At 49.3% G+C, this 57671-nt stretch carries 51 protein-coding genes (1 of these 51 running past the window's edge); 25 read left to right on the top strand and 26 right to left on the bottom strand.

Translation table 11 applies throughout. The features are described 5' to 3' along the window. The 7 genes from J3B89_RS13815 to lptD all read right to left on the bottom strand — a co-directional run. Positions 1 to 743, bottom strand: partial view of a methyl-accepting chemotaxis protein gene (locus J3B89_RS13815; protein ID WP_215398199.1) — the 5' end (the start) only. It extends 1270 nt beyond the left edge of the window; the window shows 743 of its 2013 coding nt (coding positions 1–743); its start codon is at positions 741 to 743; its stop codon lies off the left edge, out of view. 73 nt (positions 744 to 816) lie between these two features. Further along, positions 817 to 1635 carry a symmetrical bis(5'-nucleosyl)-tetraphosphatase gene (locus J3B89_RS13810; RefSeq protein ID WP_215398198.1) on the bottom strand — a complete coding sequence of 273 codons (819 nt, stop codon included), beginning with the start codon at positions 1633 to 1635 and terminating at the stop codon, positions 817 to 819. Beyond that, the gene (gene apaG, locus J3B89_RS13805; protein ID WP_215398197.1) at positions 1635 to 2012 is read right to left on the bottom strand and encodes a Co2+/Mg2+ efflux protein ApaG; all 378 of its coding nucleotides are present in this window, start codon (positions 2010 to 2012) and stop codon (positions 1635 to 1637) included. The genes J3B89_RS13810 and apaG overlap by 1 nt, the downstream gene beginning before the upstream one ends. After that, positions 2009 to 2821: a 16S rRNA (adenine(1518)-N(6)/adenine(1519)-N(6))-dimethyltransferase RsmA gene (gene rsmA, locus J3B89_RS13800; protein WP_215398196.1), complete on the bottom strand. Its 813-nt coding sequence runs from the start codon at positions 2819 to 2821 to the stop codon at positions 2009 to 2011. Before rsmA ends, apaG begins: the two co-directional genes overlap by 4 nt. Then, positions 2814 to 3809, bottom strand: coding sequence for a 4-hydroxythreonine-4-phosphate dehydrogenase PdxA (gene pdxA, locus J3B89_RS13795; RefSeq protein WP_215398195.1), 996 nt, complete (start codon positions 3807 to 3809; stop codon positions 2814 to 2816). Before pdxA ends, rsmA begins: the two co-directional genes overlap by 8 nt. Continuing rightward, the gene (surA, locus tag J3B89_RS13790; RefSeq protein ID WP_215398194.1) at positions 3809 to 5098 is read right to left on the bottom strand and encodes a peptidylprolyl isomerase SurA; all 1290 of its coding nucleotides are present in this window, start codon (positions 5096 to 5098) and stop codon (positions 3809 to 3811) included. Before surA ends, pdxA begins: the two co-directional genes overlap by 1 nt. Positions 5099 to 5109: 11 nt before the next feature. Continuing rightward, entirely contained in the window at positions 5110 to 7383 is a 2274-nt protein-coding gene (gene lptD / locus J3B89_RS13785; protein WP_215398193.1) for an LPS assembly protein LptD, read from the bottom strand. 139 nt (positions 7384 to 7522) lie between these two features. Here lptD and djlA point away from each other — a divergent pair, with 139 nt between their 5' ends. Further along, positions 7523 to 8332, top strand: coding sequence for a co-chaperone DjlA (gene djlA / locus J3B89_RS13780; protein ID WP_215398192.1), 810 nt, complete (start codon positions 7523 to 7525; stop codon positions 8330 to 8332). Here djlA and J3B89_RS13775 read toward each other — a convergent pair. From J3B89_RS13775 to rapA, 5 genes are all read right to left on the bottom strand, one after another. Then, positions 8327 to 9103, bottom strand: a complete 777-nt coding sequence (locus tag J3B89_RS13775) for a DUF3530 family protein (RefSeq protein ID WP_215398191.1) — start codon at positions 9101 to 9103, stop codon at positions 8327 to 8329. The genes djlA and J3B89_RS13775 overlap by 6 nt on opposite strands. A gap of 75 nt (positions 9104 to 9178) precedes the next feature. Next, the gene (locus J3B89_RS13770; protein ID WP_215398190.1) at positions 9179 to 9538 is read right to left on the bottom strand and encodes a hypothetical protein; all 360 of its coding nucleotides are present in this window, start codon (positions 9536 to 9538) and stop codon (positions 9179 to 9181) included. Between the two features lie 213 nt (positions 9539 to 9751). After that, positions 9752 to 10831: an OmpA family protein gene (locus tag J3B89_RS13765; protein ID WP_215398189.1), complete on the bottom strand. Its 1080-nt coding sequence runs from the start codon at positions 10829 to 10831 to the stop codon at positions 9752 to 9754. A 151-nt stretch (positions 10832 to 10982) separates the two neighbouring features. Further along, positions 10983 to 11621: a pseudouridine synthase gene (locus tag J3B89_RS13760; protein ID WP_251372434.1), complete on the bottom strand. Its 639-nt coding sequence runs from the start codon at positions 11619 to 11621 to the stop codon at positions 10983 to 10985. Positions 11622 to 11623: 2 nt separating this feature from the next. Continuing rightward, entirely contained in the window at positions 11624 to 14536 is a 2913-nt protein-coding gene (gene rapA, locus J3B89_RS13755; RefSeq protein ID WP_215398188.1) for an RNA polymerase-associated protein RapA, read from the bottom strand. A gap of 240 nt (positions 14537 to 14776) precedes the next feature. Between rapA and J3B89_RS13750 the strand changes: the two genes are divergently transcribed. Both J3B89_RS13750 and J3B89_RS13745 read left to right on the top strand, forming a co-directional pair. Continuing rightward, the gene (locus tag J3B89_RS13750) at positions 14777 to 16168 is read left to right on the top strand and encodes a PhoH family protein (protein ID WP_215398187.1); all 1392 of its coding nucleotides are present in this window, start codon (positions 14777 to 14779) and stop codon (positions 16166 to 16168) included. A gap of 108 nt (positions 16169 to 16276) precedes the next feature. Next, complete coding sequence (locus J3B89_RS13745; protein ID WP_215398186.1) at positions 16277 to 17347, top strand: hypothetical protein; 1071 nt, start codon at positions 16277 to 16279, stop codon at positions 17345 to 17347. Here J3B89_RS13745 and J3B89_RS13740 read toward each other — a convergent pair. Next, the gene (locus J3B89_RS13740) at positions 17339 to 18262 is read right to left on the bottom strand and encodes a hypothetical protein (protein ID WP_215398185.1); all 924 of its coding nucleotides are present in this window, start codon (positions 18260 to 18262) and stop codon (positions 17339 to 17341) included. The genes J3B89_RS13745 and J3B89_RS13740 overlap by 9 nt on opposite strands. Then, positions 18263 to 18919, bottom strand: coding sequence for a choice-of-anchor H family protein (locus J3B89_RS13735; protein WP_215398184.1), 657 nt, complete (start codon positions 18917 to 18919; stop codon positions 18263 to 18265). 85 nt (positions 18920 to 19004) lie between these two features. On the opposite strand from J3B89_RS13735, the gene J3B89_RS13730 reads away from it, so the two are divergent. After that, positions 19005 to 19850 (top strand): RluA family pseudouridine synthase, encoded by an 846-nt coding sequence (locus J3B89_RS13730; RefSeq protein ID WP_215398183.1) that lies wholly within the window; start codon positions 19005 to 19007, stop codon positions 19848 to 19850. A 12-nt stretch (positions 19851 to 19862) separates the two neighbouring features. Here the strand turns inward: J3B89_RS13730 and J3B89_RS13725 are convergent, their stop codons facing one another. Both J3B89_RS13725 and J3B89_RS13720 read right to left on the bottom strand, forming a co-directional pair. After that, positions 19863 to 21917, bottom strand: a complete 2055-nt coding sequence (locus J3B89_RS13725; protein WP_215398182.1) for a tetratricopeptide repeat protein — start codon at positions 21915 to 21917, stop codon at positions 19863 to 19865. Between the two features lie 53 nt (positions 21918 to 21970). Next, positions 21971 to 22921 carry a D-2-hydroxyacid dehydrogenase gene (locus J3B89_RS13720; protein ID WP_215398181.1) on the bottom strand — a complete coding sequence of 317 codons (951 nt, stop codon included), beginning with the start codon at positions 22919 to 22921 and terminating at the stop codon, positions 21971 to 21973. 143 nt (positions 22922 to 23064) lie between these two features. On the opposite strand from J3B89_RS13720, the gene J3B89_RS13715 reads away from it, so the two are divergent. Continuing rightward, positions 23065 to 23304 carry a DUF2798 domain-containing protein gene (locus tag J3B89_RS13715; protein WP_215398180.1) on the top strand — a complete coding sequence of 80 codons (240 nt, stop codon included), beginning with the start codon at positions 23065 to 23067 and terminating at the stop codon, positions 23302 to 23304. A 12-nt stretch (positions 23305 to 23316) separates the two neighbouring features. Here the strand turns inward: J3B89_RS13715 and J3B89_RS13710 are convergent, their stop codons facing one another. Beyond that, complete coding sequence (locus J3B89_RS13710; RefSeq protein WP_215398179.1) at positions 23317 to 25650, bottom strand: putative bifunctional diguanylate cyclase/phosphodiesterase; 2334 nt, start codon at positions 25648 to 25650, stop codon at positions 23317 to 23319. Positions 25651 to 25843: 193 nt separating this feature from the next. Here J3B89_RS13710 and J3B89_RS13705 point away from each other — a divergent pair, with 193 nt between their 5' ends. The 3 genes from J3B89_RS13705 (at position 25844) to J3B89_RS13695 (ending at position 30330) form a co-directional block, all read left to right on the top strand. Next, on the top strand, positions 25844 to 28120 hold the full coding sequence (locus J3B89_RS13705; RefSeq protein ID WP_215398178.1) for a patatin-like phospholipase family protein: 2277 nt from the start codon (positions 25844 to 25846) through the stop codon (positions 28118 to 28120). A gap of 105 nt (positions 28121 to 28225) precedes the next feature. Then, positions 28226 to 29155 carry an ABC transporter ATP-binding protein gene (locus J3B89_RS13700; RefSeq protein ID WP_215398177.1) on the top strand — a complete coding sequence of 310 codons (930 nt, stop codon included), beginning with the start codon at positions 28226 to 28228 and terminating at the stop codon, positions 29153 to 29155. After that, on the top strand, positions 29152 to 30330 hold the full coding sequence (locus J3B89_RS13695) for an ABC transporter permease (protein ID WP_215398176.1): 1179 nt from the start codon (positions 29152 to 29154) through the stop codon (positions 30328 to 30330). Before J3B89_RS13700 ends, J3B89_RS13695 begins: the two co-directional genes overlap by 4 nt. Here J3B89_RS13695 and J3B89_RS13690 read toward each other — a convergent pair whose 3' ends face one another. After that, complete coding sequence (locus tag J3B89_RS13690; protein WP_215398175.1) at positions 30331 to 31503, bottom strand: substrate-binding periplasmic protein; 1173 nt, start codon at positions 31501 to 31503, stop codon at positions 30331 to 30333. 132 nt (positions 31504 to 31635) lie between these two features. On the opposite strand from J3B89_RS13690, the gene J3B89_RS13685 reads away from it, so the two are divergent. Next, positions 31636 to 31944, top strand: coding sequence for a hypothetical protein (locus J3B89_RS13685; RefSeq protein WP_215398174.1), 309 nt, complete (start codon positions 31636 to 31638; stop codon positions 31942 to 31944). A gap of 71 nt (positions 31945 to 32015) precedes the next feature. Here the strand turns inward: J3B89_RS13685 and J3B89_RS13680 are convergent, their stop codons facing one another. Continuing rightward, entirely contained in the window at positions 32016 to 32477 is a 462-nt protein-coding gene (locus J3B89_RS13680; RefSeq protein ID WP_215398173.1) for a tellurite resistance TerB family protein, read from the bottom strand. A gap of 182 nt (positions 32478 to 32659) precedes the next feature. Here J3B89_RS13680 and J3B89_RS13675 point away from each other — a divergent pair, with 182 nt between their 5' ends. The 3 genes from J3B89_RS13675 to J3B89_RS13665 all read left to right on the top strand — a co-directional run bounded on the left by J3B89_RS13675 (position 32660) and on the right by J3B89_RS13665 (position 37823). Then, a complete protein-coding gene (locus J3B89_RS13675; protein WP_215398172.1) occupies positions 32660 to 33481 on the top strand; it encodes a M90 family metallopeptidase in 822 nt (273 codons plus the stop codon). Positions 33482 to 33560: 79 nt separating this feature from the next. Further along, positions 33561 to 34622, top strand: coding sequence for an efflux RND transporter periplasmic adaptor subunit (locus tag J3B89_RS13670; protein ID WP_215398171.1), 1062 nt, complete (start codon positions 33561 to 33563; stop codon positions 34620 to 34622). Positions 34623 to 34625: 3 nt separating this feature from the next. After that, entirely contained in the window at positions 34626 to 37823 is a 3198-nt protein-coding gene (locus J3B89_RS13665; protein ID WP_215398170.1) for an efflux RND transporter permease subunit, read from the top strand. Here the strand turns inward: J3B89_RS13665 and J3B89_RS13660 are convergent. Continuing rightward, positions 37753 to 37941: a hypothetical protein gene (locus J3B89_RS13660; protein WP_092796178.1), complete on the bottom strand. Its 189-nt coding sequence runs from the start codon at positions 37939 to 37941 to the stop codon at positions 37753 to 37755. The two genes, J3B89_RS13665 and J3B89_RS13660, sit on opposite strands and share 71 nt — an antisense overlap. 138 nt (positions 37942 to 38079) lie before the next feature. Between J3B89_RS13660 and J3B89_RS13655 the strand changes: the two genes are divergently transcribed. The 7 genes from J3B89_RS13655 (at position 38080) to J3B89_RS13625 (ending at position 45235) form a co-directional block, all read left to right on the top strand. Next, complete coding sequence (locus J3B89_RS13655) at positions 38080 to 39051, top strand: calcium/sodium antiporter (protein WP_215398169.1); 972 nt, start codon at positions 38080 to 38082, stop codon at positions 39049 to 39051. A gap of 32 nt (positions 39052 to 39083) precedes the next feature. Continuing rightward, complete coding sequence (locus J3B89_RS13650; protein ID WP_215398168.1) at positions 39084 to 41330, top strand: exonuclease domain-containing protein; 2247 nt, start codon at positions 39084 to 39086, stop codon at positions 41328 to 41330. A gap of 12 nt (positions 41331 to 41342) precedes the next feature. Beyond that, entirely contained in the window at positions 41343 to 41843 is a 501-nt protein-coding gene (locus J3B89_RS13645; RefSeq protein WP_215398167.1) for a GNAT family N-acetyltransferase, read from the top strand. 145 nt (positions 41844 to 41988) lie between these two features. Continuing rightward, positions 41989 to 42642 (top strand): thiopurine S-methyltransferase, encoded by a 654-nt coding sequence (gene tmpT, locus J3B89_RS13640; RefSeq protein ID WP_215398166.1) that lies wholly within the window; start codon positions 41989 to 41991, stop codon positions 42640 to 42642. A 65-nt stretch (positions 42643 to 42707) separates the two neighbouring features. Beyond that, on the top strand, positions 42708 to 43334 hold the full coding sequence (locus J3B89_RS13635) for a hypothetical protein (protein ID WP_215398165.1): 627 nt from the start codon (positions 42708 to 42710) through the stop codon (positions 43332 to 43334). A gap of 504 nt (positions 43335 to 43838) precedes the next feature. Continuing rightward, a complete protein-coding gene (locus J3B89_RS13630) occupies positions 43839 to 44891 on the top strand; it encodes a hypothetical protein (RefSeq protein WP_215398164.1) in 1053 nt (350 codons plus the stop codon). Between the two features lie 23 nt (positions 44892 to 44914). Next, positions 44915 to 45235 carry a hypothetical protein gene (locus J3B89_RS13625; protein ID WP_215398163.1) on the top strand — a complete coding sequence of 107 codons (321 nt, stop codon included), beginning with the start codon at positions 44915 to 44917 and terminating at the stop codon, positions 45233 to 45235. A gap of 44 nt (positions 45236 to 45279) precedes the next feature. Here the strand turns inward: J3B89_RS13625 and bla are convergent, their stop codons facing one another. Beyond that, positions 45280 to 46206, bottom strand: coding sequence for a subclass B3 metallo-beta-lactamase (bla, locus tag J3B89_RS13620; RefSeq protein WP_215398162.1), 927 nt, complete (start codon positions 46204 to 46206; stop codon positions 45280 to 45282). Between the two features lie 86 nt (positions 46207 to 46292). Between bla and J3B89_RS13615 the strand changes: the two genes are divergently transcribed. The 3 genes from J3B89_RS13615 (at position 46293) to J3B89_RS13605 (ending at position 49319) form a co-directional block, all read left to right on the top strand. Beyond that, positions 46293 to 46730 (top strand): hypothetical protein, encoded by a 438-nt coding sequence (locus tag J3B89_RS13615; RefSeq protein ID WP_215398161.1) that lies wholly within the window; start codon positions 46293 to 46295, stop codon positions 46728 to 46730. A gap of 229 nt (positions 46731 to 46959) precedes the next feature. After that, positions 46960 to 48285, top strand: coding sequence for a serine hydrolase domain-containing protein (locus J3B89_RS13610; RefSeq protein ID WP_251372432.1), 1326 nt, complete (start codon positions 46960 to 46962; stop codon positions 48283 to 48285). Between the two features lie 95 nt (positions 48286 to 48380). Then, positions 48381 to 49319: a YihY/virulence factor BrkB family protein gene (locus J3B89_RS13605; RefSeq protein WP_215398160.1), complete on the top strand. Its 939-nt coding sequence runs from the start codon at positions 48381 to 48383 to the stop codon at positions 49317 to 49319. 106 nt (positions 49320 to 49425) lie between these two features. Here the strand turns inward: J3B89_RS13605 and J3B89_RS13600 are convergent, their stop codons facing one another. Further along, positions 49426 to 50739, bottom strand: coding sequence for a glycerophosphodiester phosphodiesterase family protein (locus J3B89_RS13600; RefSeq protein WP_215398159.1), 1314 nt, complete (start codon positions 50737 to 50739; stop codon positions 49426 to 49428). A gap of 295 nt (positions 50740 to 51034) precedes the next feature. On the opposite strand from J3B89_RS13600, the gene mtgA reads away from it, so the two are divergent. From mtgA to J3B89_RS13585, 3 genes are all read left to right on the top strand, one after another. Beyond that, on the top strand, positions 51035 to 51724 hold the full coding sequence (mtgA, locus tag J3B89_RS13595) for a monofunctional biosynthetic peptidoglycan transglycosylase (protein ID WP_215398158.1): 690 nt from the start codon (positions 51035 to 51037) through the stop codon (positions 51722 to 51724). A gap of 79 nt (positions 51725 to 51803) precedes the next feature. Further along, positions 51804 to 53033 carry a serine hydrolase domain-containing protein gene (locus J3B89_RS13590; protein ID WP_215398157.1) on the top strand — a complete coding sequence of 410 codons (1230 nt, stop codon included), beginning with the start codon at positions 51804 to 51806 and terminating at the stop codon, positions 53031 to 53033. Positions 53034 to 53103: 70 nt separating this feature from the next. After that, the gene (locus J3B89_RS13585) at positions 53104 to 53934 is read left to right on the top strand and encodes a DNA ligase (protein WP_215398156.1); all 831 of its coding nucleotides are present in this window, start codon (positions 53104 to 53106) and stop codon (positions 53932 to 53934) included. A gap of 61 nt (positions 53935 to 53995) precedes the next feature. On the opposite strand, the gene J3B89_RS13580 is transcribed toward J3B89_RS13585, so the two are convergent. From J3B89_RS13580 to J3B89_RS13565, 4 genes are all read right to left on the bottom strand, one after another. Then, positions 53996 to 54445 carry an RDD family protein gene (locus tag J3B89_RS13580; protein WP_215398155.1) on the bottom strand — a complete coding sequence of 150 codons (450 nt, stop codon included), beginning with the start codon at positions 54443 to 54445 and terminating at the stop codon, positions 53996 to 53998. Between the two features lie 39 nt (positions 54446 to 54484). Next, positions 54485 to 55417 carry a DMT family transporter gene (locus tag J3B89_RS13575; protein WP_251372430.1) on the bottom strand — a complete coding sequence of 311 codons (933 nt, stop codon included), beginning with the start codon at positions 55415 to 55417 and terminating at the stop codon, positions 54485 to 54487. A 79-nt stretch (positions 55418 to 55496) separates the two neighbouring features. Further along, positions 55497 to 56396, bottom strand: coding sequence for an AraC family transcriptional regulator (locus J3B89_RS13570; RefSeq protein ID WP_215398154.1), 900 nt, complete (start codon positions 56394 to 56396; stop codon positions 55497 to 55499). Between the two features lie 122 nt (positions 56397 to 56518). Beyond that, the gene (locus tag J3B89_RS13565) at positions 56519 to 57133 is read right to left on the bottom strand and encodes a TetR/AcrR family transcriptional regulator (protein WP_215398153.1); all 615 of its coding nucleotides are present in this window, start codon (positions 57131 to 57133) and stop codon (positions 56519 to 56521) included. Between the last annotated feature and the right edge of the window lie 538 nt (positions 57134 to 57671).

Here is a 57671-nt window from a genome sequence, read left to right as displayed (position 1 = left end):
GCGAATTTTTCTGCCAAATCATCAACCAGGCTTACCTGGCCTGCTGTTTCTGTTTTGATTATTGCAAATTGATCATTCAGTTCTTTCAACCGGAAAGCAATTTCGTTGCTGATGGTATTAGCAGTGCTGTCTGATGTCGTACGGTTTAAATCTACGACGTTACTGATTAAAGTGTTTATACCTGTTTCAATAGCGGTCGCTGCCTGATATGAGCGCGGAAAGCGGCGCTGTACATCACGCGTGTCTGTAAAATCCAGAATTAATGACGCTGTATCATCGGCTTGGGTTTCAAGATCTGCAAGTTTGCTTTCAATGTTGTCACGTAAGGCTAAATTATTTTCCAACTGCTGGAATAATTGCGTGGTCACGGGGGTAAAGTTGCTATAGGCTTCATTTACGGTTTCTGCCGCTCTTTTCAGCGTTGCTTCATTTTGTACTGCAGTACTCAGATTTTTTGCTGCCTGGGCATAACGTTGTTGTTCTTCAGAAAACAGTGTTCGTAACGAAGATACTTCCTGCAAAGAATTAGCATAGAATGCTTGCAGGCTTTGTTTGCTCATTACCACAAAACCACTTTGCATTAATGCGCTCTGTTCCAGAGCGGGTATAGAAACCTGGTTTACTTCTGCAGTTGATGCGCTGATATTGTTCAAACTTACATAAGATGTTGTACCTATGATTAACAGGAGCAGCGAAATGATGCCAAACCCACCAATCACCCGTAATGCTACGGTTAACTTCATAATAACTCCCATTTTTTGTTTTTTTATGCAGCCTGATTCAGGCAGCAAAGCTTAACAATTTCGGACAACGCCATTAAATATACAGGTTCCGTGTGATCCCTGCCACACTATAACGTTGTTGCGTATCAATACAATATGCAGTTAACGCATTACCCCAGACACAACCGGTATCCAGTGCATGAATATTTGCTATCGGACTATAACCATTTAATGCAGCCCAGTGACCAAAGAACAGTTCAGGATGTGTTTTTGTGCGCCAGAATTCATACCAGGGTACCAGTTGAGTTTGATTCCTTGGGTGGCCTTTCTCTTTTAGCTCAAGCGAACCATCCTGACGGCAAAACCGCATCCGGGTGCAGCTGTTAATCGTGAAACGCCAGCGCTGTTCGTCAGAGGTTGCCTCGCTATAGCGTTCGGGTTTGTTACCATACATACTGCTTAATAGCGTTACCGGGTCGCGTTGCAGTAATTGTTGCACAGTTGTCGTTGCAACAATAGCATCGTCCAGTTGCCATTCCGGCGCCAGGCCAGCATGAACCATCATAAAGCGCCGATCAGCACTGAAATGCAGCAAGGGTTGCTGACATAGCCACTGTACCAGTTCTTCCCGCTGCGGGCTGTCGAGCAGTGGCTGCAATTTATCCTGTTGCTTAACAGTGCTCAGGCCATAATGACAGGCAATAAAGTGCAGATCGTGGTTGCCAAGTACTGTAACGGCCTTGTCACCTAATCCTTTAACAAAAGTAAGGCATTCCAGTGACTGCGGGCCTCTGGCGATCAGATCGCCACAAAACCAGAGCTGATCTTGCTGCGGGTTATAATTGATATGTTCAAGCAGGCGTTGCAAAGCATCGTAGCAGCCTTGTAAATCACCGATAACGTAGGTAGCCATTAGTTAAGAATGTTTGGCATAGCCAGACGAAACAGCGGAATAGCGGCATGAAAGCGCTCTTGCTGTGTGGTGATCATTTCATAGTGGCCTTGCATAGTGCCAACCGGAGTTTCCAGTACCGCGCCGCTGGTATAACGATAACTGCCGCCGGGCGCCAGATGAGGCTGCTCACCGATGACGCCTTCACCCTCAACTTCGGTTTGTTTACCGTTGGCATCGGTAATTAACCAGTAACGTCTTAACAGTTGTATTGGCTCGCTGCTGTGATTGCGAATGGTAATGGTATAAGCAAACACATAACGCTCAGCGGCTGGATCTGACTGCGCAGCAATATAGTAGGTTTCAACTTCTACCGGGACGTTAAAATGTGATGTCATACTGCTGATTCCTGCTGTTGCAGCCATTGGGCTACACGCACAAAGTCGGCCACGGCAAGTTGTTCCGGACGCTGGCCGGGATTAAGCCCCAACTGCTCTAATTGCTCTGCGCTGGCAAAATTACTAAAGCAATTTCGAATTGTTTTACGTCGCTGGTTAAATGCTTCCAGACAAACCCGGTTTAACACTTCTGCAGGCACTGCTGCGCGCTCAGCTACTGCTCGGGGCAGTAAACGTACAACGGCAGAATCAACTTTCGGGGCCGGTTTAAATGCGCCCGGGCCTACTTCTACTACCGGCATGGCTTCACAATAGTATTGTGTCATGACGCTTAAACGGCCAAATGCTTTACTACCGTGAATAGCAGTCATACGCTGCACAACTTCTTTTTGCAACATAAAATGCATGTTTTCAATCAAGTCTGCATACTGAAACAGGTGAAATAACAACGGTGTAGAAATGTTATAGGGTAAGTTGCCAAAAATTTTCAGTTTTTTACCTTCGGCTACCAGGGCGGTGAAATCAAATTTCATAGCATCGGCCTGGTGTACGGTCAGCTTAGCAGCCAGTGTTGGGTGTTGCACCAAACGCTCAGCCAGATCTCTGTCTAATTCGATAACGGTCAAATGGCCTGCAGCTTCGGCAACGGGTTCTGTCAGGGCACCCAGGCCCGGGCCAATTTCAACCAACAGATCGTTGGGTTTCGGCGCAATGGCTTTAACAATACGGCCTATTACCTGGGGGTCGTGCAGGAAGTTCTGGCCAAAGCGTTTACGGGCGCGATGGCCTAAATGTACATTATCAGTCATGTAGAGTCGTCATTTTAGTGGCCAGTGTAATAGCCTGATTAACTGCGTGAAATAAACTGCCTGCATCGGCTTTGCCGGTGCCGGCTAAATCCAGGGCGGTACCATGATCAACCGACGTTCGGATTAATGGCAAGCCAAGGCTGATATTAACAGAACGGCCAAAGCCCATATGCTTGAGTACCGGTAAACCCTGATCATGGTACATGGCCAGCACTGCATCGGCATGATCCAGATATTTGCTCTGGAACAATGTATCTGCCGGTAACGGCCCTATCAGCTGCATGCCCTGGGCTCGCAGTTCATTCAGGGTGGGGATAATAATATCCAGCTCTTCTCTGCCAAGGTGGCCATCTTCCCCGGCGTGGGGATTAAGGCCACATACGTAAATCCTGGGGGCAGCGATAGCAAATTTTTGCTGCAAATCCTGATGCAGTATCGTCAGCACTTTCAGTAAACGTTCTCTGGTAATGGCTTTTGCCACATAAGCTAACGGAATATGTGTGGTGGCCAGAGCAACGCGCAGGCCTTCTGTTGCCAGCATCATGACCACATAAGGGGTATTGGATTGCAACGCAAAGAATTCAGTATGGCCGCTAAAAGGAATACCAGCCTGATTAATAATGCCTTTGTGCACCGGGCCGGTCACAATAGCGGCAAATTCACTGCTGATGCATTTTTCGCCGGCGAATGTCAGTGTATCAACCACATAACGGCCATTGGCCACATTAAGCTTGCCTGCGATAACCGGCTCTGCCAGGGCAAAGTCTGCTACCGTCAGTGTGCCTGCCTGTTGTGGTTGGGGTGCGGCTAAGGCATCGTAGGGGATAATGTTCAGCGCCAGCCCAAGTTGGGCGGCGCGTTCAGTTAACAATGCGGCATTGGCACAGACAACCAGTTCTACCGGCCACGCCTGCTGGGCAAGGGTAATAACTAAATCTGGCCCTATGCCGGCCGGTTCACCCGGTGTAATGCCAATTCGCAGTGTCATCAGCCTTCTGACCTTACTTCAATATGAGCATCAGCACGCAGTTCACGTAAAAAGTTAGCAGACTCTTCGTTATAACGGCGGTTGAAAATCATCCGGTATACCTGCTGACGTTTTTTATCTGCAGTGGCGTCTACCGTACGTTTTTCCAGTACCTGGGCAATATGCCAGCCGTGTTCGGTTCTGAATGGCTCGCTAATTTCATTAACCTGCAGCCGGTTTAACGTATCGCGAAATGCAGGAACAAACACATCCGGTTCGCTCCAGCCCAAATCGCCGCCGTTTAGTTTAGAACCAGGATCTTCAGAATGTTGTTTGGCCAATTCAGCAAAGTCGGCTTCGCCAGCACGCAATTTAGCAGCAAACTCAGTTAGCATAGTGCGGGCACGATCTTCGCTCAGGATAATGGAAGGTTTAATCAGTATATGCCGTGATTTTACTTCGTTAATTTCGGCGACATTCTCACCGCGTATGTCAAAGATAGTCAGAATATGGAAGCCTGCACCAGAGCGCAGCGGGCCAACAATATCTGTTTTTTTGCGGCCACGGATAGCTTCTGAGAACAAAGTGGGCATTTCATTAATATTCATCCAGCCTAAGTCACCGCCTTCAAGAGCATTGGCTCCTGATGAGGATGCAATAGCGATACGTTTGAAATCACTGCCGCTGCGCAGCAGTTCCATCACTTTGTCTGCCCGATCTTTAGCATCGTTAATATCGTCTGAAGTGGCCTGGCTGGGAATAGAGATCAGGATATGACCTAAATTGTATTGCTCGTTGCTGGCGCCTTGCTCTTCCATCAGTTTAAGCAGGCTGTCTACTTCCTGTGGGCTGATATAAACCCGGCGCTGTACGTTGGCCCTGACCACTTCACCGGTAATCATTTCTTCACGCAAACGCTCACGAAAACGCTCGTAGTTACCTTCTTCTGCTATAACTTGCTGGCGAAAAGCATCAAGCGACAGATTTTCGCTTTGCGCTATGTTTCTGATGGTGTCATCCAGTTGGGCATCGCTTATCTGCAAACCCATACGCTGCGCCATTTGCAGCTGTAAACTTGTCATAATTAAACGCTCTGATGCCTGGGTACGTAACGCGGCATCAGATGGTAAGGTTTGGCCCTGATTGGCAGCATTACGTTTTACCCTTTCAACGATATCGGTAATGTCACTTTCCAGCACTACGCTGTTATCAACAATAACAGCTACCCGGTCTATTTCACGCTCAGCAGCAATGCTGCTGCAGCTGAAGCCGCATAATAAGGCGGCACAGATAAGTTGTGATAGCTTCATAAATTCCTACATCAATTAGTTAATAAGTATGGCTTGCGGTAGCTGAAAATACCGTTGGACAGCATGTCGGTTACACCAAAACCGGCACTGTCACCAAAGCCTTTAAGGACAAACTGTAATCCAATGCTGCTATCCAGCCCGCTGGCGGCATCAAAGGCATCAACCGGCAGTTCAAGATCAGTCAGTATCTGACGTCTGGCTACCAGGCGCACAGCCCAGCAGCATGATTCGTATTGCACACCAAAGCTGGCGTCTATCATACGATGATTTGTTACATCCCGATAGTAAGTGCCCACCAGTTGCCAGCTGTCGCTTACCGGCATAGTACCCAAGACGCCCATTTGCTGGATTTCCTGACCTGAGACTGCCCGGCTGTATCTATGGTTCAACTGAAACAGGCTTTTACCGCTGCCACGGTAGTCCAGTGATGCATTGCTTTTGATTAACTGCTCGCTGTCTATATCGTACTGCACGGCAGTGCTGAAATACCACTTACTGAACCAGTGCCAAATCATCTCAGCAGCCAGCATAGATTCTGCTGAAGTCAGATCGTCAACAATGTCTGTTTTGTCTGGTTGTGGTTTGGGATCTGACAGAAAGAAAATTTGCCCGAGGCTGAAACGAAACAACTCGTTATCAATATTATCGTAGAAACGGGTAGTCCAGCCGACCGTCAGCTGGTTTGCTTCGTTGATCCGGTCCAGGCCTGAATAGCGGTTCTCCCGGAACAGGCCGTAGTAATCGTCCTGCAGGCGGGTGGTGTCGTACAAACCAATATTACTCTGGTCGCGGTAGGGGATATATAGGTATTGGATCTGTGGCTCAAATGTATGCAGCGCAGGTTCACCAAACCAGTCGTATTCGCGCTCAAAATTGATGCGGGAATGTAAGCGTACTTTAGGTATGGTACGGGTAACCGAGCTGCTGATGTAATCGATGCTATTGTCATCAAAGTCTTGCTGATAATAGGTATACATCAGGCTGGCTTGTGCAGTAAGTTCGAGTGCCGGTGTAATAAACGGAATTTCAATACCGGGCTCAATATGTAAACGGTCAGCGTTGGTAATTTGCGCTGTACTGTTTTCAAAATGGGCGTATTGCGCCTGCCAGTTAAAATTAACATTTGGCAGCAGGCTGTATGGTTTGGCTGAACTCAGACTAAGCTCGGGTAAGGTGCTGTAAGCATTGTTATAGTTACCTAACACTTCAAAACCCTGTACTTTCAGGTGTGAGTGTACCTGAGTACCGTAATAACTTAACGCAGCCTGACGCAGCAACTGGGTATCACTCTGATTGCTGTAATCTGATCCTAACTCGGTTAAATAGGCATCATCGCTAACGTCGGTAAAGTCGATATAACCTCTGATCTCAGAGGTAAAGTCGCTTAAATGGCTGATGTGTCCCAGATAGCGGCTGCCAAAATCGGATGGTTTGTCATCATCAGAATGCAAATACTCCAGCTGCAAGTTGCCGCGGTGTTGCTCTGTCAGGTAGCGAAACTCTGATTTAAGCTGAGCGCCGCGCTTACTCATATAACGCGGCGTCAGCGTCATATCATAGTTTTCTGCCAGATTGAGGTAATAAGGTTGTTCAAGATCCAGGCCTAAACGTTGCGAGTTACTGATTTTTGGCAATAACAGACCACTGCGCCGGTTCTCATTAACCGGAAATGTCAGGTAAGGCAGATAAAATACCGGAATGTCTTTAATTTTAAATACTGCATTGCGGGCTTCGCCCCAGCCTTCACCTTCTTCAATACGAATTTCGCTGGCATGCAGTGCCCAGCTGTTATCGTCAACCGGGCAGGTAGTGAATAATGCACTGTCTAATGTCAGCAGTTGTTCTGTCGCGGTAAGCTCTGCTGCATAGCCGCGGCCTGCCTGAGCTAAAAACCGGTAGTTGGCTTCATTAAGGCTGGCTTTATCATTAATAAGATCGGCACTGAATTCTGAACCACTAACCTGAATGGCGCTGTTAAAGTATTCGATACCGCCATCAGCCAGCACAGTTTGCTGGCTGCTGCTGAAGTGAGCTTTGGGGGCAATTAACAGCGTATCACGATAGCTTATTTCAACATTACCAGTAAATTCAGCTGTTTGATTACCCGATAAATTAACATTCTCTGAACTGATACGGATTGCCGGATCCTTTGCATTCAGCTGATTAAAGGCGGCAGGAGGCTGAACTGGTGCATAACACATAGCCGCTGGCGAAGTCTGAGCATGGCTGTCAAAGCAGGCTACACCAACCGGAACGAAAAAAAATACCGCTAAACCATGCTTCATGCAGCTACTCTTGCCTTACGTAAAGGTTAACATTATCAGGTGTACAAAGGACTTGCTATGATAAATCAATTTTAGAAATCCTGCTAATCCGATATAGTGCGAGCAGTCGATAATCTCGTTGTGACAAAAGGGTTTGATTGTGTGGGGTAAAATTCTCGGGGCCTTGTTTGGTTTGGCTTTACTGAAACTGCCAGGCCTGTTGATAGGCATACTTATCGGCCATTGGTTTGATCGGGCTTTTAAGCAACAGTTTGAGAAAAATGGCGGTTTTACCGGCCTGTTTAACGATAATCTTGATGAACAGGCGTTATTCCGCTATACCACTTTTGCGACCATGGGCCATGTTGCCAAAGCCACCGGAGTGGTTACCTCGGCTCATATCAGCCAGGCTACGCAGTTTATGAATCAGCTTGGTTTAACGGCGGCCCAGCAAAAAGAAGCTCAGGCGGCATTTCGTGACGGTAAGGCCGTAAGTTTTCCACTGCAGGCTCAGTTAAACAGTTTTTATCAGGCCTACCGGCGCCGCCGCGACGTATTACAGCTGTTTGTTGAAATTCAGATCAATACCGCTTGTGTTAACGGCCAGATGACTGCAGAGCAATATGCGTTGTTGCAACAGGTTGCCGGCCATTTAAATTTCAGCAGTGTGCAGTTGGATGCATTGATTATGGCATTTCAGGCGCAGAGCCGATTTGCCGGGCGTAATCAACCTGCTAACAGCACAAGACACAGCCTGGCAGATGCTTACAAAGTGCTTGATGTAGAAGAGTCTGCCAGTGATACTGTATTAAAGAAAGCTTACCGTAAGTTAATGGCGCAGCATCACCCGGATAAGCTGATGGCGCAAGGTGTGCCGGCAGATATGCTGGAAGTGGCAAAACGCAGAACCCAGGACATCCAGGCGGCTTACGAACTGATCAAACAACACCGGAACCGTAGTAAATTATAAGCCGACTGAGGTAAGCCAGCCGTATATTTCCTGCAATACCCATTCTTGCTCATCGTAATGATAGCCGGAACCGACAATCTGGCGTTGGCGATAAATGGCTTTAAGCTGTTTTTTCGCCAGTTGCTGGCGTAGTTTCAACTGACTGCTGACATATTGATTATCATATTGGTGATTAATGTCCAGAGTCGGGATCTGATGGGATGCCATAGCTTTGGCCAGCTGCCGGTTGAGTTCCTGATCCGGCAGGTATGCGCCCAGCATAATAAAAGCTGCCGGCTCTTGCAGTTGTTTGCCGGCATATAAGCGGTTGAGCACAGCAGCGCTGCTGCCCTGTGCAATAACTATACTAACCCCTGATTGTTGCTCTGCGGTACGTTGTGCGGCTTCCATTCGGGCTTGCAAGCTTAGTTGATACTGCTGCAGAGTTTCTTCGCTAAGTGGATGCTCGGGGGAGGAAGGAGGCATAATGGCCAGTGTATGCCAGCCATAATCATTTAGTTGTTGGCGCAAATGGTCAATATGTTTCGGGCTTGCCGCATGTTGAGACCAGTCAGGAACCAAGATGGCCGTGCCTTTGGTAAAGCTGGTCATATTCTCACGTTGCAGTAGTAAAAACGCACTGCCATTTACAGTTTGTTCGGTCTGCTCATACGCCGGTAACTGCCGGTTTAAATCTGCGGTTAAGGCTTGCTCGGGTGTTAAGCTATTGGCATAGCTGCCAGCTGCCATGCCAAGTATTGCAATCAATAGTCCAACAAGTAGGTAACGCATAAGCTGGTCTTATTTACAGCGAATAATCGTTTATCGGCTGGCCGGGATAAGTCTTTAACGGGTTTGCTTGTGTTATTAATGGTTTTTTTCCTGGGCAAGTACCTGTGTCTGCACCTGTATATATTTAGCGAAGGTATAAAGAATTTGCGATTTATAGTCGAACTTTATATAGGTTGCGTGTTGTTCTAATACTTGCACAGAGGCTGCAGTGGGCAGAATAAAACAGAATTTCGTGGCCTTAAATTCTACCAGTGCCCGGGCCATTTCCTGTAGTTGCTCATTCTCTGCCAGGCGGGCAGTTTCTGTCTCTGAATTGCAGACGTGCGAATTTTCCATCAGGCTAACAATAACAGGTGCCTGCTCTGCAGATGTAGTAAAACAACAGAACACACTGGCACAGCACCACAAACGAAGTGGTCGATAATAATTTGACATAACAGACTCCGGAGCTGAAAAGCTACATTTCCTTCCCTGTTGCAGTTTTCAGACAAGCAAGACAGACTGGCTGTCATATCACTGTGGCATTACCAGCGCACGGCGACATGCTAGCACAGCTTTTTTACAAGGTGCAGCCTGTTTTTTTACGAAGCGGACGACAAAATAAAAAAGCCGCTGATTTACAGCGGCTTTTTTTCTGAAAAACTTAAATTAACGCAGCACAGGCTCTTTAATTGTTGCTGTTACTTTAGCTTCAATACGCTGGTTAGCGGCGTGAGCTGCAGAAGTATTACCTTCAACGCGTGGGCGTGTTACACCGTAACCTACAGAGCTGATACGTGAAGGAGCAATGTTAAACTTGTTCTTCAGGATATCTGCAACAGAGTTAGCACGGCGCTCAGATAAACGCATGTTGTAAGCCGGGTTACCGATGTTAGATGCGTGACCTTCAATCATTACCGTTGACTCAGGGAAACGTTGCATAAATGCACCCAGGCCTTCTACGTCAGAAATTTTGTTTGCCGGAATAGCGGCAGAATCGAATGCGAAGCGAACTTCGATATCAACGTCGCCAACAGCGGCCATTTTCTCTTCAAAAATAGTACAACCGGTTGCATCTACTTTATGGTTCGCAGGGGTGTTTGCACACTTATCCATGCTGTCTGGCACGCCATCACCATCAGAGTCTACCGGTGCAGCTTGAACCGGAGCAACTGGCGCAGGTGCTGGTGTTGGTGCAGCTTTGGCAGCTGGAGAACCAAAAGCGTAGGTCATACCCAGTTTGATACCGGCATCGCCGTACGATTCGTCAATACCCTGATAGCGGTTAGCTTCAGCATATAACGCGAAATTCTGGTTAAAGAAGTGTTTGTAACCCACACCCACATTAAATGCTGTGGTATTTTGGGCGGCATCGAAACGTTTTAAACCACCAACCAGATAAACAGAAGATAACTGTGGCAGGTGATACATTACATCTAAACCATAGCGGTTGCCGTTAACATCTGAACCATCCAGTTTTGATTGCATTTCCATGCGGGCATATTCTGCACGGATGGCCCATTGTTCAGTCAGGTAATAACCTAACTCAACGCCGTAACCCCAATCTTTCTCCATATAATTCCAATCTGGAGATTCAGTTTTCTTCGTATCCGGCATGTAGTATTCGCCGAACAAAGAACCAAATACGCGCTCTTTCAGATCAGCTGCAGTTACAGTATCTGCATTTGCTGCAAAGCTGAATAATGGTAGAGCTGTTGCTACAGCCAGAAAAGTTTTATTAAGTTTCATCCATATCTCCTTAGACTACACTGACACTTTTAACAATTAAATTATTTGATTTTTTGTAGAATTAATATCTATTAACTAAAAATCTTATTTGTATTTGCATATGATATACCACTTATCTGAACCGTGGGTTAATAAATGCAGTAATATCTTATTAAAAAGGACTTTTAGTAATAAAATGTAATCGTTGGCCCGTTGTAGGGTGCGTTAATATTAGTTTTTCGGCATGTAATTGCAATCTGCCCTTTGCATCACCATAAAATTTGTCGCCAAGAATGGGGTGTTGCAGCCATTGCATGTGTACCCTCAACTGATGCGAGCGGCCGGTTACCGGCGTTAATTTTAGCCGGCTGCAGTGTTCTTCCCGTTGTAACACCTGATAATGCGTCAGTGATGGCTTACCATATTCAAAGCAGACTTTTTGCTTTGGCCGGTTTGGCCAGTCGCAGATCAATGGCAGATTTATACTGCCGCTGTCTGCTTCAACCCGTCCGCTAACCCGTGCAATATAATATTTCTCAGTTTCACGTTGCTGAAACTGCCGGTTAAGTTCGCGCTGGCTGTTGGCTGTCAGCGCCATAACGACAATGCCAGACGTTGCCATATCTAACCGGTGTACTATACGTATGCCGGGCCAGACTAACCGTGCACGATACTCCAGGCTGTCTTTGTGTTCCGGTGCTTTACCCGGCACAGTCAGCAGGCCACCGGGCTTGTTAAATACCACCAGCGCCTCATCCTGATACAGGATATCCAGATAAGGCGACGTTGGTGGCTTGTATTCCAGCAACATAATCAGTCGTGGCTGACAACAATAAGGCGGATAGCATCAAGTTTCAGCCGCGCTTTACTGATGTATCCGGCTAGCTGTTGTTGCTGTGCTGTCAGTGCATCAAGTTCATCCTGCCGCACCGACGGGTTGTATTTACGCAGAGCGCTGAGGCGTTGCTGTTGTTCATTCAGTGCCTGTTCTGCACGTTGTTGTGCGGCTTGCATAATGTCGGCTAACTGTTGTTCTGCCATAGCAGAAGCATTGGCAATTAACGGATGAATTAAGTTTTGTAGCGCACCTGCCAGCTTGCTGCCGGTTTGGCGGCCAACAGGTTTTAACTGCTTATTTAATTGCTCAAAGCTGACTTTGGCTGACAGATTGTTGGCGTTTTTATCCAGCAATAAACGTAATGGTGTTGCCGGTAAATAGCGGTTTAGCTGCAATGCGGCAGGGGCACTGGCTTCAACAATAAAGATAAACTCCAGCAAATAGCTACCAACCGGCAGAGCTTTATTCACCAGTATTGCCACTGAGCTGCTGCCATGTGCTTCGGTAGTCAGAATATCCAGCGTACCGCGTACCATAGGGTGATCCCAGCTTAGTAACTGGATATCTTCTTCAGCCAGTGCTGTTGCGCGGTCAAAGGTAACGGTAATGCCGTCATCATTTAACATCGGGTAGCTGGCGCAGTGCATATGCTCGGACTGGGTAAGAATAATACTGGTGTCGCTGCGATCTTCCTGGTTAATACCCAGCATGTCCCAGGCTTTAAACATCAGCATGGGCAGGGCGGTGTCGTTATCCTGTGCCTCCAGCTCTGCCACCAGTGTTTTGGCTGCAGCGCCACCACCGGAGTTTATTTCCAGCAGTTGATCCCGGCCTTGTTCCAGCTGTTGTTTTAACTGTTGGTTAAACTGGCTGGTTTGAGCAATAAGTTGTTGCAGGGCATTATCGTTGGCATCTTGTGCTGCCAGCAGCGGCTGTAGCTGTGATGCAAACTGTTCAAACACTGTGCGGCCGGTTTGGCAGGTGTGCTCCAGCGCATTTAGCCCCTGCTGATACCAATCGAGCAGTACCTGCTGAGCCTGGCCGGTAAAATACGGCAGGTGGATCTGAATATCTCTCCGCTGGCCGATACGGTCCAGACGGCCAATGCGCTGTTCCAGCAAGTCCGGGTTGAGTGGCAAATCAAATAACACCAGATGATGAGCAAACTGGAAGTTGCGGCCTTCGCTGCCAATTTCTGAACACAGTAGTAACTGGGCGCTGTATTCTTCCTGAGCAAAGTAGGCTGCTGCTTTGTCTCGCTCGAGTATGCTCATGCCCTCATGAAATACTGCAGCGCGGATACCTTCACGCACCCGTACGGCTTCTTCCAGTGCAATAGCGGTTTGTGGCCGGGCACAAATCAGTAAAAATTTATCATGTTTATGTTGTTTCAGTAGTTGCAGCAGTTGCTCTACTCTGGGATCAAACTGCCACCAGTTGCTTTGCGCATCGAACTGCTGAAATACCTGCTCCGGAAACAGGTTTGCATTAATGCGCTCGGCTTCTGTCAATGCCGGGTTCAGGCTGAAATGCACTTTCAGCGCATTTTGATATTGCTCTGGCAGGCTAAGCGGGTAAAGCCGGGCCTGGCGCTTGGGGAAACCTTTGACGCTGGCACGGCTGTTACGGAATAAAATACGGCCGGTACCGTGGCGGTCCAGCAATTGAGCCAGTAATTGCTGCCGTGCTATGGTTTGTTGCTCTGTATCGCTGTCAGTCGCGGTTAGTAACGCCAGTTGAGCCGTTATATCGCTTTCATTCAGCACCTGCTGCAGTGCCTGAGCTTCAGCCTGAGTCAGGCTGCGCTGCGCTAACAGTGGTTTGGCGACGACGGCTATATGCTGATAGCTTTGCTCTTCCTGTAAAAACGCGCTGTAGCTGTGAAAACGTGCCGGGTCGAGTAATTTTAGCCGGGCAAAATGACTTTCATGCCCCAGCTGATCCGGGGTGGCGGTAAGCAAAATTAAGCCTGCGGTATTGGCTGCCAGTTCGCTGACACGCTGATACTCTTCACTTGGTGCCTGTTCATGCCATTGCAGGTGGTGAGCTTCGTCCACCACTAATAAATCCCATTGGCTTTGTGTGGCTAACTGATGCCAGCGCGGCTGGTTTTTCAGAAATGCCAGGCTGCATAGCACCAGTTGTTCAGTATCAAACGGATTAGGGTTGTCCAGCAGTGACTGCTCGCAGCGCTCCTGATCAAATACTGCAAAGTGCAGATTAAAGCGGCGCAGCATTTCAACCAGCCACTGATGCTGCAACGAGTCGGGTACTACTATCATGACCCGGCTGGCTAAACCACTGATAATTTGCTGATGAATAATAAAACCGGCTTCAATGGTTTTACCCAGGCCTACTTCGTCGGCCAGCAGTACCCGTGGTGCATGGCGCTGAGCTACTTCATTGGCAATGTGCAACTGATGTGCAATTAAGCTGACCCGCGGGCCGGATAAACCGCGTAGCGGGTTCTTTTGTTGCAAATGCAGCTGTTGCCAGGCCTGATAACGCAGGGTAAACCAGTCGAAACGGTCAATCTGGCCGGCGAACAGGCGGTCTTGCGGCTGGTTAAAGCTGATAAAGTGATCCAAAAAGGTTTCACGCAGCTCGGTGTAGCTGCCATCATCCAGCCTGCTGCCGCAATATATCAGAATGTCATGCTGAGTTTTGATAGCACTGATGTGCAGTTTAAATCCGTCTGCGCTGGCTGCTTCGTCGCCGATATTAAATTGTACCCGGGTTAATGGCGCTTCGGCCTGGGCGTAAAGCCGGGTTTCTCCGCTGGCAGGGAACAGCAATGTGACATTGCGGCCTTCCAGCGCAACTATGGTGCCTAAACCTAAATCGGATTCTGTATCACTAATCCAGCGTTGTCCCAGAGCAAACTTCATCTTGTACCCTATCAGCTAAAACGGGGGCGCTATGGTACTAGGAATCATGTCTTACTGCATCTGTATTTGCATTAAATAGTGCAGAGTATATTGTCATCTGCTTGACATACCGCAACGGCACATTATGAGTAGTTGAAGTTACGTTAAATTTTGACATAAGCTGAGGCAAAGTTTATCAGTTGCACTATGCTTGTTTTATGACACCGGTAAAGACCTGTGTCAGGCGAAGAGGAGCCCCGTATGGCGCGAAGAAAAAGTAAAGATAAGAAAATCTACGTTTTAGACACCAATATCCTGCTACACGAACCTTTTGCCTTCCTTAACTTCCAAGAACATGATGTTGTAATACCGATGACAGTACTGGAAGAGCTTGATCATATAAAAGATCGCAACAAAGATGTCAGCCGTGATGCCAGGGTTGCCATTCGGGCACTGGAGGATGTACTAAAAGATGCATCACCTGATCAGATGCTGCAAGGTGTGGCTATGCCGCGCCAGGGCGAACAAAAGCAGGGTGGTCATCTGTTTATTATTAATGATCATCATATTACTGATGAAATTCCCGGTTTGCCCGGCGGCGAGAATGACCACTTAATCATTAATACGGCACTTTACCTGCAGCGGGAAAAAAGCCCGACTAAGGTTATTCTGGTTACTAAAGACATTAATATGCGGCTTAAAGCCAAAGGTGCAGGTTTAAAACTGGTAGAGGATTATCGTACCGACCAGCTGATTGATGATGTGCGTTTTTTATATAAAGGTTATTACAAATTTCCCGGCGATTTCTGGAGCCTGGTAGGCGAGTGCCGCACCGAGAATGAAGGCCGTGAAACCTATCATTATGTTAGCCGCAGTGTGTTACCTAATGCTTATCTTAATGAATATCTGATTGATGAGGTTGAGGGCTTTGCTGGTAAAGTGGTGGCAATAACGGATAAAGAAATCCGCATTCTCGATTTTGGCTATGAACGTTTAATGCACCGCCATGCCTGGGGTATTCATCCGAAAAATATCTATCAGGCTATGGCAATGCAGGCACTGCTGGATCCGCAAATGGATTTAGTGATCCTGACCGGCCCGGCAGGCTGTGGTAAAACCTTAATTGCCCTGGCTGCAGCACTGGAGCTGGTAATAGAAAAAGGTATGTATGACAAAGTTATTGTAACGCGCAATACGCCGGAAATTGCCGAGTCTATCGGGTTTTTACCCGGCACAGAGGAAGAAAAAATGGCGCCCTGGCTGGCCGCTATTACAGATTCGCTGGAAGTGTTGCACAAAACCGACGAACATCCGCACGCCAGCGTTAATTACATTATGGAAAAGGCCAATATTCAGTTTAAGTCAGTTAACTTTATGCGTGGGCGCAGTATTCAAAATGCGATAGTTATTTTGGATGAGTGTCAGAATTTAAGCGCTGCGCAGTTAAAAACCATTATTACCCGTTGTGGTGAGGGAACCAAACTGATTTGCTCCGGTAATTTGTCGCAGATTGACAGTAATTATTTAACGGCAGTAACGTCCGGTTTAACCTACATAGTTGAGCGATTTAAAAACTTTGAGGGCAGTACCACTATTAACTTAAATGGTGTGGTGCGTAGCCGTCTGGCATCTTTCGCGGAAGCTAATTTGTAAGCCGGGTATCTTGTTTATAAAAAGCCTGGTTGACTAATGATATAGTTCAACTAGGCTTTTTTTGTTCTTAATTACCCGAAGGCCCATCCGGATATGCAAAGGAGTTGCATGAAAAACCCTGTATACACTGAATATAAACGTAGTAGCCTGCTGGGTGTGCTACTGGTGCTGGCGTTGTCGTTATTGGGAGCAACCGGGCACTACCTGCTGACTATTGACAGTAAAGTGGTGCACAGCAAAAGCCAGCTGGATAATGCAGTAAAGCAACTGGACAGCACTTTGTTACCATTGATGGGGTTTGCTGAAGCATTGCGCCGTAATGCACAGATCAAACTACAGTTACCTGCGATACAAAACGATAATAGTTTGCCGGTGTTATCTATTGTCACAGCCGATAGCGAGCAGTTGCCGTTATACAGTGAAAATGCGGCGCTTAACCTGGAGTTGCAAATGTTGCTGCGGTTGCAGCCATATTTTGAGCTGGCCGGCGAAACACAACCGGTTGTTAAAGGGCTGTATTATTTTTCAGAGCAGGGCTTTGCATATAATGGTGCGGTTAAATGGCCGGATTATCTGACAGAGCAGTTGTTAAAATGGCGACATAACACCACGCAAACGTTAAGCTTTGAGCGCGACTTAGTGTTTTATTCGCATTTTTCGCCACAACAGGCAGCAATGGTGGTGCCGCTAAGTTATCAGGATAAAAAGCTGGGCAGCTTTTTGTACATACTGGCAACTGACTCTTTGCTGGCACCGGTACACGGCCAGTATCCGCAGTTGGATTTTATGTTGCTGGATCAGTCTGGCGAGCTGGTGGGTGGTGCAACTAATATCAAACGGCCGCAGCGTGCCGATGAGCATATGCTGCAAGTGCAGCGTTTAAGCAGCACACCCTGGTCACTGGCGGTACTGGAGCATAAAACTAATGTGTTTGCGGCAGGGCTAAAAACTTTTTTCTGGCACTGGCTGGGATATTTATTGCTGCTGAGCACCCTGCTAGTGGTATTACAGTGGCGTTATAAAAAGCGCACCTTATCCGCAGTGGGCCGTTTAATTGTGCATATTGACCGGCTGGCCGCAGGCCAGGCACACGGTGTGCGGCATATTCCGCAGGGCTGGGCCGAAGTATTTGACAAGGTGTATCAGCTGGATGACAGAAAAAAACCGGATTCAGAGTAAACGGTAACCAAACTGGCCGCTGCGGGTATACATAATATAGCTTTGGCTGATCTGACCGGGGGGCAACAGTGCCGGGCCGGTAGGGTCGGCCAGCAGATACTCTTTACCCTCGATGATCACTTTTTCGTCCATGGCACTGCCCGGTAATTGTGCTGCCAGCATGGCGTGCTGTGGCAGGTACACTATGGCAAGTTTTACATCTGGCAGCAGCAGGCGGATAAGCGCAGCAAGTAGTACCGTCTTGCTGTCGCAGTCGCCACGGTTTTCCTGCAATACTCTTAGTGGCGGGCTAAAAGTGCTGCCAGTGGAGTTTTGCCGGTCAGATAAATCCTGATAGGGCAACTGCTGCAGCCAACTGCTGATATATGCCAGTGTATCCCGGGCGGCGGTGTTCACCAGCTTATCGTGTAAGGCTGTGGCTACCGGCAACAGGTCATTCAGGCTTTCCTGCATCAGCCGCTGGTGGTCCGGCACAATAACGGGCCCGCTCCAGGGCAGGCTTAGTTGATAATAATAAGCCTGCTGCAGGTAGAACTGGCTGCGTTCAGCCGTTAGCCGGGTTAATTCCTGTTGCAATTGTGGTAGCTGAGTTTTATCAGCACTGACTATCTGATAACGCAATGCATTGCTGTCTGGCTGGCGCTGCAAACGGGTGTTAGGGTATTTCGCCATATGCAGTTGCAGATCCCGCCACAAATACTGTTGCATAACGTTAGTCTGAAAACGGCGGAATTGACGGAAATGATTACTTAATGTCGTTTGTGCAACGCTAAAGTTCAGTTGCTGTGGCTGCCCCGCCACACTGAAATTGTAGTGAAAATGTGTCTGGCCATCGTCCTGTTGCAGGGAAAAACGCAACGTATCTGCCGCCAGTATTGGCGGCAGCAGTAAAAAAAACAGTAGCGTAAATTTCATTCAGCTCCAGTGACGTAACGCCCGATAACGTTGCCCAGACAACAAGCATAATACCAGCAACAGCAAGATACCAGTGGCGCCGCCAGATGCTTCAACCGTTACGCTGCTGCGAATGTAGCTGTCTCTGTTGTAATCCTCCAGTGGAATGTAATCAAGGTTGGCATCGTCAAAGCCGGATATCTCTGCCAGCAGGTAGCCGGTTGTTGCATCAAACAGCCTTATAGTCAGCAGATACTCATCCGGTGCAAAGCGGTTTTCCAGCACCGTATCAATTGCCAGCCAGTCATCGGGGCTTTGTCTGTACAATTCAAATACACTGCTGGTGTAATATACCCGCTCATCGCCGTAGCTTGGCAGCAGGGTAAACTCAGCAAATACCTGCTGATAGGGTAATGAGGTATCGGCATCAAGTTCAACTTCCAGCCTGTGGTAATAACCATTAGCATTGAGATCGCCGCTGATAAACACATCAACGCTATGAAACCAGACATGGCTCTGATAAGCCTGGGTTGTTACTTTGCTATCTTTTACGCTTTTTAATTGTGGTTTATGTTCACTGCGCCGCTCGGTAGTACTGCTATCGGTTGTGCTGGCGATTGCAGGCACAGCAAGCCATAACAGCAGGCAACTTAGCAGGCTAAAGCTGATATTTTTCATAACGGTATCTCCTTATGCTTTGTTACTATTACAGGCTGGCGGGATGAATTTTGGCTGAACTTCAACGTAAAGGATGTGTAAAGCAATGAGACTGGTTCGTACTGTAGTGGCACAGAGCAGCATAAATGCTATTGATTTGCTTAGCCTGCACGTGCCTGAGCTGTCAAAAGGCCGGTTGAAAGACGCTATGAGTAAAGGCGCTGTGCTGCTAAGCGGTAAACCACAAAAACGGCTGCGTCGCGCGCAAACAGCCTTACAAGCAGGGCAACAGCTGCAATTGCATTATGATGATGATTTATTACAGCGTAGCTGTGAGCCGGCGCAGCTGATAAGTGATCAGCAGCAGTACAGCCTGTGGTTTAAACCGGCAGGTATGTTGTCGCAGGGCAACGAGTGGGGCGATCATTTGTCATTACTGCGTGCGGTTGAGCAACATTTTGCGGCAAAACGCCAGGTGTTTTTACTGCACCGGCTGGACCGTGAAGCCAGTGGTGTGGTTATTGTTGCCCACAGTAAAAATGCGGCTGCAGCATTTAGCAAGCTGATTGCCGGGCATAAGATCAGCAAGCAATATGTTATCCGGGTTATGGGTCAGTTATCCGATAGCTTATTGCAGCAGGGCGAAATCAGTTTGCCACTGGATGACAAAGCCTGCCTTACCCGTTTTAAACTGTTGCAATTTGACACGGCAACGCAACAAAGCTGGCTGGAAGTTGATCTTATCAGCGGCCGTAAGCATCAGATCCGGCGGCATTTTGCCGCAGTTGGCCACCCGGTAATGGGTGATCCGCAGTACGGTCAGGGCAATAAAGATAGTACCGGGCTGGCGTTACAGGCCGTTAAGCTTAGTTTTAGCTGCCCGCTGCGGCATAAAAGCCAGAGTTTTAGTGTGCCACCACAACTCAGGTTACACGGGGCAAACCGGGAATAACCGGTGAGCGGCTCAGGTTAACTCGTCGGCAATACTGGCGGGCAACTGCGTGTTATTGCAGCTAAGTTCAATATTGCCCAGCCGGATCGCATTGAGTAAGTCTTGCCGCACCATATTGCTGTGCCATTCACAGGCTCTGGCCGTTTTACTGTGTAATGCCAGTAACCAAAGCTGCTGCTGTGGCGGCAAAGTAGCTGCCAGTGCCCAGCTTAGCCAGAAGGCTTCAGGCAGGGTGTTAAGTTCAGCCAGTTGCCAGGGAGTATCTGATAATTGCTGCAATGCCAGCCGTAAACTGATAAAGGGCTGGCTGGTAAAACGTTCCGGCAGTAAAGCCTGTAGCTGTGCTGACAGCTGTTGTTGCAACGCTTTGGCCATATTGTCATCGGTATGCAAAGCCAGCCATAGCACATCATCGTTAACACAACTGGCGGTTAGCTGACTGCATTTCAGTTGTTGCATAAAAGTGTGCACTGCCTGCTGTAAGCGTTGTTCACCAAATTGTAATTTCAGCTCTGTCACTGCCGCTGGCGCAAAAGCCAGAAGGTGTAACGGGGTTTTTGCTGCCTGATGTTGTACGCGCTGACAAAAGTTATGCCAGCCGGGAGAGGTGAGTTTTACCGTATTTTGAACTACAGGTTTACGCCATTTCCACCAAATTACAGCGCACACCGCCACTAGCGACAACAGCAGTATTACCAGCGCCAGCAACTGGCTATAGCGTTGTTGCTGCTGTAATTGTTGTTGCAGTTGTGCCAGTTCAGTTTGATGTTGGCTGGCTGCTGCCACCTGGTTCAGGCCGTTATTAATTAAATCCAGCTGCAGTTTATTTTGCTCGGTAAATTGCTCAAAACGCAGGCTACTGGCTTGCTGCATGCTGGTGTAAGCCAGTTGCCAGTTGCCCTGATGTGCTGCCAGTTTAGCTAACAGCTCGTTGTAGCGGTATTGTAAGTACGCCGCTGACTGCGGAATGTGCGGCAGCAGCTCTGCTATCAGGCTATTGGCATCGGCGTATTGCTGACGGCGGAACAGTAACTCTGCTAAAGCCAGGCTGCTTTCATGCAGGTAAGTTTGTACGTTTTGCTGGCGGAATAATTGCAAAGCGTTATTAAAATACTGCAATGCCAGCTCATCATCTTGTTGTAGTACTGCCAGCCGGCCAAGGCCCTGCAGCGCCATACCCACCCGGAGTAAGTCATCTTGCTGTCTGGCAAGTGTTAGCACTTCGTTCAGATATTGGCTGGCCTGCTCTGCAGTCGCGGTATCTTCCAGATAAGTTTCGCCGATAAACAGCAGGGTGTGGGTATAGTTGGAGTGGCGCTGTAGTTTCTGATAACGCTCTTTTGCCTGCAGTAAGTGAGCCAGAGCATGTTTGTGATCTTCAATTTTGCGGTATGCCATGCCGAGGCGAAAGTGAATAGAGGCCAGTGCTTCGTCGTCGTCTAACCGGGTGGCCAGTTGCAGCGCCAGATTAAGATTCTGATAAGCCTGATTATAGGCGTTATTTTGTAGTGCCAGCCTACCCAGTGTAATACGGGCTTTAAGTTCAGCCTCAGGCTGTTCTCCGGTTAATGCCAGTGCCAGGCTGCGTTCGGCATAAGGAATGGCTTTTTGCACATGCCCCAGCTGATTATAAGCCTGCGCAAAGCTTTGCAGCACATCGCTGTACAGTTGCAGGCTAAACGGATCGGTTTCGTTTTGCAGTATTAATTCGGCCCGTTCCAACTGGGTAATGGCAATGGCAGTGTCGCGGTATAAAATGCCGTAAATTTGTGCCTTTAATAAGTAAGCCTGAGCCTGTAAATACGGCGGTGCCCGGTTTTGCAGCACGCGCTCAGCGGCATCCATGGCGGTATCTTTATTACGCATGCGCAACTGCGTTAACCCCAGCACCAGCCAGTCTTCACTGCTAAATGAGGCTGTTGGTTGCGACAGCAACTGGTTGCTGACCTGTTCGGCATTGCTGCTGGCCTCATTCAGGCGCAATTGTAAGCGCTCAGAAGCCTGTGCTGTATATGGCAACACTATGTATAGCAAAGCGATGTACAGCAGGGCAGTACGTATTGGCATAATAATAACTGTTTTTATTTTTATCGCAGTTTAGCCTTATTTAGTCCCGGCAGCTACACCTGATGCCTTGGGCTGCCTTGTATAAAGGCCTGAATATTATCAGCCAGTTGTATCACCATGCGCTGGCGGGCCTCAGCACTGGCCCAGGCCATATGGGGGCTGATAAGCAGGTTGGGTAAATTGGCGCGGATCAGTATATTGTCCGGTGGTGGCGGCTCCTGTGTTAACACATCCAGCGCCGCGCCGCCCAAAGTACCGTTTTGCAAAGCGTCAAGCAGTGCTACTTCATCAATCAGGCCGCCACGGGCAGTGTTAATAAGTAAGGCATTAGGCTTAACTGTGGCGAAAACCTCAGCGTTAAACAGCTTGGTAGTGGCTGTTGTCAGCGGGCAGTGTAGCGATATTACGTCGGCCTGTGCCAGGGCGTCGGTAAATGGCACTCTGCCCGGACGGCAGGACGCCGCGCCCGGCTGTTCGGCAATAATCAGCTGCATACCAAATGCCTGTGCCAGCGCCGCACTGGCCTGCCCCAGGGCACCATAGCCGACTACCACAAAGTTTTTATTCGCCAGTTCAGTTACCGGGTAATCCAGCAGACAAAAGTGTTTACTCCGGCTCCAGTTACCTTGCAGCACGGCCTGATGATATTGCTGAACTTTGTTGGTAAGTTGCAGTAAAAGTGCAAAAACATGTTGTGGCACAGCAGTATCGGCATAACCCCGCACATTACAGACAGTAATACCCAACTGGCGGGCCGCTGCAACATCGACATTGTTTACTCCGGTGGCGGCAACGCAAATCAGCTTTAAGCCGGGTAAGGCCTGTAGCATGTCAGCTGTCAGTTCTACCTTGTTCACGATAACAATACTGGCCTGTTGCGAGTGGCTGACTACCTGCTGCGGCGCAGTGTACGGATAACACTGCAGGGTTACAGCGCTGCTGCGTAACGGCGATAAGTCGGCATCGCCCATAGTATCTGCATCAAGAAAAACTATATTATGCATATTAGTGTCCTGTTAAAGCGGCAGGCGTTATTGTTCCGGCGCGTTATACCAGCGCTTTGGCGAGAGGTAAACGGTTCTGCTGCTGAATTATGCTAAAGTCGCATGCAAATACCCCTGTTATCTTATTGTGTGGAACCTGGCTCATGTTTCCAATGCGTTTTCAGCCGTTTATTTTTGCATTTATTATGTCTGGTTTTATGGCATTTCTGATGTCAGGCATTTTGACATTTATTAATCTGGGCTGGTTTGATGCTTTTATCAGTGCCTGGTTTAAAGCCTATTTGTATGCCCATGCCTGTGCTTTTCCGCTGGTATTTATTTTTGCGCCGTTAAGCCGCAAGCTTACGGCAAAACTGGTGAAGGCGGACACCCGTACAGCTTAGTAGCATACAGCTTTATTTCGCTGTCTGGGCATTAAGCCAGTGCGGATGATGGCTGTTATATTGCTGTAACCAGGTTGCAAAGGCTTCGCCATGCAGCGGCCGGGAAAAATAATAACCCTGCACTTTATCGCAACCACATTGCTGCAGTCTGGCCAGCCCTGCCTGGTTTTCCAGGCCTTCAGCGGTAACAACAAAGCCCAGGCTGTGCGCCAGTTGTGTTGTCGCGGCAACTATCAGGGCATCATTGCTGTTATGCTCGATATCTTTGACAAAAGCCCGGTCAATTTTAAGCTCATGCACCGGCAATTGTTTCAGATAGGCCAAAGATGACTGGCCGGTGCCAAAATCGTCAATTGCCAGCGTAATACCCAGGCTACGTATGTGTTGTAGCTGGGTTATTACTGTTGCGGCATCCTGCATAATCGCACTTTCGGTGACTTCCAGTGCTAATGCTGCAGGGCTTAACTGGTATTGTTGCAGCTGGGCATTAATATTGTCGGCTAAGGCCGGGTTTAGCAGATCATGTACCGACAGGTTTACCGCTATTTGCAGGCGCAGCCCCTGTTGCCACCACTTTGCTGTTTGCGCTATGACCTGTTGCAGCATCCAGTCCGAAATCAGGCTGATATTGCCGGAATGCTCAGCCAGACGAATAAACTCGTCAGGGGCAATCAGGCCCAGTTTGGGGTGCTGCCAGCGGATCAGTGCTTCTGCACTGTTGCATTGCTGTGAAGCAAGATCAATTTTGGGCTGGTATACAGCATAAAACTGGCCACTGTGCAGTGCCTCGGGCAGGTCGCGGATCAACATTAGTTCACGCTGGTGGCTTTCATCCTGGCCTTGCAGGTAAATGGCCGTGCGCTGTGGTGCCAGCCGGGCGTTGTCCAGTGCAATATCTACCCGGCGCAGGGCATCATTTACGTTGCTTTGCTGACAGAAAAAATGATACATGCCAATACAGATTTTCAGATTAATTTGCGTGTTGGCTAACTGGTAACCCTCACCCAAAGCCGCCAGCCTGGCGCGCATCTGGCCTTCGGTTAATAAGATATTGTATACCAGCAAAAACTCATCACCCCCCAGCCGGGCCAGCATTACCGGCATTTCCGGGCCCAGTTTTAGCCGTCTGGCCAATTGTTGCAGCAAGATATCGCCATTACTAAACCCCAGTACATCATTAATATGTTTGAACTGCTGAATATTAATTTGCAGCAGGCTGCCATCGCTGCTGGCTAACAGATTTGGCAATAAGCGTTCTACGGCGGTGCGGTTATATAAGCCGGTCAGTGAGTCGTGTTCGGCGTTAAACTGCAACTGTTGTTCGCGCTGGCGGATATCATGCTGCATGGCGCTAAGGGTGCGGCTAAGTAGGGCTACTTCATCGTTACCCCGTACCGGAATAGTTTCATCAAACCCCTGGCCGATGCGCCTGGCAAAGTAGCTTAGCGCTTTTAGGGGTTGGGTAATGCTACGGGCAAAAATAATGCCTGCCAGCAGGGTGAGCGATAACGCCGCACCGAAAATAAGCAGCAGTTGATGGCGAAACTGCTGATAGCTGCTAAGCCAGCGTTGATTAGATAAATGCTGTATTGCCCATAGCTGTTGTTGCTGATCCAGTGGCATAGCCAGCGAAATATAATCTTGCTGCGGGTTACTGTGCTGCACCCCGGCATCGTTGATCAAGGTGTCGAGCAATGCAGGGAGTTGCTGTTGATAAGCGGCATCGAGCGTAGAAGTGTATAACTGATAGCCCTGCGTTTGTGCGGCAACAAAACTGATATCCAGATCGGTTATGCCGCGGATCTGTCTGGCTAAGGTGCTATCAAGCGGAAAACCCATGCCAACCCAGGCAATTAACGCTGGTGCTCTTACCGGGGCCAGTACCAGTTGATAGGGCTGGCCGGCCAAATGCAGAATATCGTTTACCGGCGCTGTGCTGTTGCCCTGTGTTTGTTGAAACAGCGGCGCTATATCGGTGGCTTTAATTGCTGTATCCGAGCTGGCCAGCAAAGCACCGTCGGGTGACAACAGTAAGGTAAGGCTGGCATTAATACGGTTACCATGGTTGGCCAGCACAGATTCTATGGTGTCCTGCTCTGCAGTGGCAACCGCACGGCGAAAGCCAAAGTCAGTAGCCAGAATTTGCACACTGCTGCTTAACTGACTGGCTCTGTTATTCAATGCTTCACGTAGCACTTTACCGGCCACGCTGAGAATGTGTCCGGCCTGTAATTCACTGTCACGTTTCATCGTGCTAAGTGTGGCCAGCCCGGTAGCTGTTGCCAGCAGGCTTAACAATACCAACAGAATCAGTATCAGTTTGGTGCGTAATGAGCTGAATGTCATCAAAGCTTAGCTATGTTTATTAAAGCAACAGTAAAGTTCAGCAAAACTGTACTGCGAACAGCAGTACCAGAACGGAAGAATAAGGCATAATGCTGGATACCAAATTGAAAACTTTATTAACAATAGCAATAAGCCAGAGCTGGCTCAAATAAAAACTGGCAACAAAGTAGCGCTAAAGACGGATAGATATCAAATGAAGACAGGGTTAGGTATACAACTGGCATTGTTACTGCTGATGATTACTTTATATTGCAGCCCTGCTGCCAGCGCAGCTGATATTTGTCAGCAAGCCAGGCAGCAGCAACGGTCTTGCGTAGCATTGGTGCTTGGTGGTGGTGGGGCCCGTGGTGGTGCACATCTGGGTGTTATTGAACAACTGGAGCGCCAGCAAATACCGGTTGATTTGGTGGTGGGTACCAGTATCGGTGCTTTTATTGGTGGTTTGTATGCCAGCGGCCATAGTGCCGGCGAAATTGCGGCCCGGTTGGAAAATACCCCCTGGGCTGATGGTTTTCGTGATCGGGTATACCGTGATGAAATGCCGCTGCGGCGCAAACATAAAAGCGACGACTTACCGGTAAATCTGGATTTGGGGGTATCGGAACAAGGTGTACGCTTACCCAAAGGTATTTTAAGCGGCCAGGCGCTGGCAGAAATTCTGCATGGCACCTTTGGTGCCTTTGCTAACCTGAAGCATTTTGATGATTTACCGGTGCCATTTCGCGCCGTGGCAACCGATTTACTCACTCAGGAAGAAGTTATTCTAAGCGATGGCAGCCTGGTACAGGCTATTCAGGCATCAATGAGCCTTCCCGGTGTCGTGCGGCCGCTGGAGTTAAACGGTAAGTTGCTGGTAGATGGTGGTGTGGTAAACAACCTGCCTATCAGTGTGGCACGACAACTGGGCGTAGACCGTATTATTGCTGTTAGTATTGATTCACCGCTTTTACGCCGCGAACAGATGGAGTCGGCTTTTAGTGTTACAGAGCAACTGACCAGTTTTCTGGTGCGGGCCGGGGTACAACGGCAAATGCAGTTGCTGACTGAACGGGATCTGTTGCTGCAACCGGATCTGGTGAATATCAGCACACTGGATTTTGGCAATATTGCCCAGGCCGTGCAATCAGGGCGGCAAAGTGCCATTCGTTTTGTGCAGGCACTGGCCGATTTCAGCCAGCCGCAAAAAGTCTATCGTGAATGGTTTGGCCGGTTTGCCCAGGCCGATGATGCAGCTATTAAAATTGACCACATAAGCCTGCAAAATGAATCCCGTCTCAGTGATGAGTTGTTACTGGCGCGGCTGGAGTTGCAGCCGGGCGATTTTTATACCGAGCGTAGTATTCGCCGCGGCTTACGCCAGATGTATGGTCTTGACACCTTTGAGCGTGTTACCCAGCACCTTACCGTCGATGACAATGGTGAAACCCTGTTAACAGTGCGGGCCGAAGAAAAAAGCTGGGGGCCGGGTTATATGAATTTCCGCCTGATGTTTGAAGATGATTTTCGTAATAATCATCAGTACCAACTGGCAGCAGGTTATACCCGCAGCAATCTGTCGCCCTGGGGCGCTGAATGGCACTCTGAGCTGGCACTTGGCAGCAACAAATACCTGCATACCGAACTATACTGGCCGCTGGCCGACAGTGGTTTTTATACTGAAGCCAGTTATCGTCACCGGCGTGATACCCAAACACTGCAAGACACTCAGGCGTTATCTGCCGGTGAACTGAAAAACACAGAAAACAGCCTGCTGCTCAGTGCAGGCTGGAATATCTCTGATCATGCCCGCCTGCAATTGGGCTGGGCCCTGCGCGACGGCAAGTACCTGTTGCCCAGCCTGTATGCCAGCCAGTTAGGCAGCGACACGGTAAGCTACCAGCGCCACGGGCCTGACGTACAGTTTATCTGGGATACACTGAACAGCCGCAGTTTCCCGACCCGGGGCATCCGTTTGGCCAGCAACTACCGCTTTCTTAACGACGATGCTATGGGTACAGAGGTATCCAGCAAAAGTAGCAGTACCGAAGTACTGGCCGCGAAAAGCTGGCAGCAGCATACGCTGCGTACCCGCTGGCGATTCGATCATTACAACACCGACGAAGACAGCTTTGCGCTGGAACAGTTTAATCTGGGCGGTTTTCTGAATTTGTCCGGTTACCCGGCCGATTCACTGTTTGGCAGCCAGATCCAGTTTGGCAGTCTGGTGTATTTATACCGGCTGACCGAGCAGAAAATCTCATTTTTTAACGCGCCGCTGTATTTGGGCACCTCGCTGGAGCGGGGCCGGGTACGTAAAGATCTGTTTGGCGCGTCAGGCGGCGCAGACGCTACCAACTGGCTGTGGGCGGGTAGTGTGTTTCTCGGGTGGGATACGCCGCTGGGGCCGTTGTATTTTGGTGTAGGTATGGCCGAGCAGGGCGAGTCTGATTACTCTGATGCGGTGTATTTATCCTTTGGTAAACATTACTGAAACCGGTTAATGCTAAAGGCTTACATATTTGCTCACACTTTGCTGTTGGAATAAAACGCTTTGCCGGTGATAAGCTTGCCACTAAGTTATTAACAGGAAACCTAGATGCAGTTAATCGTTACCGCTATTAATAAAGCTTACAGCTCGGTGCAGGCAGTTAAGAATGTCAGCTTTCATATTAACAGTGGCGAAATCTTTGCCTTGTTAGGCCCAAATGGTGCCGGTAAATCCTCTATTATCCGTATGCTGGTTGGTATGACCAAACCTGACAGCGGCAGCATTATGATCAGTTATCAGGATCAGCATTACGACCATGTGCCGCGCCGCCTGCTGGGGTATCTGCCGGAAGACAGAGGCCTGTACCCGGACAAAAGCATAGAAAAGAACCTGCTGTATCTGGCGCAATTACATGGTTTAAGCAAAAGCAAAGCCCTTACTGAAATGGCGTACTGGCTGGACGTATTTGAACTGACAACACGGCGTCACGACGAGTTAAAACAGTTGTCGAAGGGTAACCAGCAAAAGGTGCAGCTGATCGCAGCTGTATTGCATCAACCCGCGTTGGTAATTCTGGACGAACCTTTCTCCGGGCTTGATCCGATAAACCAGGAAAAAGTTGTGCTGTTTTTACAGCAACTGAAAGCCAAAGGTATGACGGTGATCTTAAGTGCCCACCAGATGGCAATGGTAGAAAAGCTGGCCGACCATATGCTGCTGATGGCACAGGGCCAGGTTGTACTGGCCGGAACCTTGCAGCAAATTCAGCAGCAAAGCCAGAATCAGCGTCAGATGAAGGTAGGCTTTAGCAGCGAGATAAACATGGCGCAGTTAGAGCAACTGGACGTCATAGTCAGTGTACAACAACTGCAGGCGCGGCATTATCTGCTTACGCTGGCAGAGCAGGCTAAGGTGTCAGATTGTCTGAAGCAGCTACTGCAATACGGCGAGCTGACTCAGGTAGAAATGCAGTCGGCCGATTTACATCAGCTATATCTGGCGGCAATGGCCAGGCATCAACCGGAGGCTGCAGCATGATATCGCGGCAAAGTTTAATTGTGGCCAGGTGGGAGTTTCTGCGGTTTTTTAAATGGAAACAGCAACTGGTGTCGTATTTGCTGATGCTGGCTGTTATTGCGGCTATAGCGCTGTGGAGTTTTTTCACCGATGAGAGCCAGCAGCAATACCGCATTGCGGTACCACAAGAACTGCAAATAACCAACACGGAGCAATTTCAGTTTCAGCGCCCCGGCATAGCACTGGAAACACAACTTATGCAGATGCAAAGTGATGGCTCCTGGCATGCAGTAATCAGCCTGAATGAGGGGCAACTGGTCGTGCATACGCTTACCGGTAAAAAATGGCTGCAACAGCTGGATGAGGTACTGCAAAAACATTACCGGCATCTGGCAGCACAACAAATGGGGCTGGACGCCGCACAACTGCTTGCGCTGGAGCAACCGGTAGAAATAGAAACCCGTTATCTGGATCAAGCCTACAAAGGTAAAGACACGCCCGAAAAAATGATTGCCATCGGTGCGTTAATTTTGCTGTTTGTCGGTTTAAGTACCGCCTTTGGCCAGGTGCTGGTAAGCATTACCGGTGAAAAACAGCAGCGCGTGACCGAGCAGCTTTACGCCATAGTAACGCCCCAGCAATGGATGGATGGCAAGGTGCTGGGGCATAGTTTCAGTGCCCTTAAAGCTATGCTTACCTCGGCTTTGGTTATGTTGCTGTCATTTGCTGTGGTTAGCCTGTTTGCAAAAAAAGCGGTTGATTTAAGCTGGCTGGATATCAGTGTGGTGCTGTGGCTTGTTCCGTTTGCGTTGTTGGGCGTAGTGCTGTGCGCCAGCTTTATGGGTGCGATAGCCGCATCAATTGATGATCCGAACAACAGCGGTAAAAGTGCGGTAATGATGATTACCTGGCTGCCAATGATACTAACCTTTATTGTTATCGACAGCCCGGCTGGTATGGGGATGACCCTGCTTAGCTTTATACCGCTAACCTCTTTTGCTGCCATGCCGGTAAAAATGGCCATGGTAACAGTGCCCTGGTGGCAACCGTTGCTGTCGCTACTGTTACTGCTGGCTACCGTTTACTGGATGCGCCGCGTTGCCGGCCGGGTGTTTTTACGCGGCATGCAAATGTACGGTAAAGAACCCTCATGGGGCGATATAGTGCGTTGGGCGCTGAGTAATAAAGCTGATTAATCAGTTTGCCGACAGGGCGCGCTCAACATCAATACCAATGCTGAGCGCACCAATGTGGTGGCTTTGTGCATCAGCCAGCGGCACGCTGAGTTTTACCTGAAAACGCCGGGTAGACTGATCATATTCCACCACATCGATAAAATAGTCACTTTGCTGGCCAAATACGCTGAGAAATGGCGTTTCATCACCTTGCCAGTAATCTGTTGTGATTGCGCTGATAGCGACATTGGCCCCCTGGTTATCCATCAGGATCACTTCCGTAACCAGGCCGCTGTAGCTGTCTTGCCAGTGGCGCAGTTGGACTGAAGCTTTAGTTTGCAATAGCTGATGTGCCAGGTGGTTTTCGTTTTGCCCTTGCAGTACTTCTTGCTGCCACAGGGTGTCTTGCTGGCGGATTTCTGCCAGTGTTGCCGCTGCTCTGTTTTGCCGTTGTACTGCGTCTAGCAAGGTTCTGTCGCGGGCCAGTTGTTGTACGCTGCCAAGCAATAAGGCGAGAATTTGCTGTTGTTCGCTCTGCGCCAGCGCAAAAGGCGCAGAAGCACATAAATGCACAGCAGCATTAAAGTGGCGCATAAAGCCCGGTTTTTGTTGTAAGCGCAACTGCGAAAAATATACGCCCAGCGGCACATAACGGAAAAAGCGTTGTTCAAATTGATCCGCCGGCATTTTTAACCGGCTGGCGGTATGGGTAAACTCTTCCAGATCGGCCAGCACTGCATCAATACGGCCTATTGCCAATAGTTGCACCAACTGGGCAATGTCACTGACTTCTACTTCCAGTTTGTAGTTCTGGCTGTTAAACCAGTCGGCCTGATGGCTGCCCAAAATAGCGCCATAGCGCGTTTTGCTGCTGTTTGGTCCGCTATGGCGCGGATGCCAGAACCAGTACCAGTTTTCCAGAAACAACGGCGCCGACAAGACGGCATGATCATTCATTTCATCGTTGGGAATAGCTGTAAAGTAGCCGTCAATACGGCCCATTTTTACTTCTTGTTTGGCCCGGCGCCAGGGCATGGGTAATAACTTATATGGCTGCTGGGTTTGTTGCATAATGCAGTTAATTTGCTGATGGCTACTGCTGGCACTGTTAGCTGGCACATTGGTGCCCAGCAGCACCGCACCGCCAACGTCAGAAGCTAGTAGTAAGGTGCTGAGTGACAACGCTAAGAACATATTGATGATCCACAGTGTCTTGTCGCAGGCATCAAGTATAGCAGCCAGTTAACCGGCCAGGGGTTGAACTTCAGCGTAGCCACCCACACTAAGGCTGTATACTGGGGCGCAAACGCCTGAATTGAGGTAATTATGTTTTCATCGTTTAAACAACAGGGTAGCCAGTGGCAGCAAATGTTTGCCCGGCGCCAGAGTGCAGGCCCGTTGCAGCGTTTGCTGGCCTGGTTAATACTGGGGCTGATGTTGCTGGCCGGTGCGGCTATTCTGGTGTTTATGCTGTTACTCAGCTGGATTCTAATTCCGATACTGCTGTTTCGCCACCGCGCTAAAATTAAAGCCTGGCAGCAACGCCAGCAAGCTGGCGCAGGCAATACAGGCCAGTCGACCGAACAACCACGCAGTGTAATCGAAGGCGAAGTGCTGCGTAAGCGTGAAGATTAACCGGCTGAAGTTGTTAAGTAAGTTGTTAAGTCTCGCTAACCGGTTCTTCTTAATCAGGTGTTAAAGCTGGGTTATTCGCCACACACCGCCAGCTTGGCCTGAATATAGTCACCGTGGCGGATAAACAATAAGTCGGCAATTTTACGCAGCATAGCTTCTTCGTTCGGGTCCAGCACACCGTCGGCGTAGGCCTGCTGCCATAAGCTATCCAGTAGCGTCAGCCTGGCTTCATAACTCAATTGTTTTAACTGCGCGGTAAACTGGTGCAGCGAGGTGGCGTCCTTGGCCTGCTGCTCAGCCAGAGCCACTACTGCTTTAGTGTCGGCCCCAGACAAGTTAAATTCACGTTTAACGTACTGCTCTGCCAACGCCAGTTCTTCATTACTGCTGCTAAAATCGGCATGTGCCACCATCAGCATTAACGACACACATGCCAGCTCAGCTTCTGTCAGGCCATAGGTCGTTTTGCTGGCGGCCGGGGCAGACAAGCCATCATTAACTTTATCAAGCAAGGTTTTAAATAACTGAAACATTGAATGTCCTTTATTGATTACCGCCATTAGAGGTTATTGCCGGCGCAAAGTTCTGCTATGGTGCCTGCTAGGCTAAAGCTTGCCGAACTTGAAAAACTATCTAAAACACCACATTAAGCCAGTAGCAATAAACTTGCAGCATAGTGCTGGCAGCATACCGTTGCCTGAGTCTGAGGTGAAGCTTGGCTATCCTGATTACAGTGTTACTGGGCGCAGCGATCATTGCGCTGGTGCTATTATCGCCTTACTGGCAGCGTTATAAACGCAAACAATTGATGGCCAAACCCTTTCCGGCGCCCTGGCGTGATATTTTAAAACGCCGCCTGCCTTATTTTCGTGCCTTACCGGCCGATTTACAGCTGCAGCTGAAAAAACATATCCAGGTATTTGTTGCCGAAAAACAGTTTATCGGCTGTGAAGGTTTAACCGTTACCGATGAAATGCGCGTAACCATAGCCGCGCAGGCCTGCTTATTGCTGCTGAACCGGCCGGATTACTACTACCCGAAGCTAAAGCAAATTTTACTGTATCCGGCCGCTTTTGTGGTGAGTGGTAATAGTGCTGACAGTGCCGGGGTAATGCATGAGCAGCGCCGGGTATTGTCGGGCGAGTCCTGGGGGCTGGGTAAGGTTATCTTAAGCTGGGCCGACACGCTAAACGGTGCTGCCAACCCTTGTGATGGCCGCAATGTGGTGATCCATGAATTTGCTCATCAGCTGGATCAGGAAAAAGGCGTTGCCAACGGTGCGCCACTGCTTGAGCGCAGCAGCGACTATCAGCAGTGGTCTGGTATTATGGCAACTGAATTCAACACGCTGCAGTTGCAAGCTACAAGGGGGGAGAGCAGTTTATTTGATCATTATGGTGCTACTAATCCGGCGGAGTTTTTTGCCGTAATCAGTGAAGTATTCTTTGAACAGCCGCAGCAGCTATCTGCGCTGCACCCACAACTGTATCAGCAGTTAAGCCGGTTTTACCGGCTTAACCCGCTTAGCTGGCACTAAACAAAAAAGTGATCTGAACAGCGCTTTACGGCATACTCCTACCTTATTAAGAATTATTCTTATTTGATCGGAGTGCGTTATGCGTTGGTTAATAGCAACAGCGTTGCTTTGCAATACCCTGTCAGTAATGGTGCAGGCTCAGGAGTCAGTGCCGGTGCGGGTAGCTATGCCGCAGGAAAAGGGCCTGTCAGAGCAACTGGTACTCAGTGGTAGTTTAACAGCGCAGCAGAATGCCAGTTTGTCCAGCCGCACGGCCGGTTTAGTGGCTGAATTGCTGGTAGATGCCGGCAGCGCGGTTAACAAAGGCCAGCCGTTACTTAAACTGGACACCGCTCTGGCACAGCATGAGCTGGCACAGCGCCAGGCCGCATTAATTGCCGCTCAGGTGTTACAAACCGAACGCAAGCGCCTGGTAACTGAAGCAGAAAAACTGACCGAGCAACAACTCTTTCCGCAAACTGAATTAAGCCTGCGCCGGGCCGCACTGGCCGAGGCCGAGGCCATGTTGCAACAGGCTAAAGCCGGGCAGCAGCAACAGCAGGAAATTGTCGCCCGCCATACTCTTACCGCGCCCTTTGCCGGTGTTATAGCCCAGCGCACCACTGACGTAGGGGAATGGGTGGCGTTGGGTACGCCGGTGCTACAGCTGGTAAGCCTTACGCCACTATTGCTGGATGTACAGGTACCGCAGGAATATTTTGCTGCCATGTCGGCACTGCGCCGCATTGAAGTGCGCGCCGATATGCTGCCTGGTGACAAACTGAGTGCAAAATTACTGGCAACGGTACCGGTGGGTAGCAGCAGTGCCCGTAGTTTTCTGGCCCGGCTTGAAGTAACAGACGAGCAGCAGGCATTATTGCCGGGCACCTCTGCCAGCGCCACTTTTTATTTTGAGCGTGATGACGCCACGGTGCTGGTTGTACCGCCGGATGCGTTACTGCGCCACCCCGACGGTAATTTCAGCCTGTTTGCCATTCGTGATAATAAAGCCTACCGCCATAACGTTAAACTGGGCCGTAACAGTGAGCAGGGGGTAGAAATTTTATCCGGCCTGCCTAAAGGGCAAGCCGTAGTAGTGCGCGGCAATGAAACACTGCGTGACGGCCAGGCCGTGCGTATACTTAGCGACGACAAGGAGTAAGCCATGCTGGAAGCCGGTATTCGCCGTGGCACTATTCTTACCGTAGCGGTATTGATTATATGCGTACTGGGCATTGTGGCAGCATTGCGTATTCCGGTACAGATGATCCCCGACCTTGAAGTGCGCACTATCAGTGTGGTGACCGGCTGGCCCGGTGCCACCCCGCAGGATGTGGAAAAAGAAATTCTGATCGAGCAGGAACGCTACTTACGCACCCTGCCGAATTTAAAGCGCATGGTATCGCGCGCCAGTACCGGCTCGGCAGAGGTAGAGCTGGAGTTTCCGTTTGGGGTAGACGTAAACGAAGCGCTGATCCGTGTCAGCAATGCGCTAAGCCAGGTATCCGCTTACCCGGAAAACGTTGACCAACCCCGCTTATTTAGCAGTTCCTATTCCAGCAATGCCTTTATGTATTTTCGCCTGATGCCACTGAGCGGCAACCCGCTTAAGCTGGACATGGACATGCTGCGCGATTACGCCGAAGACTATGTGCGGCCACAAATGGAGCGGGTGCCGGGCGTGTCAGAAGTAGGTGTTAGCGGTGGTGCCGAGCGCCAGGTACAGGTGTTGGTTGACCCGGCCAGGCTGGCGCAGCGCGGCATTAGCCTGACTGATGTGCGTGACGCCATCCGTGCGCGCAACCGTGACAGCTCGGCCGGTGATATCGACAGTGGTAAGCGCCGTTACCTGCTACGGATGGTGGGCCGTTTTGAGCGTATCGATGAGCTGGAAAACCTTATTCTTAGCCAGCAGGGCGATAATCAGGTGCGGCTGAAAGATGTCGCCACCATAGTGCTGGATCACTTTGAAGTACGTAACCTGTCGTTTGCCGACGGCGAACAAACGCTGGGATTATCGGTGCGGCGTGAACCCGGCTCTAATGTTATTAACATTAAGCAGGGTATGCTGCAGGTGGTAGAGCAAATTAACCGCGATATGCTGGCACCTAACGGCCTGCAACTGATGCTGATAGGCGATGACGTGCGTTATGTTGAAGACTCTATCGCCAATGTCTGGGCTAACCTGGCTTTAGGCGCCTCGCTGGCAACTTTTGTTATGTATCTGTTTTTACGCTCCGGCCGCGCTACGCTTGTGGGCGTGATTGGCATACCCATTTGTACCATAGCGGCTTTTTTAGGCCTGCTGGCGTTTGGCCGCACCATCAATGTTATTTCGCTGGCTGGTGTCGCCTTTGCTATCGGCATGACGGTAGACAACACCATAGTGGTGCTGGAAAGCATTGAGCAGGCACGAAGGCGCGGCCTGGACCGTATTGAAGGCGCCATTGCCGGTGTACGTGATGTCTGGCCAGCGGTGCTGGCTTCTACCCTGACTACTGTACTGGTATTTATGCCAATTTTATTTGTCGAGCAGGAAGCCGGCCAGCTGTACTCCGACATCGCCATTGCCATTGCCGCGGCCATTATTGCTTCTATGCTGGTGGCAGTGTTTGTGGTACCGGCCGCCATTGCCCGGCTGGGGTTTGGTAAAAGTGCGGCTATGCACCAGGACAGCACAGGTGATAACAGCCAGAGCCTGGCACCCGGTGCTATTTTGCGTCTGGTGCAGGTACTTATCCATACCCGGCTGCGCCGTGGCCTGGTATTGGCACTTACCACATTGCTAACACTGGGTGCGGCCTGGTACTTAATGCCTCCGGCAGAATATTTACCCGAGGGCGAAGAGCCAAAAGCGTTTTCGTCAATGATAGCACCGCCCGGCTATAACCTGTCAGAAATGGCAGAGATAGCGAAGGAGATCCGCAGTTATCTTACTGCTCAGGTGAATGCCGATCCGGCACTGTTTGACCGGGGTGAAACCAGCATGCCATCGCTGCAGTATTATTCGCTTAGCGTCTCGGTAGGGCGCATTTGGGTAATGAGCGAGCCCACCCGGGCGCAAGACATTAATGCCATGATGGACGCAATAACAGATAAATTCCGCCAGTATCCCGGTATGCGGGCCTTTTCGGCGCGCGGCTCTATTATCAGCAGCAATGACGGCGGCACCCGCGCGGTGGCGCTGGATATTTCCGGCCCGGATTTAGCCAGTTTATACAGCACTGCAGATGCCGCTTATGTTGCCGCAGGCCGGCTGTTTGATAACCCACAGTTAAGTTCGGAGCCTTCGTCGTTGTCGTTGGATCAGCCGCTGATAGAGATCCGCCCGCGCTGGCAACGTTTAGCCGAGCTTAACTTCAGCGCTGCTGATTTTGGTTTTGCTGTATCGGCACTGAGTGATGGCGCCTTTGTGGATGAGTTTTTCCTGGCAGACGACAAAGTTGATATTTTTCTGTTTAGCAGCGCCGGGGCCGAACAAAGCTTGTCCCGACTGGCGCAAACACCGGTATTAACACCGCAGGGCGCCATATTGCCGCTTAATAGCCTGGCTGATCTGGTTGAGGTAGCTGACAGTGACACCCTGCGCCGGGTAGATGGCCGCCGCACCGTAACCTTGTATATTATTCCGCCGCGTTCGGTTGCGCTGGAAACCGCAGTAGCCATAGTGCAGCAGCAACTGGTACCGCAACTGCAGCGTGATGGCGCGATAGCTGCAGGCGTTACGCTGGATATCTCCGGTGCATCTGATCAACTGGATGAAACCAAAGCTGCACTGGGCAGCAACTTTGTTATCGCTATTGTATTAATTTACCTGTTGCTGGTGGCCATTTTTACCCACTGGGGTTACCCGCTGTTTATTCTGGCTACCGTGCCGCTGGGGCTGGCCGGGGCCCTGGTTGGCCTGACGGCAGTTAACGGCGTAAGCAGTGCTTTGGCACTGGTAGGGCTGGGTGGTTTTCATCAGCCGTTTGACATGATCACCATGCTGGGCTTTTTAATTTTGTTGGGTACTGTGGTGAATAACCCGATTTTAATTGTCGATCAAAGCCGCAATAACCTGCGCGGTGGCCATATGACAATAACCGATGCCGTATTGCAGGCCGTGGCAACACGGCTTAGGCCGATACTTATGTCTACTGCTACCACCATATTTGGTTTGGCACCGTTGGTGTTAATTCCGGGTGAGGGTACCGAGCTGTATCGTGGCGTGGGTATTATTGTGCTCTGTGGTTTGTTGTTTTCTACACTGATCAGCCTGACATTTTTACCGGCGCTATTGGTAACGGTGCTCAACCGTGTTCGGGGAAGAACACAAAGCGGATCACCTGTGCCGCCACCAGGGCAATCATCAGCGGAATAATATAACGGCTGAGTTTGGCGGTTTTTTCGGTGTCGCGGCTGCCGTATTTTTCAGCCAGAGTCACCAGAATAAACAGTGCGGCAAACAACAGGGCTAAAATAGTAATTAAGGTTGTCATGGTGTACTCCGTAGCATGGTTGTGGCAAAGCTTAACCTGTTTAAACTTTAGTTTCAAAAAGGCCCTGCGCCCGCTTCGCGCTAAAATAAGCGCATGCTATGCTGCGCAAAGTTTATAGCTAAGTTAAAGGACAAAACAATGTTATTGGCAGTAGTCGCGTTAATTGCCGGTTTGGCACTGCTGGTATGGAGTGCTGACCGCTTTGTTGATGGTGCAGCCGCCACCGCCCGTTATGCCGGTATGCCGCCGTTATTAATAGGTATGCTTATTGTCGGTTTTGGTACCTCAGCACCGGAAATGGTGGTGTCGGCCATGGCCGCGGCAGACGGCAACCCGGCACTGGCGCTGGGTAATGCTTATGGCTCTAACATTACTAATATCGCGCTTATTCTGGGTTTGGTTGCCCTGCTTAGCCCTGTTGCCGTGCACTCACAGGTGCTGCGCAAAGAGCTGCCTATTTTAATGCTGGTAACCTTATTCGCCGGTTGGTTGCTGTTTGATCATCAGCTAAACAGCTTCGACGCCTGGTGCTTACTTGGCGTCTTTTTTGCGTTAATGGGCTGGTCAATCTGGCAGGGTATGCGTAACCCGCAGGATGCACTGGCCACTGAAATGGACGACGAACTGGCCGCTGCCCAGAGTATGACTTTGAAGCAAGCTATTATCTGGCTGCTGGTAGGTCTGGTGTTGTTAATTGTCGCCTCCCGTATGCTGGTTTATGGTGCCGTGTTTATCGCCCAGGGGCTTGGCGTTAGCGATCTGGTGATTGGTTTAACGGTAGTGGCGATTGGCACCTCGCTGCCTGAACTGGCCTCATCGTTAATGGCGATTAAAAAAGGCGAACACGATATAGCCCTGGGTAATATTATTGGTTCAAATCTGTTTAATACGCTGGCCGTGGTAGGTATTGCCGCCATGATAGAGCCCATGGCAGTTGATGCCGTAGTGCTTACCCGTGACTGGACCTTAATGGCCGTATTAACCGCTGCGATATTTGTTATGGGCTACGGCTATAAAAAGCAGGGCCGCATTAACCGCTTAGAGGGCGGCATTTTGCTGGCAGTATTTATTGCTTACACCGGTTATCTGGTTAGTACTGTTATTGCTTAACATGGCTATTGTTTAACACAAACAGGGGATTAATGGCTGCACCGCGCACAGAACTCGACAGTGGATACTACCTGCAGCACTTTAACGAGCTGCTGCAGTTTGTCGCGGCGCACTATCAGGAGGTATTAACCGCCGATAGCCGGGCCTTACTACAGGATTTTGCTACCTTAAGCACAGCCGCGCAGCAACTGCTGGTACGTATGCTAAACCGCAAAGGCAGTGTATTTGCCGATACCGAGCTTAGCTACAGCGAAATTGGCCCAACCGCACCGGTGCTGGATGAATTAACCGGGGCGGGCTTTACTGCACCGTTAACGGAGGCTGATCTCGCCGATTTCTGGCTGCGTTTATCTAAAGACACCTTATGGCAATTGCTGCAACTGGCGCAAACTGAGTTGGCTGAAACCGGCTTAGCAGATACCATCAGCATAAAGAAAAGCCAAACCAAACCGCAGCTACTGGGCACCGCGTTAAAGTTGCCGGTTAACTGGCTGGCATTAACAGCGCAATTGCCGCAGCGCTATGTGGTGCTGCAACGGCAGGACGCACTTAACTATATTTATTTTCTCTATTTTGGCCGTATCGAGGCCAATTTATCGCTATTTACTCTGCGAGACTTAGGCATCCGCCAAACCGGCCAATTCAAACAACAATTTACTCCACGCTTTACGCAAGCCCCCCAGGCGCTGCTGGCGTATCAGCTGGCCAAAGCCAAACCGGCCATTATTGAGCTTGGCAAGCAGCTTAAAAAACAGCCTGATAATGCTGCCGGGCAGCTAAGCCAGTGGCTTAATACGGTGACACAGTGGCCACTGCCAGACGATAATGTTTTATTGCTAAAACGTAGCGATCGCTGTTATCAGCTGGGTAAGCTGGCCGAGCAGTATAAGCTGAACGATATCGCTATCGCATTTTATCAGCAAAGCAATGGTTTCCCGGCCAGTGAGCGTTTAGCCCGGCTTTACGCCCAAACAGGCGACGAGCAGCGCTGCCAACAGTATTTACAGCAGTTATTAGACGATCCAAGCTGTGACGAAGAATGGTTGTTTGCTGAAGACTTTTACCGGCGTAAGTTTGGTGAAACCATTAGTGGGCGTAAAAGATCGCAGCTTACGCAATTACTGCACGATGCGCCGCTGATAGGCATTGACGAGCTGTATCTGGGGAAAGCCGAGCAAGGTTTAATGGCGCATTATGCGGCTCAGGGGTATACGGTATTTCACGCCGAGAATAACCTCTGGCTGGCGCTATTTGGCCTGTGGCTCTGGCATGAATTATTCGAGCATAATAACAGCGCCCTGCATAACCCGTTTGAGCGCAGGCCACGTAACCTGGCCGCCGGAGGCTTTTATCAGCAGTTTGCCAGCGAGATAGAGCAAAAACTAAACCAGTTGGCCGCACCAGGCGCTGCCAGCACATTGCTTAGCGCCTTAACCGCGCATTACGGCAAAGCCAACAGCCTGTTTTACTGGCATACCGATCTGGCTGAACAGCTATTACCATTACTGCAATACGCCCCCAAAGTGGAAGGTGTAAGCAGCCTGGCAACAATACTGCGCGCCATGGCGCAGGATTTTAGCCGCCATAGCAGCGGTTACCCGGATTTGTTTTTGTGCAAAGATAACCAGCTGCAGTTTATCGAAGTAAAAGCGCCCGGCGATAAAATACAACGCCACCAGTTAGCCCGGCTGTTAGCCCTGCAAAATGCCGGTTTTAATGCCCGTATTGAAAAACTGCAGTGGATAGTCGACCCCAACCGGCTGTATGTGGTGCTGGATGTCGAAACCACCGGCGGCAAAGCGGGGACAGATCGCGTTATCGAAATCGGCGCGGTTAAAGTACAGGCAGGCGAGGTACTGGATACCTTTAGCACTCTGCTAAACCCCGGCCGTTATATCCCATCTTTTATTAGCCGCTTAACTGGTATTAACAGCGCCATGGTGGCCGATGCGCCAACCTTTGCCGATATTGCGGAGCAACTGAGTGCGTTTTTACAAGGTGCGGTATTTGTTGCCCATAACGCCAAGTTCGATTACGGCTTTATCCGCGCCGAATTTGCCCGCTTAGAGCAACCCTTTGATATGCCGCAGCTATGTACCGTAGTTAATATGCGCCGTTATTATCCGGGGCTGCAGTCTTACAGCCTGGGTAAGTTGTGCGAAGAGTTCGACATTAAACTTAATAACCACCACCGGGCGTTGGATGATGCCACGGCAACGGTGGAGTTGTTGAAGCTGATAAATGCCAGACGGTGTACGCCACAACTTGCTACAAAATAAAATTGGTGGAACATGAAAATACATTCCAGAGCTCTGAATGACGATGATTTCAAACAAATGAGAGAGCTTCTGCTCAGAGATGGTGCTAACGAGTGGAATTACATCACCGCCGACAGCATTAACCAACAGTTCGACCTCATTCGCGAAAAAAAAGCATTAGCCGTTCTGGCTGAGGAAAACGCAATCCTGGGTTTTGCTGTGCTGATTTTAAAAAGCGCATGTCCTTCGAAATTAAGTAAATACTCTGAGTTATCATCGATTGCCTATATCGGTGATGTGGTAGTTAGCCTAACGCTTAGTGGTAAGGGAATTGGCAGTAAGCTATTGAATAAGTGCGTATGTATCGCGCGTGAAGAACAGTGCCATAAAGTATATATTGAGCGACACGAAGAAAATTTGGCCTCCGCTGGCATGATGCGAAAAGCCGGGTTTGAACAGGTAGAAACCTTCTATGATCCTGATAAAAGGTTTGTGGGGTCAAGAAAAACGTCGGTGCTGGTAAAAGACATATAACGCCCGTTTTAAAATCAATAGGGTCAGAAATCAATAGGGTCAGTGACATTGATTTGGTGTAGGCAAAAATGACTAACAGAAATATTAATGTTACTGACGTCATCCTGGCCCCATATCTATCCCCATCAAAGTAAAAGGAGGGCGTGTGCACCCGGAGTTCTGGCAGGAAAAATGGCAAAAAAGACAGATTGCGTTTCATCAGGCGGCAGCCAATCCTTTGCTGATAAGGTGGTTTAATCAGCTGGCACTCGCACCCGGCGCCACTGTTTTTCTGCCACTGTGCGGTAAAAGCCTCGATATACACTGGCTACTGGCGCAGGGTTATCGGGTCGTTGGCGCCGAGTTAAGCGAAATGGCGGTGCAAGAACTGTTTGCTGAGCTGGAGCTAACAGCCACCGTTAGTAGCGTGGGTAACTTGCTGCATTATCAAGCTGACAAGCTGCAGGTGTTTGTCGGCGATATTTTTCAGTTGTCAGAAAACACCCTGGGCCCGGTTGCCGCCACATATGACCGGGCAGCGCTGGTAGCCTTGCCTGACGCTATGCGACAGCGCTATACACAGCACTTGATAACCATCAGCCAAAGTGCGCCACAACTGGTTATTTGCTTTGAGTATGATCAAGCGCAGTTGCCAGGGCCGCCGTTTTCTGTTGATAGCCTGGAGATGCATCAACTCTACAGCAGTGTTTATAGCCTTAACTGCCTGGAAAAACTCGACGTACCCGGTGGGTTAAAACGCAAGTGCCAGGCTACTGAGATTGGTTGGCTTTTGAGGCCAATAAAGCCAGAGCAAAACTAAATTATGCTGAGGTATCTGGTTTAATTTTTATCTGACCCTAATAATTGATAAATATAAGGTAACTCATGAAGTTAAGTAAAGAAGACAAAGCTCTTGCGAAGCTATGGAAACGTAATGTCGAATTGGCTTTGAAAGCGGAAATTAAAGGTAGCCGTTGGAGGAAAAGTCGCGAGACCTTGTTCTTTGTAGAGTCAGAGTACTTTTTCTATTGTCAGTGTTTCCCTTGGCAAAACAGTAAGAAAATTGAAATACGGCTATGGTGTAAACCGCTAGGCTTGGATCCAATTTTTTGGGAAATCTTCGATATTCCCGAAAACCTGAAAAAGCCTCTGTCTCATCGGTCACACGCTGCATTCAAGTGTTTTGGCATCCAACTGTACCAAGGCGTTTTGGAGTTCACAAGTGAACAGACACATGAAGTAATTACACGTTCAGTACTCGACTATATCGATGAGCTTACCAATAGCTATATTGCAGAAAAAACAAGCATTCCGTTTGATCAACAGCTCATTGAGATTGGGGCTAAGTGTTCCATAGATCTTGTGTGCGCAAAAATACTGGGTGGAAACTTAACTTCGGCAAAAGAGATCGTAAATCATGCACTTCAGTCAAAAATAAAAGGTCAATATGGGGTTGTGGGTTCAGATAAAAGTTTTTACGATTACGCCTATGATTGGCTAAAAACCAAATAACCTTTGGAAAGGGAGCAGAAACAATTAAGGGGTAACCCGCCATATTTCAATGGCTTTCGAATGTTTAGTCGGAGCTATTAACAGAACCAAAAGGGTCATTGTCATTGATTTGATATAGGCATACGTTACAAGTAGATATGTCTATAACACTGGCGACAGTAGCCGCTAGTTAGATGGGTTGTTACTGCGTTGTTTTTTCTGTTAAACGCTGCTGCAGCCGTTGCTTTACAGCCTGTGAATAAACCACACAGCCGTTGGCATCTGTTAAACCCGTGCTGCTCATATTACTGGCCGACGAGTGGGGGCGTAAGTAGAATTTGGCAATCAAGCGCTGCCAGTTTATTAACCTTCAATTCTTACAATTATTCAGCAGAACGAGATTAATCTGAAACCCGGCAGGGGCTTCGCAACTTAGAACCTAATGCTGCGTTATTTAATCTTGCAATCATCGTTACTGTTAACTAAAGTTCACTCATTATTAACAATAATGATCAGGGATGAATTATGGCACTCGAAATCTGCATTACCACCAATCCATTAACCAGAGAGTTTATTCCGTGCCCTGTAGGGCATACTTTAGATGAGCAATCTGTACCTGTTACACCGTTGCTACCTGCAGGCACACCTTATATTGCTAAATCTGATAAAGCCTCTGGCGATGATTCTGACGCCCTACGTTTATTTGAAATGTTAAAGCAGGTACCGCCGTCAGAACGCAGAAATATCGCGCGGTTAAATAAAGATTTTGGCACCGAAGTGATTGATGCGCTGGCTGAGTTTTATCAGTTGCAGTTACAGCCAGCACTGCTGTCGGTTAATAATTTCACGCAAAATACAGCAATACCTTATTTAAAAAAGGAAATACCGGGATTTACTGGCGCGGCAGCTACGGCACTTGAATCACGTTTGAAAGGCTTTTCGGCATTTGTCGGTCGTTATCAGTTAGCATTAGAAGAGTACCGTGCGGCTTACTTAAACAAAGCTAGTGTGGCGGAAAGGCGCATACTAGCTAAGAATGTTAGTGTTGCTCAGGCCGCCGTAAATCAACAGTTTCAGGGCGAAATTAAGCGTATTATGGCGACAAATGATGCTAAGGCCGGTAACCATGGCACAGTATGGAGCAATCCTAAACGAGCTATGGGGTTAGCTCGGGGTAGTAAAACTGATGCGGCTATTAAGCTGCACAGTAGCCATAATTTTAAACGGGTACAGCAATTTCAGCGCGGGGCAAACAAAGTAGGTAAAAGTATTATTGTTCTTGATGGCGGTTTACGTGCTTTAAGTGTGTATAACGTCAAACAAGTCGACGGTGATTGGCAGAATGCACTGGCTAGAGAGATGGCAGGGTTTGGGCTTGGTGTAGCTGCGGGAGCGTACTTTGGTGGTAAGGTCACTGCGGCTCTGACGATGATGTTAATTGCAACACCTTATGGTTGGGCGATTGCTATTGTGGGTGGTTTATTGATCGGCTTGTTGTCAGGAAAATTGTTTGATCAGTTAGGTAAGAATGTAAGCGACTACTTATGGCGAAAGAGTTCTGAAGCGAGATTAAATTGATGTCCGCAGGGTTATACGATTACATGCTGTTTATCGCAGTTATTTTAATTTTCAATGCCCTCATTTCCATGATGTGTTTTATCAGAGTATCCGTGAAATACATTGATGGAGAGTTGGACCGCACTGGCGTTGGCCGCCCGGATTGGGATAGTGTTGGTATTCGGATCAGTATGTATGCAATGGCAATAACTTTTGAGAAAATGTCGAAAACCCCGTGGATCCCAGGTGAAAACGTACGTTCACTTGCCAGGCGGATAGATTATGTTTTGGCGATTTGGATGCAGTTATCAATGTTCGCCATGTTGATCATCGCAGTAATTCTATATCCACATATGTCCGAATAATCAGTTCTGGCATATCGTCGGAATATGAGTCGGTGGCTACTACCTTACTGCGCTGTTTCTTCTGTTAGGCGCTTTTGCAGCCGCTGTTTTATTGCTTGCGAATAAACCACACAGCCGTTGGCATCGGTTAAACCTTCACTGCTTTGCAGCCGCGTGCGCATATTACTGGCCGACGGGTGGGGCGTAAGCAGAATTTGGCAATCAAGTGCTGCCAGTTGATCCAATCCGGCCCGGTAAGCTTTCAGGTAACTAAGATGCTGGCTAAAACGGTAACTGTCGCTACTAATAGGCGATAAGCTATCAGCATATACCAGCGCCTGACACTGCCCGGCTTCACAACTTGTCCACTGCCAGCTTAATGCGCCGGGGGTATGCCCCGGTGTTGCCACAGGCATCAGGCTTAGCTGCCCTAAGGTAACCTGCTGGCCTGCTGTAACCAGGCCATCCACCCTTACAGCCGGAAACGGCTCGTGCATGCCAGCTTGCGGATCGGCCGCAGCTACCACACCGCTGCTGAGCACCGGTGCCGCCGCAGGCGATGCCAACAGCCTTGCGCCGCTTAATTGCTGCAACCGGGCTAAACCGGCAACATGATCGAAGTGCTCATGGCTTTGCAGTAGCAGTTTTACATCACTCAGCGAAAAGCCAAGCGCACGGATATTGGCGGCGATGACCTCGGCACCGGCTTTTGTGGCGCCATCGATCAGAATATGGCCGTCAGTGCCGGTAATCAGAATGGCGCTGATACCACAGGTACCGACGTAGTAACTGTTACCATAAATTTGATACGGTGGCCCGGCTTTATCCCAGTCGTCCCAGTCGGTACAGCTGTTAACCCAGTCAGTTGCCGGTGGGGCCGGAAGGGTTACCGTTGCTGTGCTGCAACCGGCCAGTACAGCCGCAAAACTTAATGTACTGAGCTTTAATTTATAGGGTAATGAAAAATAGCGAAAATGTTTAGCCAGGATCATAACCGGTGCCTTACTATTTGGCGGTACATAGAAGATACGCCGCCATGGCAAATTTGATGTGCTAAATATTAACAGGCAGGAGTGTTATGCGGTATCTGGTTTTAATCTTATTTGCGCTATTGTCACAGCCGGTGTCTGGCGCGCCACTGTTAAAGCATAACGCTGTGGATTTTATCGGTTGCCAGTGGCAGCTTGGTGAAAGTTACAGCATGCAGACTGATGAAGTGGGTAACCTGTATTTTGCTGATGCCAGTGGTTACCAGCAGATAGAGTTTATGCAGCTACCATACAACCCGAACGGCGGGGAAGATATAAATTCAGAGTTTATGCAGGTAAAAAAACTAAAGGTTATAACGCAAGATAACCGTGAAATGCGCTTTTATCAGCTTACAGAGCATATCCCGGAGCGGACAGACTCGCCATTTATTACCTATTTTGCCGTGGCTGAAGCCGCGGCCGGCCATGTGTTGTTCTTCAATGTACCCGACAGTGAAATTAGCCGGGTGTCTGCCAGCTGTTTTTGACCAACAGCAACGGGACCGGAGACAATTAGCGCTATTGCCCTTTGCTTGCGAGCATAGACTGAAGCTTCTTGTCTGATATGCTGCAATAACACGGCGCTGGGACGCCTATGTGGTTGTGATTTGCCGGGCTGTTCGCAGCCGGTGTTTTTACCGGCTATGGTTTTAGCCAGGCGTCTGCTGCGGGCACATGCTGGCTGGTTGGCGATACAACACAAACTAAGAGGATTTTATGTTGGCTAAAAGTAACTACCGTCTGGCAGTTCTGGCTTGTTATGTTTTGTTGTCAATAACAGCAACATCGCTATGGGCACAGGGTTCAGCTTTATCCGCTACAGATTCTGATCCGGTAAAGCTGCAATGGATGCAGGGCTTCCCGCCACCGGCGGATAAATTGATAATGCAGCCGGAGGCGGATTTTTTCAGCTTTCCCAAGCTACGCTGGACGGTGTGCCATATCCGAGAGTTAATGCCCACCAAACAGGTTAGCCGTGGCCTTGGCGCAGCCATACCGTTTGCCTATGCGCTGGATAATAATATTGATGCAGTACGCTTTACACCACTTGGCGGTAGTGCAGAGATGACCTGGCAGGCGTCGTTAGATGCCAACTACACCGACGGTATTTTGGTATTGCATAAAGGCAAGATAGTGTATGAAAAATATCGCGGCTGCTTAGAAGATGCCGGCCAACATGCGGCAATGTCTATGACGAAGTCTGTTACAGGTTTGTTGGCAGAGTTGCTGGTGGCGGAACGCAAGCTGGATGAAAAGGCCAGTGTGGCGTCGATTATCCCTGAGCTAAAACACAGTGCTTTTGGCAGTGCCACGGTACGCCAGGTGATGGATATGACAACTGCACTGCAATACAGCGAAGATTACGCTGATCCGAATGCCGATATCTGGATCTATTCAAAAGCCGCCAGCCCTTTGCCGAAGCCGCCGGGCTATACCGGGCCAAACGGCTATTTCGAATACCTGGCGACTGTTAAACAACAAGGCCAGCACGGTGATGCTTTTGGCTATAAAACGATTAATTCTGACGCACTGGGCTGGATTATCTCGCGCGTAACAGGGCAGGCTTACACCCAGATGCTATCAGAGCAAATCTGGCAACATCTGGGCGCCGAGCAGGATGCCTATATGACAGTGGATGCCAAAGGAACGCCCTTTGCCGGTGGCGGCTTAAGCGCTGGCCTGCGCGATTTAGCCCGGCTGGGCCAACTGATGCTGAACAACGGTAAGCTAAATGGGCAGCAGTTAGTGCCTGAGGCTGCAATTACTAATATTCGCGCCGGGGGCGATAGGCAGGCTTTTGCCAAGGCCGGTTACACTACCTTGCCCGGCGGCAGTTACCGCAGTATGTGGTGGCTGCTGCACAATAAACATGGTGCTTATGCCGCTCGTGGTGTGCATGGTCAAACTATTTATATCGACCCGGTAGCGCAGATGGTGATTGTGCGTTTTGCGTCTTTTCCTACGGCGGCAAATGCAGGGATAGACCCAACGTCGTTGCCGGCTTTTCAAGCCCTGGCCGAGTATTTGCTTGCAAGGCAGTAAAGGTCGCCAAAAGGGTTAGTAATATTTGTTACCATATAACGCCTGTTTTGGGTGTAATAGGCGATATTCGCTGCAACGCTAAGGTACTATCGAGCATGGTTATCAATATTTACAGCAAACTCCCCGTAGTGGTGCGGCACTGGCTTGGCATTTTAGCTGCGGCATTCCGGCATTGGTTGGGCAGCCAGGCGTTTATTTATGCCGCAGCACTGGCATTTTTTACGGTGTTTTCTATTGCGCCTATTTTAGTAGTGGTAGTGGCGCTGGTTGGGCTGGTGATGGGTGAAAGGGCGGTGCAGGGCGAATTGTTTGCCCAGCTTGAGGAAACTCTCGGAACAGAAGCCGCCGGTGTAGTACAAACCGCTGTAGTCAATTCACAGATTGACCAAAGTGGCTTTCTGCCAGCATTAATTGGTATCCTTGCCACTATCGTTGGCGCAACTACCGTTTTTGCGCAAATGCAGCAGTCGCTTAATCAGATCTGGGATGTTGCCCCCCGCCCGAAACGCAACAACCTGTGGGTGTTTATTAAAAGCCGGTTGTTATCGCTAACCATTATTCTGGCCATTGGGTTTATTATGATGGTGTCGCTGCTGTTGTCGGTGGCGCTGCGCAGTGTGATGGCTTTTGCAGAAGAGTGGTTACCCGTGCCGGGCTGGGCCATGGTAGGCATGGAGTTAGTGCTGTCGCTACTGGTCATTACCTTGCTGTTTGCGGCCATGTTTAAAATTCTGCCCGACGTGCTGCTGTCGTGGCGGGATGTACTACTTGGAGCTTTTATCACGGCGATTTTGTTTACGGTAGGCCGCTCCTTTATCTCTATTTATCTGGCTTATACTGCTACTGCATCGGCCTATGGCGCTGCCGGATCTTTGGCATTACTGCTGCTGTGGGTGAATTATTCCTCAATGATTTTGCTGTTTGGCGCGGCCTTTACACGGGCGCACCTGGAAGGCAGGGGCAAGCCTATCCGCCCCAAGAGTGTGGCCGTTTGTGTGCACCGGGAGTTAATCGAAGACGTGCCGCAGCGCTAAGGCTGCGGCAGGAGCTAGCAGTAAAGTGCTGCCAGTTTATTCTGACTGGCCGGTATCTGGTCAGCTACTTAAGATGTCCGCAGAGCCGGCCAAAGCTGCTGTTTTGTTAGGGTAAACCCATGCAGTTTGCGTAGTAGCTGACACTGGCAGGCCAGTCTGAGAACACCCCAATTACGCCAACGTCTTGTGCCATCACATGCAGTACTTCCATCATATCGCCATCATTGTTGATCACCGGATTTACAGTTTGGTAATACCAGCCACCGCCGTTTTTCAACGGGCCGGAGCGCTCAAAAGACCAGGCAATAATATCCAGACCGGCGCTTTTGGCATTACGGGCATAAGCGGATGGCACAATGTTGTTGTTTGCGTCCAGTTCAAGCAGAGCCCACATTGGTGGTGCTACGATATTGAAGCCTTCTGCGGCATAACCTTGCAGCTCCTGCAATGAGGGCAGCTCTGACGGGTCATTGGCATCATCCAGATATACCGCCTGGCGGCCGTAAGCAGGCTCATTGGCTAACCAGTAACGAATGTCAGCAATATCAAACGATTGCGGCCACACATCTTTTGGTTTTACACCTGCATTGCGGTACTCATTGATCAACTGCTGTGCATAGTCTGCCTGGCTGTAAGTGCCTTCATAAGGCATGGGCACTTCTGCTGATTTTAATTCTGGCGTAAACTTCACGCCGAGTTGCTTAAATAAACTAATGCTTTCTGCATGCGTCATCAGGGTACCTTTTGTGGCATAAAGATCAGTGCGCCATGACGGCGTGCCCTGCATATATTCAGCAACAGTGGTGGCCTGAGGGTTATAGGCATCCATTTTACCCTCCAGCATTTTGAATTCTGCTAACGTTATGTCACTGGTGCAACATCTGGCGCTTGCCGGTGTACCGGTAAGATGGTCTGCCGGTGTAAACGGCTGGCTGCACTTGGCTGCCAGCTCGGGTATCGCCAGGATATTGGTAGTGGTATGCAGATCGCATTGAGAGTGGCGGCAAACCAGCTCTTTATCTTTGGTAAAGGTTACATCACATTCCATGATACCGGCCCCCATTATGGCTGCCGCTTCATAAGATTCTTTGGTGTGCTCCGGAAACTGTAACGGCGCGCCCCGGTGACCAATAGAAAACATGGTCTTTTTTAGCTTACGGCCGGTATTGCAGCTTTGTAAGCGCTCTTTTAACGGGCTTGGCTCCATGTCGTCAATCAGATACGCGGGCCGGGGGCCCAATTGCAATGAATACTTTTCCGGCGCATTAAGATGTGGGTTACTGTGATACAGTTGTGTTTTAAGTTGCAGCAGGTGTGATTCTGTTTCGGCAGTATGGGCAACGGCTAAAACAGGAGTGAGCAGCGCTGCCACTTGCAAGGCGCAAATGCCCCAGCCGTGTATGCTCGTTAAATGACGCATAAAGTTCTCCTTGATGATGTAACGTTGAAAAACAAAGGGCGACAGAATATGTGTTCTCCGGGCCGGCTCAATACACGGCTGCCCTCACACTAGCAGTTTAATGTGAATTAAAATTGCTATTTTTATGACGAAATTGTATTTTCTGCGTTTTTTAAGTGTTCATGTTGCATTGGCCGGTAACAGCGCCGGTTCTCAGGTATAAGGTTTGTACACTGTTTGTCCGCATTTGGTTTTAATGCTCAGTAACCTATACTGTTGCCCGTTACAGGTAACAGAGCCAGATAAGAGAGAGTATATGACACAGCGTGAACGCAGTTTTTTCGGTTGGGCATGGTTTGTTATCTGGCGCTCTGTGCTGCTACTGCTGCTATTGTTACTGGCACTTTTACTGACATTACGCTTTGTACCGCCACCTACATCAGCCTTTATGCTGCAAAGCCCGTATCCGGTTAGCCAGCAATGGGTAAGCATTAATAAACTGCCGGCGCATGTGGCGCTGGCGGTGGTGGCGTCGGAAGACCAGCGCTTCCCTGAGCATTTTGGCGTAGATATGACCGAGATAAAAAATGCCCTTGAACGCTTTGATGATGGCGGCGGCCTGCGTGGGGCCAGCACTATTACCCAGCAAACGGCAAAAAATCTGTTGCTGTGGCCGGGACGCAGTATGCTGCGCAAGGGCCTGGAAGCGACACTGGCACTTAGCCTGGAAGCCATTTGGGGCAAAAAGCGTATTCTGGAAGTGTATTTAAATATCGCCGAATTTGGTAAAGGCATCTACGGCGTAGAAGCAGCCAGCCAGCACTATTTTGGCAAACCAGCCAGCAGGCTAAGTGTTAACGAAGCGGCGCGGCTGGCTGTAATGCTGCCAGGCCCACGCAGCCGTGACCCGCGCCAGTTAACCCCTTACCTGCGCGAGCGTGTTGCCTGGGTTGAACGGCAAATGCGGCAATTGGGCGCGGGCTATTTAAAGCCTGTGCTTAATTAACAATACAAAGAGGTTAGCAATACTTAAGTTGCCTTTTAAGTGGTAAGGCTAAAACCAGCTAAAAAAGGAATCAGGCTTAATGTACATCTGCCAACTCAAAACATTCGCCATAGCGGTATTACTGGCATTTAGCAGCCCCGCCAGCCTGGCAGCCTCTGCCAGCACAGCAAATAAAGAGTATCGCCATGCTCAAGAACCCATCGGCACGGTGCGCCAGCTGTACGACGGCAAACTGTATCCCGATATTCAGGTTAACACCTTTCGCAATATCGACCGGCTATTTCCTACCCGCACGGTAGCGCGTGGTAAAACAGTAAGCTCTCTGCCGCTTAGCAAACAGCCGTTGCAGGCGTTCTCGTACCAGGTTGATGGCAAGCAGTATGATCTGTACGACGTGCTGTCGATGAACCGGGTCAGCGGCATACTGATTATCCATCGTGGGGAAATAGTGTTCGAGCAATACCTGCTGGGTAATAACGAACATAGCCGCTGGATGTCGATGTCGGTGGTTAAATCTATTACTGCAACCTTAATTGGTGCGGCAATACATGACGGCCATATCAACAGTATTGATGACCCTATTGTTAACTATCTGCCACGTTTTAAAGGTACCGCTTACGATGGCGTAACGGTTAAACACCTGCTGCAAATGAGTTCAGGCGTGGCCTGGAACGAAACCTACACGGATCCTGCATCAGACCGGCTGCGTATGCTGGAGGCACAAATAAGCCAGCAACCCGGTGCGATTTTAGAGCTGATGGCATCGTTACCGCGTGCAGCAAAACCCGGCACAGTATGGAACTACAGTACCGGCGAAACCCAACTGGCTGGCGCTTTGGTGCGCTCTGCTACCGGTAAACCGGTGGCGCAGTACCTGTCAGAAAAAATCTGGTCAAAGCTGGGTATGCAGGCTGATGCCAACTGGTGGCTGGAGTCTGAAAATGGCCTGGAAATAGGCGGCAGCGGTTTGTCGGCAACCTTACGTGATTACGCCCGTTTGAGCTTATTTTTGCTAAATGATGGTGTTATTAATACAGCAAATGGCAGCGAGCGGGTATTGCCGCAAGGCTGGATGGCAACCGCTGGCAGCAGGCAGGTTATTGGTGGCGAAACAGTTGATTATGGCTATATGTTCTGGCCGATGCATGGCAGAAGTTATGCAGCTGAGGGCATTTTTGGCCAGTATCTGTTTGTTGACCCCGATAAGCAACTGGTGGTGGCAATGTGGAGTGCGCAGGCTAAACCGCTTAACCGCGCCGGATTAAATGAATACACCTTCTTGCAGGCGCTGTCAGATCATTTTCAGTAACCAGTGTTTGCACTTGCCTAAGTGTGGCGGGCCACTATACTTTTTGTTTTAAACAAAAAGATGCTAAATAATGATTAAAAAGTTAACTTTATTATGTTTTATCTGCTGTTTTCATTTAACGGCCGCCACTAAACCCGATTTACTATTGGCTGAAGTGTATAACAGCAATATTGACGTGCAGCAGTATTGGGTTAGCGAAAAGCTTGATGGTGTACGTGCTTACTGGGATGGTAAGCAATTAACCTCGCGTGGTGGCAATACCATTGTGGCACCAGAGTGGTTTGTGGCGCATTTTCCACCACAAAAGTTAGATGGCGAGCTGTGGCTGGGCCGTAATAAGTTTGCCGATACCTTAAGCATTGTTAGTAAGCATCAGCCAATAGATAGCGAGTGGCAGCAAATCCGCTATTACATTTTTGAGCTGCCCGATGCAGCGGGCACTTTTACTGAGCGCGTTGAGGCTATGCAGCATTTGGTTCAGCAACACAGCAGCCCTTATTTAATGCTGGTAGCGCAGTTTCGTATTGCAGATCATGCCACGCTGCTGGCCAAACTCAGCGAGCTGGAAAGTAAAGGGGCTGAGGGTTTAATGCTGCACCAGCAGGATGCCTTATATAAAACCGGCCGCCACAGCGATTTGCTTAAACTAAAAAGCTATCAGGATACTGAAGCTGAGGTTATTGGTTACCGGCTGGGTAAAGGCAAGTATAAAGGTATGGTCGGAGCGTTAATTGTTAAAACGGCGCAAGGTAAAGAGTTTGCCATTGGCAGCGGCTTAACCGATGCACTGCGCCAGGAGCCACCAGAAATCGGCAGCATAATTACCTATCGTTACAATGGTTATACCAGCAACGGCATTCCGCGCTTTGCCCGGTTTTTACGGGTGCGGCAAGATTTTTAGCAAATGGGCAGGCTAACTATTAGCGGTAGCTCTACATTAGCTCGTCAGACTATACCGGACTCTAAAAACTTACAGATCCAGAGCTATTGGTTTGCGGACGTATTACTATAGTACCCGCCAGTTTGTCATGCCAGCCTTGCTTACGTTTATCAAAGGCTACCCAGATAAAGCCTAAACCTAAAGGTATCGTGGCGACAAAATAGCCAACATAACGGTATATATACTGGCTGGTAGTGGGCTTATTGCTGGTACGTGCATCGACAATCTGGGCTGATAGCATTAGTTTGCCGGGGGTGGCTTGTTTTTTTATCCAGAACAACACAATCGCAATTGCGGGAAAGATCCAGGAAATTAGCAGATCCACCGGGCCCTGAATAAATGCGTCACTGTTCCAGTAAGTGTCGCCGTAATAGGCGATCAGCAGTGGTGCCGTAACAATAAAAAGTAGCACAGAGTCTATCAACGAAGCGACTACCCTGAGCCAAAAGCCTATATATTCTTGGGGTTGCATGGTGTGTTCCCTTATATTGTTGCCAGACCTGAACCGTTATCAGCCAGCTATTTGTGGCTGGCGGCGGGCTATCAGTAGCGCCTTAATTCTGGCAAAGGGGGTTAGTACAATGGCATTACCCAGCAGTACCAGCGCAAAGCCGCTAAAGGTGTAGCCTGTCCAGTGAAAATCTTCAAACAGTGTGCTTAGCACCACGGCAACCAGTGGAAATAACACTATGGTGTAGCTGGCTTTTTCCGGGCCTATTTGTTTTAGCAAAGCAAAATAACTGGCAAAGGCGATAACCGAGCCAAACACTGCCAAATATAGCAGTGAGGCAATATAGGCAGGTTCAGTACTAAAATTAAAACTATGGCCCTTAAACAATGCTGCGGCCAGCAATACCAGACTGCCATACAGCATGCCCCAGGCATTTACCTGCATAATGGGCATATTTTCCCGCGAGTTACGTACACTTACCATATTGCCGAATGAAGCCGACAGCGCGCCGGACAAAATCAGTAGCAGGCCCAGCAGGCTGGCATTGGTTAAGTCGATACCATCCAGATCCGGCCAGAACAGTACCACTATACCGGCAATGCCGAGCAGGGCACCAAAATAGATGCGTTTGGCCACTGGTTTGCCAAAAAACAGCCGGGTGTTAACGATATTCATCAGTAGCATGGTGGTAAAGGCAATGGCCGTCATAGCTGAGGTAAGGTATTGCTGAGCCTGATAAATAAACAAAAAATTCAGTGCAAAATTCAGGCTGGCAAGCAGAAAGATAAAACCATGCTGGCGCAACGTAAAGTGCATATTAAGTTTACGGTAGCGGCAATATAGCCACATTAACGCCGCCGCAATGGCAAAACGGTACAACAGTGACACTTCAATGGCCACCTCGCCTAACTGAAACTCGATGGCAAACCAGGTAGAACCCCAAATTAGTACGGTAACCAGATACAGCAGCATGTTTTTTATAGTGGATGGCATAGTGGGTGCAGCCAGCAGCAAAGAAGATGGCGATCATAAAGCCTTATGCCGGGTTAAAATAGTGGGCTGGACAGAAAATTTACAGCGACTGGCGAAAACGGGCTACGTCGGCTTTGGGGGGCGCACCAAATAAACGGCTGTACTCACGGCTGAACTGTGACGGGCTTTCATAACCTACTTTATAACTGGCAGTCGCCGCCTCTAAACCTTCGTACAGCATAATGCGGCGGGCTTCATTTAAGCGCAGTTGTTTTTGAAATTGCAGCGGCGACATTGATGTAACGGCTTTAAATGCCTGAAACAGAGCCGATTCACTTAAATGCGCAGCTTCTGCCAGTTCTTTGATCCGCAACGGTTCGTTATAGCGCTGGTGCAGTATTTCGATCACTTTACTGATGCGATGTGCCTGGCTGTCTATCAGGGTAAATTCGCGCAGTTGGCTGCCAACAGGCCCAAGCAACAGGCGGTACAGCATTTCACGTTTGAGTAAAGGCAGCAACACCGGAATATCCTGCGGAGTTTGCAGCAGCTGGGTCAGGCGCTGAAATACTGATACCAGAGCGAGATCGGCGTCACCAACGGCAATTCCGCGCGCGGGCAGGGTTGGTGGTGGTACCTTGTGGGCAATATCAATAACCAGATCTGTCAGTTCCCGTAAATCCAGGCTCACACTCAATGCAATATAGGGTTTATCGGGGCTGGCAGTAATGACTTTGCCACTTACCGGCAACGTAACCGGGGCCAGCAAATATTGTAGTTCACGGTATTGCAGTTGCTCATCGCCCAGCCAGACCTTTTTTGAACCCTGCACCAGCAAACATAAAGTGGGCTCATAAATAGTGGGCGCCGCTGCAGTTGGTCCATCACTACGGTACAGCTTTACGCCGGGTATGTTGGTATCGCTCAGGCCATTTGACGTAATAGCTTGCAGCAGTTGCTGCACCATTTGCAGGCGCAAAAATTCGCGTTCATCAATCATATGGGCTTCTCCGCTGTACTGGAAAGCGCAGTATAGGCAGCCAGCCTGGCTTTGCCTATTACTGCAGCAGCGCTTTGGAGGATCAGGCAATAAGTGTGGACTATAAGGCAGTTACTGCTGGCTTAACCGGCACGCGGAAAAGCCTGCAATGTCATTTGCGCAACCTGGCGCAGTTGCTCAGAACAGGCGCCGTTATTGGCCTGAATTGCCATGCCCTGCAGCACAGTAAGCAGATAACGCGCCAATACACCGGTATCTGTGTCAGGCGGTAAGTCGCCATCGATTTTAGCCTGATCAAAGCGAACTTTGAGCTTTTGTTCGCCCTCCACCCGGCGGTTAATCAGCGCTTCTTTTACGCTGGCAGCAGCTTCACTGCACGACAACGCACCCTGCACAACTACGCAACCTTGCGGGTGGCTGCTATCAGCCATATTCATTGCTGCACCGTGCAGCATGTGTTCGGCTACCTGATAGGCGGTGGGTTTTTCCAGTGCCGGTAAGAAAAATGAGCAAGGACGGCTTTCGTATAACTCTATCGCTTTTAGGAATAGCTGCTCTTTATTGCCAAAGGCGGCATACAAACTGGGTTTATTAATGCCCATGGCTTCAGTCAAATCTGATAACGAAGTGCCGTCGTAGCCCTTACGCCAGAATACTTCCAGCGCTTTTTCCAGCGCAGCATCCATATCAAAGGCGCGGGGCCGGCCTACATTGGGAGTGCAACTTACTGCTGACATTGTTCAGCTCCTGCATTAAAACTTGCTTATATAGTAAACAGCAAAAGACCCCTTGTCCAGTAAGGGTTATTTACCGATAAGTACATATATCTTGCCACTGACACCCACTAAGACCCTAAACCGGCTGTGATCGTTCAGTCAATCGAACCGAAGTAGCAGCAGTAGAGTTTCAGGCAAGAATGCGCCAGCATTCGGCATTAAAGCCACTGAGCTTACGTTATACACTACTGACGTAACCTGACAGTAGCCTCTGTTAGCTTAGTGAAGTCGCCGGCACTGCAATGGTGTTGTTTCAGCCTTAGAACAAATTCTTCTTTTGTAGAATTAAAATAATTTACCAGTCGGTACAAAAATCGGTTGACAGTTTTGGGCTGTCCTATATATTTACCGTGCGGTACAAAAATAACAAGCCTTTTTACACAATTTTAGTAACAACTATAGAAACAATGTGGAGCAAAACGTCATGAGCAGAAAAAACACGGTCAGAACTTTTATGTTAGCGGGCGTCGCCGCACTGGTGTTAACCGCTTGTGGCAAC

Origin of the sequence: Rheinheimera oceanensis, from assembly GCF_018831085.1 — a bacterium.
GTDB lineage: Bacteria > Pseudomonadota > Gammaproteobacteria > Enterobacterales > Alteromonadaceae > Alishewanella > Alishewanella oceanensis.
This window is presented reverse-complemented; position numbering and strand designations above follow the sequence as displayed.

Coding starts and splice junctions, on each gene's coding strand:
- J3B89_RS13635 (WP_215398165.1), top strand. CDS start 42,708: ATGAAGTTAAGTAAAGAAGACAAAGCTCTTGCGAAGCTATGGAAACGT.
- J3B89_RS13615 (WP_215398161.1), top strand. CDS start 46,293: ATGCGGTATCTGGTTTTAATCTTATTTGCGCTATTGTCACAGCCGGTG.
- rapA (WP_215398188.1), bottom strand. CDS start 14,536: ATGAAGTTTGCTCTGGGACAACGCTGGATTAGTGATACAGAATCCGAT.
- J3B89_RS13605 (WP_215398160.1), top strand. CDS start 48,381: ATGGTTATCAATATTTACAGCAAACTCCCCGTAGTGGTGCGGCACTGG.
- J3B89_RS13585 (WP_215398156.1), top strand. CDS start 53,104: ATGATTAAAAAGTTAACTTTATTATGTTTTATCTGCTGTTTTCATTTA.
- J3B89_RS13580 (WP_215398155.1), bottom strand. CDS start 54,445: ATGCAACCCCAAGAATATATAGGCTTTTGGCTCAGGGTAGTCGCTTCG.
- J3B89_RS13610 (WP_251372432.1), top strand. CDS start 46,960: ATGTTGGCTAAAAGTAACTACCGTCTGGCAGTTCTGGCTTGTTATGTT.
- J3B89_RS13765 (WP_215398189.1), bottom strand. CDS start 10,831: ATGAAACTTAATAAAACTTTTCTGGCTGTAGCAACAGCTCTACCATTA.
- J3B89_RS13710 (WP_215398179.1), bottom strand. CDS start 25,650: ATGACATTCAGCTCATTACGCACCAAACTGATACTGATTCTGTTGGTA.
- J3B89_RS13740 (WP_215398185.1), bottom strand. CDS start 18,262: ATGAAATTTACGCTACTGTTTTTTTTACTGCTGCCGCCAATACTGGCG.
- pdxA (WP_215398195.1), bottom strand. CDS start 3,809: ATGACACTGCGAATTGGCATTACACCGGGTGAACCGGCCGGCATAGGG.
- J3B89_RS13690 (WP_215398175.1), bottom strand. CDS start 31,503: ATGTTCTTAGCGTTGTCACTCAGCACCTTACTACTAGCTTCTGACGTT.
- J3B89_RS13775 (WP_215398191.1), bottom strand. CDS start 9,103: ATGCGTTACCTACTTGTTGGACTATTGATTGCAATACTTGGCATGGCA.
- J3B89_RS13725 (WP_215398182.1), bottom strand. CDS start 21,917: ATGCCAATACGTACTGCCCTGCTGTACATCGCTTTGCTATACATAGTG.
- bla (WP_215398162.1), bottom strand. CDS start 46,206: ATGATCCTGGCTAAACATTTTCGCTATTTTTCATTACCCTATAAATTA.
- J3B89_RS13645 (WP_215398167.1), top strand. CDS start 41,343: ATGAAAATACATTCCAGAGCTCTGAATGACGATGATTTCAAACAAATG.
- J3B89_RS13600 (WP_215398159.1), bottom strand. CDS start 50,739: ATGCGTCATTTAACGAGCATACACGGCTGGGGCATTTGCGCCTTGCAA.
- mtgA (WP_215398158.1), top strand. CDS start 51,035: ATGACACAGCGTGAACGCAGTTTTTTCGGTTGGGCATGGTTTGTTATC.
- J3B89_RS13630 (WP_215398164.1), top strand. CDS start 43,839: ATGGCACTCGAAATCTGCATTACCACCAATCCATTAACCAGAGAGTTT.
- J3B89_RS13685 (WP_215398174.1), top strand. CDS start 31,636: ATGTTTTCATCGTTTAAACAACAGGGTAGCCAGTGGCAGCAAATGTTT.
- J3B89_RS13720 (WP_215398181.1), bottom strand. CDS start 22,921: ATGCATAATATAGTTTTTCTTGATGCAGATACTATGGGCGATGCCGAC.
- J3B89_RS13770 (WP_215398190.1), bottom strand. CDS start 9,538: ATGTCAAATTATTATCGACCACTTCGTTTGTGGTGCTGTGCCAGTGTG.
- lptD (WP_215398193.1), bottom strand. CDS start 7,383: ATGAAGCATGGTTTAGCGGTATTTTTTTTCGTTCCGGTTGGTGTAGCC.
- J3B89_RS13565 (WP_215398153.1), bottom strand. CDS start 57,133: ATGTCAGCAGTAAGTTGCACTCCCAATGTAGGCCGGCCCCGCGCCTTT.
- J3B89_RS13625 (WP_215398163.1), top strand. CDS start 44,915: ATGCTGTTTATCGCAGTTATTTTAATTTTCAATGCCCTCATTTCCATG.
- J3B89_RS13700 (WP_215398177.1), top strand. CDS start 28,226: ATGCAGTTAATCGTTACCGCTATTAATAAAGCTTACAGCTCGGTGCAG.
- J3B89_RS13705 (WP_215398178.1), top strand. CDS start 25,844: ATGAAGACAGGGTTAGGTATACAACTGGCATTGTTACTGCTGATGATT.
- J3B89_RS13670 (WP_215398171.1), top strand. CDS start 33,561: ATGCGTTGGTTAATAGCAACAGCGTTGCTTTGCAATACCCTGTCAGTA.
- J3B89_RS13760 (WP_251372434.1), bottom strand. CDS start 11,621: ATGTTGCTGGAATACAAGCCACCAACGTCGCCTTATCTGGATATCCTG.
- J3B89_RS13570 (WP_215398154.1), bottom strand. CDS start 56,396: ATGATTGATGAACGCGAATTTTTGCGCCTGCAAATGGTGCAGCAACTG.
- J3B89_RS13660 (WP_092796178.1), bottom strand. CDS start 37,941: ATGACAACCTTAATTACTATTTTAGCCCTGTTGTTTGCCGCACTGTTT.
- J3B89_RS13715 (WP_215398180.1), top strand. CDS start 23,065: ATGTTTCCAATGCGTTTTCAGCCGTTTATTTTTGCATTTATTATGTCT.
- surA (WP_215398194.1), bottom strand. CDS start 5,098: ATGAAGCTATCACAACTTATCTGTGCCGCCTTATTATGCGGCTTCAGC.
- apaG (WP_215398197.1), bottom strand. CDS start 2,012: ATGACATCACATTTTAACGTCCCGGTAGAAGTTGAAACCTACTATATT.
- J3B89_RS13745 (WP_215398186.1), top strand. CDS start 16,277: ATGAAAAACCCTGTATACACTGAATATAAACGTAGTAGCCTGCTGGGT.
- J3B89_RS13655 (WP_215398169.1), top strand. CDS start 38,080: ATGTTATTGGCAGTAGTCGCGTTAATTGCCGGTTTGGCACTGCTGGTA.
- J3B89_RS13575 (WP_251372430.1), bottom strand. CDS start 55,417: ATGCCATCCACTATAAAAAACATGCTGCTGTATCTGGTTACCGTACTA.
- J3B89_RS13665 (WP_215398170.1), top strand. CDS start 34,626: ATGCTGGAAGCCGGTATTCGCCGTGGCACTATTCTTACCGTAGCGGTA.
- rsmA (WP_215398196.1), bottom strand. CDS start 2,821: ATGACTGATAATGTACATTTAGGCCATCGCGCCCGTAAACGCTTTGGC.
- J3B89_RS13680 (WP_215398173.1), bottom strand. CDS start 32,477: ATGTTTCAGTTATTTAAAACCTTGCTTGATAAAGTTAATGATGGCTTG.
- J3B89_RS13590 (WP_215398157.1), top strand. CDS start 51,804: ATGTACATCTGCCAACTCAAAACATTCGCCATAGCGGTATTACTGGCA.
- J3B89_RS13810 (WP_215398198.1), bottom strand. CDS start 1,635: ATGGCTACCTACGTTATCGGTGATTTACAAGGCTGCTACGATGCTTTG.
- J3B89_RS13735 (WP_215398184.1), bottom strand. CDS start 18,919: ATGAAAAATATCAGCTTTAGCCTGCTAAGTTGCCTGCTGTTATGGCTT.
- J3B89_RS13695 (WP_215398176.1), top strand. CDS start 29,152: ATGATATCGCGGCAAAGTTTAATTGTGGCCAGGTGGGAGTTTCTGCGG.
- J3B89_RS13650 (WP_215398168.1), top strand. CDS start 39,084: ATGGCTGCACCGCGCACAGAACTCGACAGTGGATACTACCTGCAGCAC.
- J3B89_RS13750 (WP_215398187.1), top strand. CDS start 14,777: ATGGCGCGAAGAAAAAGTAAAGATAAGAAAATCTACGTTTTAGACACC.
- J3B89_RS13730 (WP_215398183.1), top strand. CDS start 19,005: ATGAGACTGGTTCGTACTGTAGTGGCACAGAGCAGCATAAATGCTATT.